The sequence below is a fragment of the Caulobacter sp. genome, assembly GCF_039596335.1.
In the GTDB taxonomy this organism is placed as follows: Bacteria; Pseudomonadota; Alphaproteobacteria; order Caulobacterales; family Caulobacteraceae; genus Caulobacter.
In genome coordinates, this window is record NZ_JBCNJZ010000010.1 from 55,448 (window position 1) to 110,513 (window position 55,066).

Consider the following 55,066-nt stretch of genomic DNA (forward strand, 5'->3'; position numbering starts at 1 on the left):
CTCGACGATGCCGGTGGTCGGGTTGTTGCCGAGATTGGCCACACCGGGCACTTCGCGGCCGTCCGGCAGTCGGGTGCGGGTGGCATAGACGCCCAACTTGGGGACCACATAGTCCTCGACCTCGACATTGGCGGTCGGAAAGCCCAGCTGACGGCCCAGCTGCTGGCCGCGGCGGACCACGCCCTCGATGGCGAACGGGCGGCCCAGGATGCGGGCGGCTTGCTCCGGGTGTCCGTCGCGCAAGGCGTCGCGCACGCCGGTCGAGGAGAACTTCTCGCCGTCCTTGCCCGCTACCGGCTCGGCGATCGAGACGGTGAAACCGTATTCCTGGCCATAGGATCGCAGCAGATCGGCGCTGCCGGTGCGGCCACGACCGAACGAGATGTCGAAGCCGGCGGCGACGTGCTTCACGCCAAGACCCTGGACCAGCACCTTCTCGACGAATTCGCGGTCGCCAAAACTGGCCATCTCGAAGTCGAACGGCAGCAGATACAGCAGGTCGACGCCCAGGCCGCCCAAGGCGCGGGCCTGCTGGGCGTGGGTCATCAGCTTGAAGGCTGGCTCGGTCGGCCGGAACAGCCGGCGCGGGTGCGGGTCGAAGGTGATGACGCCCAGCGGCGTATGATCGGCCAGGGCGGCTTTAGCGGCCTGCGCGACGACCTGCTGATGGCCGCGATGCACGCCATCGAAATTGCCGAGCGCGACGGACGCGCCTCGCTCCTCAGCGGGCAGGTCCTTCCAGGCGTTGACGGTCTTCAGGCTCATCACGCGGCCGCCTTCCGGGGAACCATGACCACGGCTTCGCCATCGACGACGGCCTTGCCGTTGACTTTGCAGACGGTCGACAGTGTCACCTGGGCCTTGGCGGCGTTGATCTCCGTGACCGTGACGATCGCGGTGACTGTGTCGCCGATCTTCACCGGTCGCTTGAACTTCAGCGATTGCGCCAGATAGACCGCGCCCGGCCCGGGCAGCTGCGTGCCCAGCACCGCCGAGATGTAGCCGGCCGACAGCATGCCGTGGGCGATGCGCTGGCCAAAGCTGGTCGTGGCCGCATACTCGGCGTCCAGGTGCACCGGATTGGTGTCGCCGGTCACGTCGGCGAAGGCGACGATGTCGGCCTCGCCGACGGTGCGGACCAGCTCGGCCGACTGGCCGACCTCCAGGTCCTCGAGATATTTGCCCTGCATTCGCCCGGCCCCCTTTTTCTTGTTCTCTACCAGACCAGATCGCCGATGGCGTGGGTCGCGCCCACCGCCTCGGCGTCGAGCAGGGCCTGGACGGCGTAGGGGATCAGCTGGCCGTCGGGGCCGACGGCCTTTTCACCGTGGATGCCCTTGGCGATGAACAGGCAGGCCAGCTTCTGGTCGTGGGCGCCCTTGACGTCGGTGATGACGCCGTCGCCGACGCACAGCACGCGCGAGCGATCCACCGGCCGGCCCAGCAGCACGGCGGCCTTTTCCAGAGCCAGGTCGTACATGGCGGGATAGGGCTTGCCGGCCATCACGACCTTGCCGCCCAGGCTCTCGTAGAGATCGGCCAGGGATCCGGCGCAGAAGATCAGCCGGTCGCCGCGCTGCACGACCCGATCGGGATTGGCGCAGATGAACAGCAACCCCCGGTCGGCGGCGACCTTGAGGCGGTCGCGATAGTCCTCAGGGACCTCGGTTTCGTCGTCGAACAGGCCGGTGCAGGAGATGAAGTCGGCGTCCTCGCAGGTCCCTTCTGTCAGGCCGAGGCCCGCATAGAGCGGCTCGTCGCGGGGCGGGCCCAGCTTCCAGACCTTGCCCGGCGCCTGAGCCTTCAGCAGCGCCTGGGTGGCGTCGCCCGAGGTGACGAAGCCGCTATAGGCCGCGCGCGGCACGTTCAGGCCGTCCAGCTGCGGCACCACGTCGGGCGAGGGGCGCGGCGAGTTGGAGATCAGCACCACCGGGCCCTTGGTCTCGCCCCACTTCACCAGCGCGTCGCAAGCCTCGGGGAAGTTCTGGACGCCGTTGTGGATCACGCCCCACACGTCGCAGAGCACCACATCGTAGCGGTCGGAAAGGGCGGAAAGGCCGGCGGGAAAGTCCATCATGGGCTGGGCGGTACCGATCGGAAGGCGGGGCGTCAATGTCGCCGGGCCCTATAGCTGTCGTCGCGCGGGCCGGATTCAAGTCTCGCGCAAGACTTGACGCGGTCGCTTTCGAGGACCGCCGTTCCGTGACTATCCTCGCGCAGGAACGGAGGGGCCGATGACGATTCTGATCCTGGGCTTGGTGTTGTTTCTGGGGATCCACTCGGTGCGGATCCTGGCCGGACCGTTCCGCGACGCGCAGGTGGCGGCCAGCCCCAACCGCTGGAAGGGGCTCTATTCGCTGATCTCGGCCGTGGGGCTGGGCCTGATCATCTGGGGCTGGATCCTGGCCCGGCCGATGGCGCCGCAGCTCTACGACCCGCCGACCTGGGGGCGCCACGCCACCTTGCTGCTGGTCTGGCTGGCCTTCGTGCTGATGCCGACCGCCAACGCCCCGACCGGGCGGATCAAGGCCACCGTGCGCCACCCGATGCTGCTGGGCGTGATCTTCTGGTCGGCCGGCCACCTGCTGGCCAATGGCGACCAGGCCTCGGCGGCGCTGTTCGGCTCGTTCCTGGTCTGGGCGATCATCGACCTGATCTCGGCCCTGGGACGGCGCGAACCCGCGCCGGTGGTGGTCAAACCGCGGGCCGACATCATCGCGGTGGTCGCCGGCACGGTGCTGTGGGCGGTGTTCGTGATGGGTCTACACCGGATGCTGTTTGGCGTGTCGCCGCTGGGCTAGGTCGCGTCGTGGAAGATCACGCCCATGGTCCGCCGCCGGCCTGAGCGCACTTCGCTGACGCCGTGCCGGAGAATCCGGCGGTGGACGCCGCGCACGCCGTCGGCGGGGCGTTCGCGGACGGCGAAGATCACGCCTTCGCCCTGCTTCAGCGGCACGACCTGGGGCGCGGACTGCTGTCTCGGGCGCTGCTCGACCAGCACGAATTCGCCGCCCTCGAAGTCGCGGCCGGGCTCGTCCAGCAGGAACGCCGCCTGCAGCGGGAACACGTGCTCGCCGTAGAGGTCCTGGTGCAGGCAGTTGTAGTCGCCGGGGCCGTAGGTCAGCAGCAGGGGCGTGGGCCGCACCTGGCCGGCCGCGTGGCAGCGGGCCAGCATCTCGTCCAGCGCGTCGGGGAAGCGCCGTTCATCGCTCAGGCGCTCGGCCCAGCCGTTGGCGATCACCGACAGCGGGCCGTAGAGGCCTTGGCGTAGGCGCTGGACGACGTCGGGCAGCGGATAGCTGAAATACTTGTACTCGCCGCGCCCGAAGCCGTGGCGGGCCATGACCACCCGGCTGCGGAAGCCGGCGTCTTGGGGATAGAGATCGGCGATGGCGGCGCAGGTCTCGGGCTTGAGGATCGGCCCGGTCAAGGCCCAGCCGCGCGCGTCAAGTTCGGCGGCGATGCGGGTCCAATCAAGATTCACGCGGCCTCGCGGTCGGGCTTGCAGCGCAGGCAGGCGCGGAAGCCGGCGGCGCGGGCGCTGTCGCGGGTGTCATGGAATTCGACGTTCTTGCGCAGCGGTCGGCCGGCGCAGCTGGTCACGCAGTAGACGCCGGTGGTGCGCACGGCGACATAGAACGCCCCGTCGGCGGCGCGATCGCGCGTCTCCCAGGCGGCCCAGCGGGCGTCTTCGGTGTCGTAGGGCATGACGATCTCCTCTTGCGAGGGATCCTGCGCTGGTCTCAGCCGAAGATCATTCCGAAGCTTGCGGTCGTCCTATTTGGCGGCGCGACAGGCGCCGAAACCGGCGACCACTTTCGGCTGTCGCGCCTACCAGCCCACCGCGCGACGGCGCAGCGTGCCGCGCATGAAATCGGCGGGCGGTTCGGCCTCGGCCAGGACGGCGTCGCGGATGGCGCGCGGTTCGCCGAACAGGTGGCCTTGGCCATAGCCGATGTCGAGATCCAGAATGTCGACGATCTGCTTCTCGGCCTCGACCTTCTCGACGATGACCTCGATGCCATAGCGGCGGGTCAGGGCGGCGAAGTCGGTGGCGTTAAGGTCGGGCAGCGAGGCGATGACCAGCTTGCCGTCCTGCTCTTCCAGCTGGTCCAGCATCATCTGGGCGCCGACCTTCAGGTACTTCACGTCGGCGCGGGCCAGGTCCTGGAAGTCCAGGTCCAGGTCGGCGACCTTGTCCAGGCTGAAGCTGAAGCCCAAGCTGGCCAGACGGGCCATGTGGCGGGCCTCGACGGGACCGCGGCGGTCGAATGCGCCCTGGCCCAGCTCGAAGATCACCGCGCCGGCCAGATCCTTGTTGGCCTGCATGAATTCCAGGAACTGCGGGAAGAACGTCTCGTCGCCCAGGCTGGCCAGCGAGATGTTGCAGAAGATCCCGACCTTGCGGTCCTGCTTGGCCAGACGACGCACGATCTGCACGCAGCGGAACAGCAGCAGGTTGTCGATGGCCGTCATCAGGCCTTCCGGCTCGGCTACCGCCAGATACTCGGCCGGCATCATCACGCGGCCGGTGTCGTCGCGCAGACGCGAGAAGCTCTCGTAATAGACCGTGCGGCGCTGGGGCAGGCTGACGATCGGCTGCAGATAAAGGTCCACCCGGTTCTCGGCCAGGGCGTCCTGCACGACTTGCAGCATGTGGCTAGCCTGAGGCGCGCGTTCGCGGCCCTGGCTTTCGTGACGGGCCGAGGCGGCGGCCATCTGGTGGCTGAGCTGGTGCTCCAGCCGGCCGTTCATCTGCTGGATCATGTCCTCCAGCTGATGGACTTCGGACGACAGGGCCTCGGTGCGGCGCTCGGTGTCGGCGGCGACGGTCTCGACCAGGTCGGTGACGCGGGCGTCGACCTTCTCGATCTGGTCCAGCAGGATGGCGTGGGCTTCGCGCACGGTGTCGATGTCGCCGCGCAGGGCGGCGGCCATGAAGGTCTGGGCGACCAGGCCGTGGAAGGCGAAGCACAGGCCCAGCGTGCCGATGAACGCCGAAACGCCGACAGCCGGAGTAGCCCCCATCCTCCAGAGGAAGAGGGAGACGATCAGGGCCAGACAAAGATAGGCGCCCGTCAGGAGCGCCAGCATCAGCCTACGCATGAATTCGCCCACACGAATCGTTAAGGGACAATCAGACCGCCCAGCCGCCAAAGAGTCGAATCTATTAACGACCCTGCGCCATTCGGTCCCAACAGCCCCGGAGCCCGATAGGCTCCTTATTGAAACTCTTAACGCAGCATAACCCAAGTCGAGCTCGGTGCTGAGTCCTTACGCTCCTACGCTGAATCGACAGCGAGGCTTGGCGCTGATAATCACTCGCAAAATGATCGGAGTGGTTATGTCCGAAGCGTACCCCATCTCTCCTGAAGCCGGTTCCGAGGCCTGTGTGCGGCCGCTGGCCGCCGCGCGGCGCGGTGATCGCGGCGTCATCGTCCGGGTCACCGGCGTGTCCGGCGCCGCCGAGGCGGTGGTCGCCGACGAGCTGGAGCGCCGGCTGCTGGAGATGGGTTTTGTCGAGGGTGCGGCCATCGAGGTGCTGCACGAAGGCCTTTTCGGCCGTGATCCGATCGCCGTGCGGGTGGACGACACCCGCGTCGCCCTGCGTCGCCGCGAGGCCGGCGCCGTTTCTGTGAAGTTCGACGGACGGTAAGATCTTGGCTCTCGATATCGCTCCCGCCGACGCGGCGAACGCCCCCGTTTCCGCCGATCGCGCCCGCGTCGCCCTGGTCGGCAATCCGAACTCGGGCAAGACGGCCCTGTTCAACGCCCTGACCGGCAGCCGCCAGAAGGTCGCCAACTACGCCGGCGTCACTGTCGAGCGGAAGGAAGGCGTGCTGACCACGCCGGCCGGCCGCCATATGCGCGTGCTCGACTTGCCCGGCACCTATTCCCTGCGCGCCCGCAGCCCCGACGAAGTGGTCACCCGCGACGCGGTGCTGGGCAAGCTTTCCGGCGAGGCCGCGCCCGAGGCCCTGATCTGCGTGGCCGACGCCACCAATCTGCGCCTCGTCCTGCGCCTGGTGCTGGAGCTGAAGCAGGTGGGCCGCCCGTTCGTGCTGGCCCTCAACATGTACGACATCGCCCAGCGCCAGGGCCTGCGCATTGACCTGGAGCGCCTGAGCCAAGAGATCGGCGCGCCGATCGTCACCACCGTGGCGACCCGCAAGCGCGGCCTGCCCGAACTGCTGACCGAGGTCGAAGCCATCGTCGCGGCCAGCAAGCCGGAACTCACCGCCGAGAATGTCTGGCATGAGCCGACCCCGGCCGAGATCCGCGCCGCCCACGCCCAGGCCGAGCGCATCTTCAAGGCCTGCGTGAAGCCGCCCGAGCGCCCCGACACCATCACCGGCAAGATCGACGACGTGCTGCTGCACCCGGCGGCGGGCCTCGCCATCCTGCTGACCCTGCTGTTCGTGATGTTCCAGGCGGTGTTCACCTGGGCCACGCCGGCCATGGACGGCATCGACGCCGGCTTCGCGGCCCTGGTCGAGCTGACCAACGCCAACCTGCCCAAGGGGCTGCTGACCAGCTTCATCGCCGACGGCCTGATCGCCGGCGTCGGCAGCGTGCTGGTGTTCCTGCCGCAGATCCTGATCCTGTTCTTCTTCATCCTGCTGCTGGAAGACAGCGGCTACATGGCCCGCGCGGCCTTCCTGATGGACAAGATCATGGGCGGCGCAGGCCTGCACGGCCGCGCCTTCATCCCGCTGCTGTCCAGCTTCGCCTGCGCCATTCCCGGCATCATGTCGACGCGGGTGATCGACAACCGGCAGGACCGACTGACCACGATCCTGGTCGCGCCGCTGATGACCTGCTCGGCGCGCATCCCCGTCTACACCCTGATCATCGGCGCCTTCATCCCGCAGGAGACCGTCTGGGGCTTCCTGTCGCTGCAGGGGCTGGTGATGTTCGGCCTCTATGCCAGCGGCATCGTCAGCGCGCTGGTGGTGTCGTTCCTGATCCGCCGGGTGTTCTGGCGCGGCGCCGTCGAGCCCTTCATGATGGAGTTGCCGACCTATCGCTGGCCCGAGCCGCGCAACGTGCTGATGAACCTGTGGACCCGGGCCCGGATCTTCCTGACCCGCGCCGGCCGGATCATCATGCCGCTGATGGTGCTGGTCTGGGTGCTGTCGACCTTCCCCTATCCGCCGGAAGGCGCGACGGGGCCGGCCATCGACTACAGCATCGCCGGTCGCCTGGGTCAGTTCCTAGCCCCGCTGATGGCCCCGATCGGCTTCAACTGGCAGATGACCGTGGCCCTGATCCCCGGCATGGCCGCCCGCGAAGTGGCCGTGGCCGTGCTGGGCACCGTCTATGCCGTCGGTGGCGAGGACGGCGAGACCGGCGCCCTGTCGACCTTGCTGAAGCACCAGTGGTCGCTGGCCACCGCCCTGTCGTTCCTGGCCTGGTACGTCTTCGCGCCGCAGTGCCTGCCCACCCTGGGCGTGGTCAAGCGCGAGACCAACAGCTGGGTCTGGCCGACGGTGATGTTCGTCTACATGGTCGGCCTGGCCTATCTGGCGTCCTTCATCGTCTACCACACGGCCGTGGCCCTCGGCGCGGGGTGATGGGCGCGGGCTGAGCCCCGCCTTCAGGGGGCAAGAAAAAGCCCGCCCCGGGAGACCGGGGCGGGCTTTGTCGTTGTGGAGCGCGGCGCGATCAGCGCGTCGGGACCGGGACCTCGCCGCGATAGTCGTAGAAGCCGCGGCCGGTCTTCTTGCCCAGCCAGCCGGCCTCGACATACTTCACCAGCAGCGGGCAGGGGCGGTACTTGCTGTCGGCCAGGCCTTCGTGCAGCACGTTCATGATGCTCAGCACGGTGTCCAGGCCGATGAAGTCGCCCAGCTCCAGCGGGCCCATCGGATGGTTGGCGCCCAGCTTCATCGCCGTGTCGATGGCGTCGACGGTGCCGACCCCTTCGTACAGCGTGTAGATCGCCTCGTTGATCATCGGCACCAGCACGCGGTTGACGATGAAGGCGGGGAAGTCTTCGGCGTTCGAGGTGATCTTGCCCAGCGACTGGGCGAAGGCCACGGCCGTCTCGTAGGTCGGCACGTCGGTGGCGATGCCGCGGATGATCTCGACCAGCTTCATCAGCGGGACAGGGTTCATGAAATGCAGGCCGATGAAGCGCTCGGGGCGATCGGTCGACGAGGCCAGGCGCGTGATCGAGATCGACGAAGTGTTCGAGGCCAGCAGCGTCTCGGGCTTGAGGTGCGGCTGCAGGCTGCGGAAGATCGACTTCTTGATCTCCTCGTTCTCGGTCGCCGCCTCGATGGCCAGGTCCGTGGCGCCGACGGCCTCGAGGCCTTCGGCGGGCTGGATGCGGGCGAGAGCCGCCTTCATGGCCTCGTCGTCGATGATGCCGCGGCTGACCTGGCGAGCCAGGTTCTTCTCGATCAGCACCAGGCCGGCGTCGATCCGCTCGCGCGAGATGTCGTGTAGCTGCACGCCATAACCGCCCAGGGCCACGACATGCGCGATGCCTGCGCCCATCTGGCCCGCGCCGATCACGCCGACCGTCTTGATTTCACTCATAAAGCCAAGCCTTCGCTTGAAATCGCGCCGGGCTTTCGCGCTCGGCCTTCGGATATGCCGAGATTTCTAGCACGAGAAACCCTCCGCTCGGCAAGGCTTTGCTGCGATGCAACGCAGCGTGGCGTCAGTCGCGGGGCGGATAGGGGTGGCGAACCCCGGCCGGATCCTCGACCTGACCCTCGCCCAAATAGTTGGGGCCGACCGGCGCCTTACCGTGTCCGCCGGGGATATCCAGGATGTAGGTCGGCTGGGCCAGGCCCGACAGATCGCCGCGCAGGGCCCGCATGATCGCCTGGCCTTCGGCGATGCTCGTACGCAGGTGCGAAGTGCCCGGCGCGAAGTCGTGGTGGTGCAGGTAGTAGGGCCGGATCCGCGTCTCGACAAAGGCCCGCATCAGGTCGGCCAGGGTGTCGGGATCATCGTTGACGCCCTTCAGCAGCACGGTCTGGCTCAGCATCGGAATGCCGGCGTCGACGATCCTGGCGCAGGCGGCGCGGGCCGCCGGGGTCAGCTCACGCACATGGTTGGCGTGCAGGGCGACATAGACGGTCTTGGTCGAGCGCTTGAGGGCCGCGATCAGCTCGGGGCTCACCGCATCAGGATCCACGGCCGGCACACGGGTGTGGAAGCGGACGATCTTGACGTGCGGGATGGCTTCCAGCCGGTCCATCAGATCGGCCAGGCGTCGGGGCGACAGCACCAGTGGGTCGCCGCCGGTGACGATTACCTCCCAGATCTCCGGTCGGCCGGCGATATAGGCGAAGGCGGCGTCCAGCTGGGCCGGGGTCAGGTTCGACAACCCCTCGGGCCCGACCATTTCGCGGCGGAAGCAGAACCGGCAATAGACCGCGCAGGTGTGGGTGGGCTTCAGCAGCACCCTGTCTTTATAGCGATGCACGATTCCATCCACAGGGCTGTGGATATCATCGCCGATTGGGTCCGGATCCTCGCCGGGCGTGGAGATCAGCTCCTCGGACGCGGGGACGAACTGCCGGGCGATCGGATCGTCGGCGTCGGCCGGTTCGATCAGCTCGGCCATGGCCGGGGTAATGGCCACCGCATAGCGCGCCGCTACGGCCTCCAGCGCCGGCAGGCGCTCGGGCGCGACCAAGCCGGCCTCGGCCAGCGAGCGGGCGTCGCGCAGGGTCTTTTCGGTGGAGGCCATGAGGGGCGGGGATATGAGGGATTTTGCGGCTTTAGGCAAACCGGCCTAGCCCGCCACCGGCGTCCAGACCACGTCCTCGATCCGGCGGGCGCCGCTGGCCAGCAGCACCAGGCGGTCGAAGCCCAGGGCCGAGCCGGAGGCTTCGGGCATGTGCTCGAGGGCGGCCAGGAAGTCCTCGTCGATCGGATAGCGCTCGCCGTAGATGCGGGCCTTTTCGTCCATCTCGATCATGAATCGGCGCCGCTGTTCGGACGGGTCGGTCAGTTCGCCAAAGGCGTTGGCCAGCTCGACGCCGCAGGCATAGAGCTCGAAGCGTTCGGCCACGCGCGGGTCGGCGTCTTTCGGGCGGGCCAGGGCGGCTTCCGAGATCGGATACTCGCACAGCACCGTGGCGCGGCCTTCGCCCAGGCGCGGCTCGACCTTCTCGACGATGATGCGGCTGAAGATGTCGGCCCAGCCGTCGTCGTCAGCCACGCGGATGCCGGCGGCGCGGGCGCCGTGGGCCAGCTGTTCGCGGTCCGTCGAACCGTCGGCCGCGACACTGGCCAGCAGATCGACGCCGGCGTGGCGGTCGAACGCCCCGGCCACCGACAGGCGTTCCGGCTCGGCGAACGGATCGCAGCTGATGCCGCGGAAATCGAAGCGCTGGGTCCCCGCCGTCTCGGCCGCCAGGGCCAGCAGGGTGGCGCAGTCGTCCATCAGGGTCTGGTAGGGCGCGCCGGCCCGATACCATTCCAGCATGGTGAACTCGGGATGGTGCAGCGGCCCGCGCTCGCGGTTACGCCACACCCTGCCCAGGCTGAAGATCTTCTCCTCGCCAGCGGCCAGCAGCTTCTTGCAAGCGAACTCTGGCGAGGTGTGCAGATAGAGCGGCGAGGCCTCGCCCGAGATCGTCAGGGCCTCCGTGCCGAAGGCGTGCAGATGCGCCTCGTTGCCGGGCGACACCTGCAGGGCGGCGGCCTCGACCTCCTCGAAACCCTGGGCCTCGAACCAGGCGCGGAAGGCCTTGGTGATGCGGTTGCGGGCCAGCAGGAACGGCCGGCGGTCGGCGTGGACATCGCTGCGCCACCAAGGGGATGAAGTCGAGGACAAGGTCAGCAAACCGAAGAGACTGGAGATTTTGCCCCGTTCGCTATACGAGGGCGCTCACGGATCAATACCACGATCGCGCCAGCGCACTCGCGCGCGCTTTCCACCCAAGGACGATAAGTACGTGAAGGTCGCAGCCAGCTCGCTCCGCAAAGGCGCCGTCGTCGATATGGACGGCAAGCTCTACGTCGTCCTGACGGTCGACAACATCCACCCCGGCAAGGGCACCCCGGTGACCCAGCTGAACATGCGCCGCATCTCGGACGGCGTGAAGGTTTCGGAACGCTACCGCACGACCGAGCAGGTCGAGCGCGCCTTCGTCGACCAGCGCAACCACACCTTCCTGTACCAGGACGCCGAAGGCTTCCACTTCATGAACCCGGAAAGCTACGACCAGCTCGTGGCGACGGAAGAAGTGATCGGCGACGCCGCACCGTACCTGCAGGAAAACATGACGGTGCAGCTGTCGACGCACAACGACGTGCCGATCGCCATCGAACTGCCCCGCACCGTGATCCTGGAAATCGTCGACACCGAACCGTCGGTGAAGGGCCAGACCGCCTCGTCGTCGTACAAGCCGGCCGTGCTCAGCAACGGCGTCAAGACCACGGTCCCGCCGTACATCACCGTCGGCACCCGCGTGATCATCCTGACGGAAGACAACAGCTATCAGGAGCGCGCCAAGGACTAAGCGTCCTTCGGTTCGAAGACTTCAAAGGCCCGGAGCTGATGCTCCGGGCCTTTTTCGTTACAGCCCGATGGCTTCCAGCTGGCTGGGGGTCATGGCGTTCAGCTGGGCCGAGGTCAGCTTGTTGACCTGGGCGCGCGAGAACTGGGTCAGCTGGCCGGGCGTGAAGGCGGCGATCTGCGTGCTGGTGAAGCCGCTGATCTGGCTGGGCATGATCTGGCCGATCTGGGTGGCGTTCAGGCTTTCAATCGCCGTGGCCGGCAGCTGCCCCATCTGGGTGGTGCTCAGGGCGCCCAGCTGCTGGCCCGACAGACGCGCTAGCCCCTGAGGCCCGAACGAGGCCAGCTGCTCACCCGTGAAGCCGCGCACCTGGGTGGCGCTGAGGCTGGCGAACTGGGTGTCGCTCATGCCGGCCACCGCCCCGATCGACAGGGCGCCGATCTGCGTGCCGGTGAGGGCCGCGATCTGCGAGGCGCCGAACTCGCCCATGTCGGCGGTCGACAGGCCGCGCAGCTGCACGGGCGTCAGGCCGGCGATCTGGCCCGCCGTCATCGACGCTACCTGGGTGACGCTGAGGGCTGAGATGTCCTCCGGCGAGAAGCCTTCCAGCTGGTCGGCGGTCAGGGCGCCGATCTGGGTGGTGGCCATCTCGGCGATGTCGGTGACGCTGAACTGTTCGATCTGGGTGGTGGTCAGGCCGCGCACCTGGGTGGTGGTCAGGCGGGCGAACTGGGTGGCGTCGAGCGCCGCCAGGATCTCGCCGCGCACCGCGCCGATCTGGCCGGCCGACAGCATCGCGACTTGGCTGGACGAGAAGACGCCGAAGCTGGCGGCGTCCAGGCTGGCCACCTGGGTCGTCGCCAGGCCGGCCACCTGGGTGGTCGACAGCGCCGCCAGGCGGCTGGTCCCCAGCGCTGCGAAGGCGGCCGGCGACAGCGCGCCCACCTGGCTGGCGCTCAAGGCGGCCAGGTCGGTGGTCGACAGGCCCGCGATCACCGTGGTCGAGACCCCGGCCATCTGGGTGGCGGTCAATTGGGCCAGGCGCTTCTGCAGCACCGAGTCCGGCAGGACCGAGATCTGGGTCGGCGACAGGCCCGACAGCTGCGTGGTCGACAGGGCGCTCAGCGCCGTCGTCGTCAGGCTGGACAGGTTGGTGGTCGACAGCGCGCCCAGCTGGCCGCCGGTCAGGCCGCCGACCTGGGTGGTCGACAGCTCGGCGAAGTCGGTGGTCGACAGCGACCCCATCTGGGTGGCCGTCAGGGCCTGGACCTGGCTCATCGACAGGCGCGACACCTGGGTGGCGGTCAGGGCCGAGAGCGCGGTGTTGCTGAGCGCCGCCAGCAGTCCGCCCGACAGGCTGCTGACCTGGGTGACGCCCAGCGCGGCGACCTGGTCGCCGGTCAGCACGCCGGCCTGGGTGGTCGAAAGGCCGGTCAATTGAGCTGCGCTCAGGGCGGCCACCTGGGTGGCGGTCATGGCCGGCAGGATGTCCGTCGACAGGGCGCCGACCTGGGTCGAGTTCAGGGCCGCCAGCTGGGTGGTCGACAGGCCGGTCGCCTGGGTCGACCCCAAGGCGGTCAGCTGGGTGGCGCCCAGGGCCTTGACCTGGGTCGTGGTCAGGGCTGCCAGCTGGGTCGTGGTCAGGGCGGCGATGTCGCTGGCCGGCAGGCCCGCCAGCTGCGTCGCGCCGATCGCGCCGATCGCGCCGATCTGGGTGACGGTGAAGTCGGCCATGTCCTCCGGCGCCAGACCCTTCAGCTGGGTGGCGGTGAGGGCGGCGATGTGCGTGGTCGTCAGGGCGCCGAACTGGGTGGCGGTCAGGGCCGAGACGGCGCTGGGACTGAGGCCCGAGACCTGGGTGGTGGTCAGGGCGGTCAGGCGCGAGCTGTCCAGGCCGGCGATGGCCGAGGACGTCAGGCCGGTCAGCTGGGTGGAGCGCAGGGCGCCCCACTGGGTGGTGCTCAGCTTTTCCAGGTCGTCGGCTTCCAGGGCGGCCATCTGGGTGGCGCTCAGGCCCTGCACCTGGGTGGCGGTGAGGTTGGCCCACTGGGTGGCGTCCAGCACGCCGACCAGTTCCGGATTCAGCGATGCGACCTGGGTGGCGGTCAGGGCGGCGATCTGCGTGCCTTCGAGCACCGCGAACAGGGTCGGGGTCAGGCCGCGGATCTGGGTGGCGCTGAGCGCCCGCACCTGGGTGGCGTTCAGCTGCTTGAGGCTGTCGCCGTCCAGCTGGCCGAAGTTTTCGCCCGACAGGGCCGCCAGCTGGGTCGGCGTCATGGCGCCGATCTGGGTGGCCGTGAAGTCGGCCATGTCCAGGGTGCTGAGGCCATTCAGCTGGGTGGGCGTCAGGGCGACGATCTGGCTGGTCGACAGGGCGCGGACCTGGGTCGCGTCCAGAGCCGAGATCGCGGTGGGGCTGAAGCCCGAGATTTGCGTGGTGGCCAGGCCCGCCAGGCGCGAAGCCTCCAGTCCGGCGACGGCCGTGGGGGTCAGGCTGCCCAGCTGGGTGGAGCGCAGGGCGTTCCACTGCGTGGCGCTCAGCTTGTCCAGGTCGTCATTGTCCAGGCCCGCCAGCTGGGTGGCGGTCAGGCCCTGGACCTGGGTGGTGGTGAAGCTGCCCCACTGGGTGGTGTTGAGGTCGCCGACCAGGTCGGGGTTCAGCGCCGCGATCTGGGTCGGTGTCAGGGCGCCGACCTGGGTCTCGCTCAGGATCGCGAACAGAGTCGGGGTCAGGCTGCGGATCTGGGCGACGCTGAGACCGCGCATCTGGGTCGGGCTCAGCTGCCGCAGGCCTTCCTCGTCCAGGCGCGCCAGGCTGTCGGCTGACAGCGCCGCCAGCTGGGCCGGCGTCAGGGCGGCGATCTGGGTGGCGCTGAGCGCCGCGGCCAGGCTGGTGGGCAGGGCGCCGAGCTGGGCGGTGGTCAGGGCCTTCAGCTGCGTCGGGCCCAGGCTGGCGATCTGTTCGGCCGTCAGGCCGGCGATGGCCGTGGCGGTCATCCGGCTGATCTGGGTGGCGCCGAGGCCCGAGAGCACGGTGGTCGACATGTGCGGAACGATGACGCCGACCTGGGCGCCGTCCAGCACGCCGATCTGGGTGGTGCTGAACTGGGCGACATCCTCGTCGGTGAGGCCGTTCAGCTGGGTCGTCGTCAGACTGCGGACCTGGGCGGTCGACAGGCGGGCCACCTGTTCGTCGTCCAGCCGCGACACCGCTTCCGGCGACAGGCCGTTCAGCTGGGCCGGGTTCAGCCCGCCGATCTCGGTCGCCGTCATGCGGGCGACGTCGTCGGGCGTGAAGATCTTGAGCTGGGCCGCCGTGATGCTGGCCATCTGCGTGGTCGCGAAGGCAGTGACGGTGCGCAGGCTGGCCAGCTGCGTGCCGGTCAGGGCCTGGATCTGCGGGCCCGTGATGGCCGTGACCTGTTCCGGCGTCATGGCCGCCAGGTCGCTGGTCGACAGCGCCTTCAGCTGCAGCGCCGTCATCCCGCGGACCTGGGTCGGGGTGAAGGCGGCGAAGTCGTCGTCGGACATCTGCGCCAGGCGCTCGGCCGGCAGCTCGCGGATCTGGGCGGCGGTGAAGGCCTTCAGCTGGCTGCGGGTGAACTCGCTGAAGTTCTCGCCGTCCAGGTTCTTCAGCTGGGCGGGCAGCAGGCGGGCGATCTGGCTGGCGGTGAGCGCGCCGACCTGGGTGGCGTCCAGCGCCGTGAAGGCGGCCGGGGAGAAGCCGGCGACCGCCGCCGGATCCATCGCCGCCAGCTGGTCGGCGGAAAGCGCGGTGACGGCCGTGACCGACAGCTGCACGGCATGATTGCCGGCCAGGCCGCTGAGCTGGGTCGGCGTCAGGCCGGCCAGGAACTCCGGTTCGGCCCGGCCCAGTTCGGTGGCCGACAGCGACTTGATCTGGGTGGGCTGCAGGGTGCTGAGGCGCGAGCCCAGGGCGTTCAGCTGGGCGGCGTTGAGGGTCGACAGCTGGGCGGGAACGGCGCCGCTCCACTGATCGGCCCGGGTCAGGGCCAGGGTCTCGGGCGACAGCGCCCGGATCGTCACCGCCGACAGGCCCGCGAACTGGGTAGGCGTCAGTACGCCGATCTGATCGGCCGACAGGGCCGAAAACTGGGTCACGTTCAGGGCGTTCAGCTGAACCGCCGACAGGGCGCCCAGCTGTTCGGCGCCGAACTCGGCGATGTCGGAGGCCGGCAGGGCGCGCAGCTGGGCGGGCGTCAGGGCCTTGACCTGCTCGGGCGAGAGACTCTGGACCTGCTCCTGGCTCATGGCCGACAGGGCGGCGGCGCTCAGCGACGTCATCTGCGAGGGCAGGAAGTCGTCCAGCGCCTGGGTGCTGAGGCCCGAGACCGTGGTGCTGGACAGGGCCTGGACCTGGCCCTTGTTCAGCAGCATCAGCTGGCTGCCGGTGAAGGTCACGCCCTGCGACAGGCGGGGCAACTGAGCGGCGGTCAGGCCCGACAGCTGGGTCAGGCCGAAGGAGGCGAACTGGTCGGGCGTCAGGCCGCTGATCGCCGAGGTCGAGATCGCCGCGACCTGGGCGCGGGTCAGCTTGGCGAATTCGGACGGCGGCGCCTCGGCCAGGCTGGCAGGGCTCAGCGCGGCGATCGCCGCGGGCGTAAGCTTGGAAAGGGGGGAGGGGTCCGAACTGACGGCCACCATCACAATACTCCCACCGACTCTTGCATCCGCTCCGGCGTCCCATTCGAGGACGACGCAAGCTCCGGCGCCCCCAACTTCAGGGGCGAATCTAGCGGGGCCACTCTAGGTGGAGTTTTCTACAGTTCAAACTGCATTAACCTCCACGGCCGGGTGTTATCGTCGCAGGCGCGGCGTTTTCAGCCGTGTTCGGCGCCCGTCCGGCGGTCGAAGCGGCCGATCGTCGAGACCAGGGCGGCCAGTTCGACGGGTTTCTCCACGAAGGCGTCCATGCCGGCCTCCAGGGCGTCGTCGCGCTCGCGGTCGGTGACGCCGGCCGTCAGGCATATGATCGGCAGCTGCTTCCAGCTCTCTTCGGCCCGGATCCGGCGGGTGGCTTCCAGCCCGCCCATCACCGGCATGTTGAAGTCGATCAGCACCATGTCGAAGTCGCGGGCGCGCAGGGCGTCCAGCGCCGCCTGGCCGTCGCCGGCCTCGGCCACCTCGCAGCCCAGCGGCTTCAGCATCATGCCGATGACCTGGCGATTGATCGGGTAGTCGTCGACGACCAGCAGCCGCAGCGGCGCGTCGCGATCATCGGCCTCGCCGCCGCTGGCGGTGGTCTCGGCCGCCGCCAGGTCGCAGGCGAAGGTCAGGGTGAAGGTCGAGCCCTGGCCCTCGACACTGCGGGCGCTGACGGAGCCGTCCATCATCTGGGCCAGCCGCCGGGTGATGTTCAGGCCCAGGCCCGTGCCGCCCGACCGCCGGGCCACGCTGGCGTCGGCCTGGGCGAAGGGGGCGAACAGCTTGTCCAGCACCGCCGGGCTCATGCCCACCCCGGTGTCGGCGACGACGACCTTCGCCATCGCCCGGCCGTTCTCGACCGGGCCGCAGGACACCCGCACCTGGATCTGGCCGGCGTGGGTGAACTTCACGGCGTTGGAGATCAGGTTGGCCAGGCATTGACGCACGCGCAGCGGATCGAAGGCCAGCGTCGAGGGCAGGGCCTCGTCGAGGGTCAGCACGATGTCCGTGCCCTTCTCGCGGGCCAGGGGCGCGTTCAGCCGCACCACGCGGTCGGCCAGCTGGGCCAGGTCGCCGGGGATCGGAGCGATCTCCAGCTTGCCGGCCTCGATCTTGGCCAGGTCAAGCACGTCGTTCAGCAGGCCCAGCAGGGCGCGGCCCTGGTCTTCCAGCAGCTCGACCTGCTCGCGCTCGCCGGGCTCCAGCGGCTCCAGCTTCAGGGCCTGGGCCAGGCCCAGCATCCCGGCCAGCGGCGTGCGCAGCTCGTGGCTCATCAGGGTCAGGAATTCGGACTTGGCCTGGCTGGCCGCCTCGGCCTGGACCTTTGCGGCTTCCAGCGCCCGCCCCTGCAGGGCGTTGGTCGCGGCAGCCTTGGAGGTGTAGGCGATCAGCATCAGCGCCGCGGCGGTCAGCACCACCCGCTGGCCGGGCGGGAAATCGTTGAACACCGCGCATAGGCTCAGCAGCAGGCTGGCCGCGCCGCCGCCGATGATCGCCAGCAGCAGGGTCGAGCGGGCGGTGAAGGCCTGGGCGTGGACCAGCAGGGCCGACATCAGGCACAGGGCGGCCAGGCGCATGGCCTCGGTGTCCAGGGTCCACAGCCGCAGCACCAGCGCCCACCAGACCAGGTTCATCCAGGTCACCGCCGCCACATAGGCCAGCCGCTGGACCAGGGTGCTGGAGCGGGCGCTGCGCTGCGGGTCGCTGGTGATCCATACCCCGGCCTCGGCGCTGGCCACGGCCAGGCCCCAGGCCAGGCCCCAGGCCAGGCCCGAGGCCACATCGATCTTCCAGGTGAAGAGGGCGGCGCAGGTCGCGGAGATGATCAGTCGCAGGCCCAGGGTCGGCAGGCTGCGCGCCGTGACCGCGGTCACCCCTTCTCCCAGCCATTTGGACCCGTCCGACATGGTCCCTCACGCGTGACGCGACGCCCCCGGCGCCCACTAGGGTTGAGCTTGGTAACCCGCTTCGCGTCCCGTGCAACAGGGTGCGAGCCCTTAGGTCCGGCTTCGCTCGCGCTCTGTCTCTTTCAGGAACCAGTCCCGCAGCTTCAGGATGCGGGGCAGCTTCGGGTTCTGGCCGCGCCAGACGAAGTGGTGGCCGGTCTCGACGTCGATCTCGCCGGACAGGGGGCGCACCAGGCGTCCGTCCTCCAGCTGGCGCTTGGCGTAGCCGCTGCGGGCCAGGGCGAAGCCCAGGCCCTGCACCGCCGCATCCAGCATGATGGCCGAGCTGTCGAAGCCGAGGCCCGGCCGCAGCTCCGCGGGTTCGACGCCCATGGCGCGGAACCACAGCGCCCAGGGCAGTTCGGTGTGCCGCAGCAGCGGGGCGTCCAGCAGGTCTTCCGGCGTCGCAACCGGATGGCTGGCCAGTAGCTGGGGACTGCAGACGGGGAACATGCGGTCGTCGATCAGCCGGGCCGACTCCATCCCCGGCCAGGGGCCCGTACCGTAGCGCAGGGCGATGTCGACGCCGTCCGTGCTGAGGTTGGCGACGCGATCCTCCACCCGCAGCATCAGGTCCGGCTCTTCGGTGTCGGCGGACAGCCGGGCCAGGCGGTGGGACAGCCAGCTGGATGCGAAGGCCGCGCCGGTCGAGATGACGACCGGACCGCTGGCCGCGCGGCGGGCAGTGTCGACGCCCTCGCGCAGGGTGGCGATCGCCGCAGAGACCTGGCCGGCCAGGGCCGTGCCAGTCGCGGTCGGCTCCATCTGGTTGCCGCGCCGGGTGAATAGCTGGACTCCCAGCTCCTCCTCCAGCTTGCGGATCTGCTGGCTGACCGCGCCGTGGGTGACGAACAGCTCCTGCGCCGCCCGGCTGTAGCTCCGATGGCGCGCGGCCGCCTCCAGGGCGACCAGGGACGAAAAGGGCGGCAGACGCATGATCGGGCGGCCAGGTTGTTAGCCAGGCTCACAACTTCCCGCAGTTAGCATCGTTCGTAAAGCCACGCTGTCCTTGGCATGGTCCCGATCGCGGCGCCGCACCTGCCTCAACCCCGATCTCTCCCGAGATCCTTTTTCAAGGACAGTGTGATGAAGACCCTGCTTCTGGTGGGCGCGATGCTGCTCGCCGCGATCACGGGCGTCGTGCGCGATCCCGCCGGCCTGGCCCAACCCGACGCGCCCTGGGCGCGTATCGTCCATACGGTGCGATGAGCGCCGCGACAGGAAAGGCCCGGACCCGCCTCCGGGCCTTTTCTATTTCAGGTCCGCCAGATCCATCGCCGCCAGGGCGCGGGTCAGGGTCTCGGCGTCGGCGGTCAGCTTGGCCAGGCCCTCGGTCGGCATGCGCGAGGTCTCGTCCATGTAGAGCGAGCGGTTGATCTCGATCTGCAGGGCGTGGGTGCGCTTGGCCGGGCGGCCGTAGTGCTCGGTGGTGTAGCCGCCGGCATAGGGGGCGTTGCGGGCGACGCGGTAGCCCAGGCCTTCCAGCTCGCGCTCGACCAGGCCGGTCAGCTTGGGCGAGCAGGACGCGCCGAAGCGGTCGCCCAGCACGATGTCGCAGGGCCCGCCGCCCCGAGCGCGCTGGCCGTTGGCGGCCGCGGCCGGCATCGAGTGCCAGTCGATCAGGATCGCCACGCCGTGAGCGGCGCGGGCGGCGGCCAGCAGCCGGTCCAGAACGTCATGATAGGGGCGGTGGCCCTGCTCGACCCGGTCGCTGGCCTCGTCGAAGGTCAGCTTGCGGGCATAGATCGGGCGGCCCTCGCCGGCCAGGCGCGGTATGGCCCCCAGCCCCGCCGCCACCCGGGCCGAGCGGCCGCGGGCGTATTCCGGCAGGTCGCCCTCGAACATCGCCGGGTCCATTTCCCAGGGCTCGCGGTTAAGGTCGATATAGGCGCGGGCGAAGCGGGCGCGGATCACCGACGCGCCCCGGCGCGGCGCGGCGGCCACGATCCGGTCGACGAACGAGTCCTCAGAGGTCCGCAGCGTCTCGATCGGCAGGCGGGTCGCCGCGACCATGGCCTCGGGATAGACGTCGCCCGAATGCGGCGAGGCGAACACCAGCGGCGTGGGCGGGGGCGAGCCCGCCGGAGCGGCGCGCATGACCTCGAACGCCGGCCCGCCGAAGGTCTCCAGCAAGCCGGTCGTGGGCTCGTCCGAGGAAAGGGGCCGCCAAGCGCTCATGGGCTGATAATCGAAGTGTCCTTGCGTCGGGTCAAACGACAATGCGCCGCATCGTCCCCAGGCGCCGACATCCGTCCACAGATGTGACCTTGCCCGCGACGTTTAGGTTCATCCCCGATTTACGGACAACGCGCTAAGGTGCCCCCTCAAGCGACGATTTTCCTCGGACACGTGACCTCATGGCCCGCATCCTTCTCGCCGAAGACGACGATTCCCTCCGCGGCTTCCTGGCTCGCGCACTGGAACGCGCCGGTTTCGAAGTCCAGGCCTGCGCCGATGGCGAAGAGGCCGTCCAGCATCTGGAAGCCCCCTGGGACCTGCTGCTGACCGACATCGTCATGCCCGGCATGGACGGTATCGAGGTGGCCCGCCAGGCCGCTGCCCGCGACCCGGGCCTGCGCATCATGTTCATCACCGGCTTCGCCGCCGTGGCCCTGTCCGCCCAGGACCGCGCGCCGGCCGGCGCCAAGGTGCTGTCCAAGCCCGTCCACCTGCGCGACCTGGTCGCCGAGGTGGAAAAAATGATGGCGGCCTAAAAAACTTTCTCAGGCGGCTTGCCTACCGGAAAAGCCGCCGCTATACCCCCACACCTTCCCGGCCGGGACGTTTCTTCGGAAGCGCTTCGGATCGCTTCGGCGGACGCGTAGCTCAGCGGGAGAGCACTACGTTGACATCGTAGGGGTCACAGGTTCAATCCCTGTCGCGTCCACCATTCTCTCTTCTTAAAATCAGTAGAGTAGCCAGCAGCGCAGCGCGCTGCGCCGGGCCATGCGAAGAAGGTCCGTGTCGATGCGGCCAAGCTGCGCGGCTGGAACGACACCCTCCCGGAGGTCGCAATCGGCTGAGGCCGTCCACGGAGTATTTCGCCTCTCTCAGGGCCGGTCCGTCGGGCGCCAATCGGCGTCCAAAGCGTTGAACTCCGGCAATGGCTGGGAGGATAGGATGCTGGACGACTTCATCGACAACCTGATCGCGAAGCTGATGACCGGCGCGGGCCTGATCATGGCCGCCGCTATCGCCGCGGTGACCGGCGCGATGGCCATCTATGCCTTCCTGGCCCCGCACCTGGGTCCGGCCTGGTCATATGTGGTGGTCACGGCCCTGGCGGCCGCCACGGTGGCGATCTGGGGCCTGATGCAGAAGCAGCATCGCGACCGGTCCAAGAAGCCGCCGTTCGAACAGCGGCTGGTCGACCTGATCCAGGCCCATCCTAGCGGCGCCTTCGTCGCGGGCCTGGCCGCCGGCGTGCTGATGAAGGGCAAGCCGGGCCAGGCGCTGGACATTATCCGCGGCAAGTCCAAGGACCGCTAGGTCAGGTCGCGCAGGGCGCGGTCTCGCCGGTGTTCAGGTCGACGCGGAAGCATTGCTCGCGTCCGGTGTCGGCGTCGCGCACCACGACTGCCACCGCATCGTCCTCGTCGGGGTCGCCGCCGTAGTCCTCCAGATAGGCGATGGCGGCGGCCTCGGCCGTCGGCTCGTCGACGGCGCGGGCATGGCGGCCGTGCGGATGGCGGGGACGGACGGTGAAGCTGGGCATGGTGGTCTCCTCGTCAGCACAACGCGCTGGAGCCAGACCGGATTCATCGCGCATGAAAAAGGCGGCGAGCCTAAGCGCGCCGCCGTTCTCTCTAAGGCCCAAGCCTTCAGGTCAGGACCAGATTGTACTCTGGCCTGGCGTAGGTCCCGATCAGGTCCACGCCATAGACATTGTGGGTGACCTGGTCGGCGAAGAAGGCGTCGGCCGACTTGGCGTAGACCCCGACGTTCTCGACCTGGGCGGCGGCCAACAGCCAGCCGACCATCGCCGCCTTGGCGCCCTGGCCGTCGGCAGTGTCCTGGGCGTAATAGGCCAGGTACTGGCCGCGGGTCATGGTCAGGCCGTTGATGCTGACGCTGGCGTCCAGGATGTCGTGCAGCTTCTGGTCGCCGGGCGTGGCCCCGAAGATCGTCGCATAGGCCTTGCGGGTGGCCTCGAACAGCGAGAGGGCGCCGTAGTTGGCGGTGAAGGCCGTGGCGGCCTCGCCGTTCTTGCCCAGGTTCATAGCGAAGTTGATGTAGCGGTTCACCGTGTTGAACCCGTCGTAATAGGCGCTGTTCAGGTTGGTCGGGTTGGGACCGTCCGGGGCCAGCAGATAGTCCATGCCCAGGGTCGTGGGCGTCTTGCCAGTGAAGAACTGGTAGGACAGGGCGGCCACGCCGCTGGTGGCGTCGGCGAGTTTCAGCACCTGAGCGATGGCGGCGTTGTAGTCGCCGCCGGCGGACATGCCGGCCGCCAGGGTCTGGGTGACGGCCTCGGCGCCAGTCGTGAAGGGCGTCAGGCGCAGCACGCTGCTCATGACCGTCGCCACCCGGCTGTCGACCACTGGCGCCAGGCGATCGGAGAAGGCCAGGGTCTCGATATTGATGATGGTGTCGGTGCCGTCCGCGCCGACCGTGTCCTTGATCGACCAGCCGCCGGTGGCCAGCGCATTGATCACATAGCCGGCGAAGCGGCCCGAAAAGCCGGCCACGTCCAGACCGCGACCGCCGTCCAGGATGTCGTTGCCCGCGCCGCCGATGATCTGGTTGGCGACGGCGTTGCCGGTGATGGTGTCGGCCGCCGAGCCGCCGATGGCGTTCTCGATCGTCGCGCCCATGGCGATGGTGACGTTGCCGGTCTGACCGCCGACGCTGGAGAAGAAGCCCTCGCGTAGGTCGATGGTCTGCGGCACGCGGTAGCCGGAGAAGTCCAGGGTGTCGACGCCGCCGGCGTCCCAGACGGCAAAGACCAGCTTGCTCGAGGGCGCGCTGGCCGAGAACACGTCGCGGCCGGCGTTCGAATTGAAGCCGTAGACCGTGTTGCCCGTGCGAGTGGTCATGTTGGCGCCGTAGGCCAGTTGGGCCGCGGCGATGTCGTCCAGCAGCGGGGCCGAGGCGTAGACGCCGCCGAACGCGCCGCCGGTGTTGCCTTCGCCGAAGTAGGACATGACCGTGTACTGACGGCTGTCCTCATAATAGTCGGCGTGGGCGGCGTAGGTCAGGGTCTTGCCGGCCTCGGCGTCGTAGTCGGCCGGGTGGGCCAGGCCGATCGCGTGGCCCAGCTCGTGGACCAGCACCATGCCGCCATAGTTCGTGCCCGTCGGGTTGGCGTTGTAGGCCAGACTGGAATTGACCCAGACATCGCCCGAGCGGCTGCTGATCGCGGTGTTGCCCGGATAGAAGGCGAAGGCGGCCGCGCCGCTCTCGCCCGAGCTGTAGTTGGCGAACAGGATCGAGGCGTCGTTGCTGTAGCCGCCCTCGGCCACGCGCACGAACTTGATGTTGGCCACATCGGACCAGGCTTGCAGCGCTTTCTCGGCCTGCAGGATCTGGGCGGCGTTGAACTGCGAAAAGCCGCTGACGTCATTGGGCATGTCCGACGGCGCGGTGGCGCGGAACGCGTAGGTGACGGTCGCGCCGACATTGAAGGCGTGGGACCAGCCGGGCTCGTTGCGCAGCAGCCGCAGCGCCGCCTCGGGAACCGTCAGACTGGCCTTTCCGGCGACGACGCCGCTGCGCGCATCGGCGTTGACGAAGCCATGAGCCTCGCCATCGTCCGTGATCGTGATGAAGTCAGGATGGTCGTGGGAAAAAAACTCGGTGTGCAAACCGGTACTCCAATCACCTGTCCCCAGAGTATGGCCAACGGCAATTTCCCGTGCAATCTGAGCTATTTGCGACAAGTGAGCGCAGGGCTGCGGCCAAGCTAAGCGTCACCGCATCGTGGCTGTTCCGCCATAATTCTTACATTTGGAGGCCTTCGTGTGGCGCATCGGCCACACCCGAATCCGCATATGGCGCGTTTCGTCGCTGGGTCCCGGGGAAAGTCGGGCCTACGACTTACGTAGCAGAGGGTTTTACAATGAAAATGCGGTTGCTGGTCGGCGTCGCCGTCGTCGCGCTCGGCGCGGCCACGGGCGCTATGGCCCAAAGCGCCACGAGCGGCTGGTACGTCGCGGGCGACGCTGGCGTGCACTGGCCGGACGACGTGAAAGCCACGTCGACCAACAATTATAACTGGAACTTCGGCAGCGATCGCGATTGGACCGCGTTCGGCCGCCTGGGTTACAAGTTCACGCCGAACTGGCGCGTGGAAGCCGAATACGGCTACCGCGGCAGCGACATCACCAGCGTCCGCAGCGACAACGCTTCGGCGGCTCAACCGGTCGGTCTCTGCACGGCCGGCGTGGGTCGCTCGCCCGCCTCGCCGACCTGCGGCGAGCCGAACGGTGAGTTCAAGGCCACCACCCTGATGGCGAATGTCATCTTCGACATGGCCCCGAGCTCGGCGATCAACCCGTTCATCGGCGCCGGCGTTGGTACGGCCTGGGTCCACAACAAGGTGTACGGCCAGCTGGCCGGCGTTCCGGCTGGCGCTGCGCGCTTCCAGAACACCAACTTCGATGACGTCGACCAAGCCTTCGCGATGCAAGGCATCGTCGGCGTGGCCTGGAACATCTCGGACAACTGGGCGCTGGACCTGACCGGTCGCTATCTGCGCACCACCAAGCTGGACTGGGGTTCGACCACTCAGAACGCCGGTCCTCCCGGTGGCCTGATCACCGACGTCGGCACGTTCTCGGGCCGCTACAAGGACAGCTCGGTGACGCTGGGTCTGCGTTACACGTTCGGCTCGGCTCCGCCCCCGCCGCCCCCGCCGCCCCCGCCTCCGCCGCCGCCCCCTCCGCCGCCCCCGCCGCCTCCGCCCCCGCCGCCGCCGGTGGCTCCGGCCTACGAGGCCCGTGAGTTCGTGGTCTACTTCCCGTTCGATCAATCGATCCTGACGCCGGAAGCCCAGGCCGTGGTCCAGCAAGCCGCCGAGTACGCTCGCGGTGGCAGCGCGACCCGCATCGTCGTGACGGGTCACACCGACACCTCGGGTTCGGCCGCCTACAACCAGAAGCTCTCGGAACGCCGCGGTAAGGCCGTCGCCGATGGCCTGGTCAGCCAGGGCATCAACGCCACGACCGTCTCGGTCGACTGGAAGGGTGAAAGCGCTCCGGCCGTCGCTACCGGCGACGGTGTGAAGGAACCGCTGAACCGCCGTTCGACGGTCTCGATCAACTTCCAATAAGGAAGTCTCGCGACTGAGGATCAGGGGCTGGCCGCAAGGCCGGCCCCTTTTTCTTTGGTCGGCGAGGTCGCCAAACGAAAAGACGCTCCCGATGGGGCTCGGGAGCGTCAAATTTCGGCGGACCAAGAGGGCGGAGGACCGCCGAGACGCGATCGGTGTTAAGGGGCCCCGAGCGCGTAGTCCTCGCCCCAGGCGGAGGGCGTCCGCCGTGCGATAACCGTGTTCGACTATACGCCGGTACTCGCGTCAGGCGAGTCGAAACGTCGGGAATTCGCCAGATGCGACAATTGGCGCGGAAGTGGCGACGGAATGCTCAGCGCCTTGGCGACCAGATGCTCGGCCAGCAGCGGCGCCAGGCATAGGCCTCGCGAGCCCAGGCCCGTCAGCACGATGACGCCGTCGTCGCGGATCCCGGCCAGCGGCAGGCGGTCGCTGGTCGTGGCGCGGAGGGCGGCGCGGCCTTCGAACGCCTTGTCCTTCAGCTGCTCGGCCAGGTCCGGCAAGCCCTTGGCCAGGGTGGCGAGGTTGCGCTGGTGGTCCTCGGGCCGGACGTCGGTCTCGATCTGGTCGCGATCGTGGGTGGCGCCGAACAGTACGCCGTCGCGGGTCGGGACCGCATAGCCGCCGAAGGCGACGGCATGGGTCGAGGCCCCGGCCGTCCAGCTGGTCTGGCCGCGCACGGGCTTCAGGCGAACGGCGGGATCCAGCAGGCCCGTCGCCGCGCCGCCGGCCAGGGCTAGGCGATCAGCGCGGACAATGAGCGCGCCCGCGTCGTCCAGCAGCCGCCAGCCGTCGCCGTCGCGCTCCAGGCGGGCGACGCGGCGGCGGACGACCTGACCGCTCCAGGCGGCGGTCACCGCGGGCGGCTCCACGACCAGCGCCGCGCGCATGGCCAAGCCGCCGGCCTCGACAGCCATGGTCCCCGGCTCGAACAGGTCCTGACCGGCAACGGTGGCGAAACGGGCACGGTCGCGCTCGGCGGCGGGCAGCTGCAGCACCTGGCGAGCGATTACCACCTCGGGCGTCTCTTCGTAGAGCTGGACGGCGCGGGCGAAGGCCTGGGCGTACAGCGCCGCGCGCGGGCCGCCGCCGGCGTCGAGGGCGGGGGTGACCAGGCCCGCCGGATTGCCCGAGGCCGCGACGCCGTCCGGATCGTCAATGACCGTGACCGCAAGGCCCTCGGCGCGGGCCGCGCGGGCCAGGGCCGCGCCGGCGATGCCGCCGCCGATGATGGCCAGGCTTTCGGGACGCGGGGCCTCGATACGCTCATCCGGCAGCCAGGCCTCCAGCCGTTCGCGCTTGCGGCCAAAGCCTGGGCGCTTGGCGATCTCGAAGCCGGCCGCCTCCAGGCCCCGTCGCACCGCGCCGGCCACGGTGAAGGTCGCCGCCTTTGCGCCTGGAGCCGAGCGGGTTGCGACGGCGGCCAGGACTTCCTCGCGCCACATGGCGGGGTTCAAGGCTGGAGAGAAGCCGTCCAGGAACCAGGCGTCGGCCGCCCCGTCCCAGGCCTCCAGGGCCTCGACCACGTCCATGACGGCCAGGTCCAGCACGGCGTCGAAGGCAGGCAGCTCCACGCGGTGGAAGCCGCGCGCCTGACCCGGCCAGTGGTCCAGCAGCGCCTGGGCGGCGTCGCCCAGCTCGGGCCAGTGGGCCAGGATGCGGGCGGCCTCGTCGCGGGCCATAGGGTGGGCCTCGATGGAGAAGATGTGCAGGCGACCGCCCTGATGACCATTGGCGGGCTTCTCGCGCCGCCACAGGTCCAGCAGGGCGGCGATGTTCAGGCCCGAACCGAAGCCCAGTTCTCCGACCACGAAGTCGCGCTTGTTCGCGAACCGCTCGGGCAGGCCGCAGCCTTGCAGGAACACCGCGCGGGTCTCGGCCAGGCCGTCGACGCTGGAGAAGTAGACGTCGCCGTACAGGCTGGACTGCGGCAGGCCGTCCTCGCGCCAGACGAGGGGGGAGGGGGCGGTGGGTTCCATCGGCCTGCTAGAGCGCCGCGCAGGCCCGGGCGTCAACGAAAAAGGGCCGCCCTGAGCAGGCGGCCCTTTGATCAGCTTGTCATCCCGGCCGAAGAGCCGGGACCGCAACAAACTCGACGTTTCCGGTGGTCCCGGCTCGGCGCGCTATGCGCTTGGCCGGGATGACAGTCATTAATGCGCGGCCTTCTTCTCCTCCGGAGGCGGGGCGCTGTTGGCGTCGGCCGGGGCGGTCGTCGAGGTCGCGCCGGTGGCGGCGGCGTCGTTGGCGGTCTGAGCAGCGGCGTCGGCGGGATCGACGGGGGCCACGGCGGCGTCGGCGGCGGCCTTGTTGGCGTCGGCGGCGGCCTGGTCCTGGGCCGAGGCGGCGTCGGTCACGGTGCTGGCGTCAGCGGCGGCGGCCTTGGCCGCGGCGCTGTCCTCGTGGCCTTCATCCTTCTTGCCGCAGGCGGCCAGCGACAGGGCCGAGACGGCCATGCCGGCGATCAGGATTTTGCGAATGGTGGTCATGCGGTTTCCCCGTGGATCTTGGTCCAAAGGGAATACCGGTTTGAAAGCCCGCGCAAGCGCAGCGGGCCGCCGACAAGATGTCTTATTCGTTAGGGATCTGCGACAGCGCCTCTTCCAGCTCGGCGAAGCTGGGTTGAGCCGAGCTGGGGACGTTGCCGCGACCGATCTCGACCGAGATCTGAGCGGCGTTGCCATGCAGGTGAGCGACCAGGACGGCCTGGATGATCTTGTAGAAGGCGTGGTCCTCGTCCAGCACCGCGCCCAGGCGCTGGGCCATCGGGCCGACCAGGCCATAGGCCATGAACACGCCCATGAACGTACCGACCAGCGCGCCGCCGATCATGCCGCCCAGGACGGCCGGCGGTTCGGTGATCGAGCCCATGGTCTTGATGACGCCCAGCACGGCGGCGACGATGCCCAGGGCGGGCAGGCCGTCCGACAGCATGGTCAGGGCGTGCGCGGCCTGGTGGGCCTCGTGGTGGTGCTTCTCGAGCTGCTTCTCCATCGCGTCCTCGACCTGGTGGGGATCCTCCAGGTTCATGGTCATCATCCGCAGGGTGTCGCAGATGAAGTCGACGGCGAAGTGGTCGTGAGCGATCTTGGGATAGCGCGAGAAGATCGTGCTTTCCTGCGGCTTCTCGATGTGGGCTTCCAGCGCGATGACGCCCTTGGACTTCATCGTCTTGGTCAGCAGGAACAGCAGGGACAGCAGGTCGCGATAGTCTTGCGGCTTCCACTTGGGACCCTTGAAGATCTTGCCGAAGCCGCCCAGCGTCGCCTTGATCACCGTCATGGAGTTCGAAATCAGGAACGCGGCGATGCCGGCCCCGCCGATGGCCATCAGTTCGTGCGGCGCGGCGTGAATGATCACGTCCATCTTGCCGCCGGAAATAATGTAGCTGCCAAACACCAGGCCGAAGAGCAGCACGATGCCGATGATCTGGAACATGGTGGAAGGCGACCCCGAAAATGACGGGGCATCATCCCGATTAATGATTAATCCAAGGTTCTCGCCGCGATCGGGCATGCAAGGGGCGGCTGCGACAGATTGCGCGTGAAGCTTCCGCGGTCTAACGATTGTTTGATGACTGGCGGGACCCAAGAAGCCCGGGATAACCGGCGCCCTTTCATGATCCTCTTCGGCGTGTCGGTGGCGACCGCCCTGGGGAACACTGGCATGTTGTCGGTGCTGCCCGCCATTGGCCGTGAGATCGGCATCCCCGACGCCATGGTCGCGGCGATTTTCTCGCTGTCGGCGGTGCTGTGGGCGGCGACCTCGCCGTTCTGGGCCCGGCAGTCCGACCTGCGTGGGCGCAAGCCGCTGATCCTGCTGGGCCTGGCGGGCTTCTGCACCTCGATGATCCTGTGCGCGATCGTGGTCTCGGCCGGCCTGCATCACCTGGCGCCGCCGATGGTGATCTTCGTCCTGTTCCTGCTGTGCCGGGCGCTGTTCGGGGCCTTTGGCTCCGCCGCCAATCCGGCCACCCAGGCCTATATGGCCGAGCGCACGACGCGTGAGGAGCGCACCCAGAGCATGGCCACCTTGGCCGGGGCCTTCGGCCTGGGCACTGTGGTGGGGCCGCTGCTGGCGCCGCTGTTCGTGTTGCCGGGCGTGGGCCTGGCCGGACCGATGTTCGCCTTCGCCATCCTGGCCGGGGTGATGCTGGTGGTCGTGCATCGCGGCCTGCCCGAGACGCCGAAGTCCCGGAGCGGCGAGCGTCCGCCCCGCCGACGGCTGGAGCTGCCCTGGCGCGGCGAGAGCGCAGCCCTGTGGCGCGATCCGCGCCTGAAGCCCTTCCTGATCTACGGCTTTTTGGTCGCCTCATGCCAGACGGCCCAGACCCAGACCCTGGGCTTCCTGATCATCGACAAACTGGGCCTGCCCCCCACTCAGGCCCAGGGCTACATCACCCTGGCCATGGCGGCGGGCGCGGTCGCCGGCCTGCTGGCCCAGTGGGGCCTGATCCGCATGTTCCGCATGGGCCCGCGCGAGCTGATGCGCTGGGGCGTGGCGGCGGCGGCGGTGGGCAATATCGTGGTGGCCTTCGCGCCGGACTATGCGGCGGTGGCCATCGGCTATGCGATCGCCAGCCTGGGCTACGGCTTCGCCCGGCCGGGCTTCACGGCGGGCGCGTCGCTGTCGGTCGCGGCCAAGGACCAGGCCGGAGCGGCCGGGGCCATCGCGGCGATCAACGGCCTGAACGTGGTGGTCGCCCCGCTGTTCGTGCTGCTCTACGAGCAGATCGGCTGGGGACCCTTCGTGCTGAACGCCGCCGTGCTAGCGGCGCTGGTCGTCTACGCCCTCCGCCAGGCCCAGCTGCGCTCGGTCAGCCAGGCCGACGCCGACAAGGAAGCGACGCTGGCCGGGCTGGAAAGATCAGATGAGGGTGGGGTGTAACGCTTCTCCCCAAACTCCGCTCATCCCCGCGAAGGCGGGGATCCAAGCGGTGCTTGAGAGGACGTACGGCCGAGCTCCAATGTGCTGCCTCGGCTTGGGTCCCCGCCTTCGCGGGGATGAGCGGCCCTAAAGGTCTAGGCGGTCATCCGCTCCAGGGCCGAGCGGTCCTGCAGCACTACGTGGCGAACGGTGGGCAGGGCGATCAGACCCTCGTCCTGCAGGCTGGTCAGGGTGCGCGACACGGTCTCGATGGTCAGGCCCAGATAGTCGGCCATGTCCTGGCGGCTCATCGGCACGTCCAGCTCGGCCTTGGCGTGGGTGCGCTCGGCGATGTCCAGCAGCAGGCCGGCGACGCGCTCGCAGGCCGAGCGGCGACCCAGCATCAGCACGTGGTCCTGGCTGCGCTGCAGGCCCTCGGCCGTCAGGCGGAAGATGGCGCGGGCTGCGTCGCCGCGCTGGGCGGCCAGGTCGCTGAGAGCGCCGCGGCGGATCATCCGCACGGTGGTGTCGGTCATGGCCTCGGCGGTGACCCGGTGCAGGTCGCTCAGCTCCAGGCCGAAGTGGTCGCCGGCGAAGTGGAATTCGTCGATCTGGCGGCGGCCGTCGCGCAGGATGCGGTAGGTGCGCACGGCGCCCGAGACCACTTGATAGACGTAGTCGGCGGCCTCGCCTTCGCCGAAGATCTCTTCGTCGCGGACGAAGCGCGGGCAGGCGCCCGGCATGCCGAAGACGGCGTCGAGGCCCGTGACGTGAGCGGTCGGTTCAAAGCTTTTGGCGGTGCGGATCGGAGACAACATGGAAACCCCCTGTGACCATCCGGTTATTGCGCCAAAGCAAATGCCGCGAAATTCGGGAGGCTTCCCTAGGGGGGCTACCGCTAAGGGAAACCCCTTAGTGGCCCGTCTTAGGCCCCCTAGGTTTGATCCGGATCAAGGCGTTCGGCGGGCGACTGGCGAAACATGCAACCCATGTGCGACCGGCCCGTCCCGTCGGACGGCGATGCGGTCCGTCCCCTGATCCTCCTGCTGGTGGACGACGAGCCTCTGCGCGAGGCCCTGAAATTCTCGCTGGAGACCGACGGCTACGCGGTCAACGCCCCCGACTGCGTCGACGCCTGCGCCGCCTGCGTCGAGTGCCGGGCGGCGGCCTGTGTGGTGATCGACGATGGCCTGAGCCCGCTGCCGCCGCCGGCCGGCGGGCGTCCCACCATCGTGCTTACCGGCGATCCCGAACGTCTGATCCGCCGCGGCGTGGTCGGGGTGACGGTGGTCGAGAAGCCCCTTCTGGACGACGCCCTGGCGCGTGAGCTTTCGCATCTGCTGCGGGCGTGAAGCGAAAAGGGGCGCCGAAGCGCCCCGTCCGTTATTCTCCCCGCGCCGACAGCGTCATGCGGACCAGGGCCGCCAGATTGTCGGCCTGCATCTTGGTCATCAGCTTGGCACGGTAGATCTCGACCGTGCGCGGGCTGATGCCCAGCTCGCGGGCAATGACCTTGTTGGCGTGGCCGGCGACGACGCCGTCCAGCACCTGGCGCTCGCGCTCGGACAGGGTCTCGATGCGCTTGAGAATGGCGGTCTGGTCGTTGGACGCCGGGGCGGCCTCGACCGACTTGAAGGCGCGGCCCAGGGCGTCGAGCATCCGCGACTCCGAGAACGGCTTCTCGATGAAGTCCACTACGCCCGAGCGCATGGCCTCGACCGCCATGGGGATGTCGCCGTGGCCGGTGATCATCACGATCGGCATCTTGACCTTCAGCGCGCCCAGCCGGGCGACCAGCTCCTGGCCGCTCATCTCGGGCATGCGCACGTCGGTGATGATCACGCCGGGCCGGGCGTCGGCCAGGGCGTCCAGGAAGGCCGGGGCGCTGGCGTAGGCGGCGACCTCGAAGTCGGCGGACTCCAGCAGGAAGGCCAGGGACTCGCGGGCGCTCTCGTCGTCGTCGACCACGTGGACGACCTGGGCGCCAATGGGGGCCGCATCACTCATCGGCTGTCTCCTCATGCTCTTCGAACTGCGCGGCGGGCGGCAGGGTGAAATGGAACACCGCGCCGCCGCCGGGGTTGGCCTCGGCCCAGATCCGGCCGCCATGGGCCTCGATGATCGAGCGCGAGATGGAAAGACCGACCCCCATGCCTTGCGGCTTGGTGGTCATGAACGGCTGGAACAGGCGCTCCAGGATCTCATTGGCGATGCCGGGACCCTTGTCGGCCACGGTGACCCGCGACCAGCCCTCGTCGGTCAGGTCGGTGCTGATCAGGAGGCCGCGCTTGCGGGGCTCCTCGGACTGCATGGCGTCGATGCCGTTGCGGATCAGGTTCAGCAGCACCTGCTGCACCTGGACCCGGTCGGCGAATACCGCGTCGGCCTGGGGCGCCAGGTTCAGGCGCACGTCGACCTGGCGCTCCTTCTCGCCGATCAGAGCCAGGGCGCTAGCCTCTTCGATCAGCTTGGACAGGCTCTCGACCGCCCGTTCGCTGGCCCCGCGGCGCACGAAGTCGCGCATGCGGTGGATGACCTCGCCGGCCCGCAACGCCTGGGCGGCGGCGCGGTCGATGGCGTCGCGCACCTTGGCCTGATCGGCCTCGCGGCCCCGGTCCATCAAGCGACGCGAACCGGTCAGCAGGTTGGCGATGGCCGACAGCGGCTGGTTCAGTTCGTGGGCCAGGGTCGAGGCCATCTCGCCCATGGCCGTCAGGCGCGAGACGTGGACCAGCTCGTTCTGCAGCTCCTGCAGGCGGGTCTCGGTCTCCTGGGTCTCGGTCAGGTCGCGGACAAAGCCGGTATAGGAGGGGACGGGGCCCTTGGTCTCGCCGACCGCCAGCTCCATGGGGAAGGTCGTGCCATCCTTGCGCGCCCCGACCACGACCCGGCCCGCGCCGATGATCCGCTTGTCGCCGGTGCGGTGATAGCGCTGGATGTAGCCGTCGTGGGCCGAGCGGTAGGGCTCGGGCATCAGCATCTCGACGTTCTTGCCGATCACCTCCTGGGCGGTCCAGCCGAACATCCGCTCAGCGGCGGGGCTGAACGACGTCATGATCCCGGCCCGGTCGATGACCACCACCCCGTCGGGCACAGTGTCGAGGATTGAGCGCAGGTGGTCGTTGATCGAGGCCGCCCGGCGCCGCGCGGCGTGGAACCAGCCGCCGCCGATGGCCATGCCGAAGCCGACCGACAGGAAGATCGCCGCCGACAGGCCGCTGACCAGATCGAACGGGATCTCGCGCGTCACCCACCAGACCGTGCCCCAGGCAAAGGTCGTGGCGAAGATGCCGGGGCCGAGGCCCCCTAGCGCCGCGGCGACCAGCACGGCTGGCACGAACAGCAGGAACGACGAGGGCGCGGTGAAGGCCTCGGGCAGATAGAGGCGCGCGGTCGCCGTCGCCATCACCGCCGCGAAGGCGGCCAGATAGGCGGTCGGGTGCGGATCGCTATAGAGGGTCGAGGACAGGCCCCGGGTCGGCGTCATCGGCGGGCCCACTCCAACTGAATTCCCGTCGAGGGACTTGGAGCCCTTATAGCCGGGCGCAATTGACGAAGGTCAAGGCGGGGAAGAGGTCGGGAGAACACTGTCGGGTCTTCAAGCAATGGAGACGTTTCATGACTGGCGGTCAAACGGCTTATCTCGGACTGGTGATCGCGGCTTTCGCAGCTTTCGCCGTGGTTCTGTTCGTCACCCACATTCGAGTGAACCTGAAATAGCGCGTCTTCATGACGTGGAGACCAGGCCCGGCGGCCAGATCGCCGGGCCTTTTTCTTGCGCGCTCATCGCCAGGACGCGATCGCAGATCGCGGCGGGCGCGGGGCGGTGGCTGATCAGCACCAGGCCCTGGCCGGTGCGGTCCAGGCGATGTTCCAGGCGCTCGACCACGCGGGCCTCGGTGACCGGGTCCAGGCCCTCGGTCGGTTCGTCCAGCAGCAGCCAGGCGGCGTCGCGCAGATAGGCGCGGGCCAGGCCCAGGCGACGGCGCTCGCCGCCCGACAGTCGCTCGCCGTCATCGCCCAGGAAGGCCGACAGGCCGTCCGGCGCGGCGCGCACGCGGTCGGCCAGGGCGGCGTCTTCCAGTACGGCCCACAGTTGGTCGTCGGTGGCGTTGGGGGCGGCCAGGCGCAGGTTGTCGCGCACCGTGCCGGCGATCAGGCCGGCGTCCTGCGGCAACCAGGCGAACTGGGCGCGGACGGCGACCGAGCCTTCGCCGCGCAGCCCCAGCAGGGTCTCGACGGCGCTGGTCTTGCCGCAGCCCGACGGGCCGACGATGGCCAGGCGCTCGCCCGGCCGCAGGGCCTGGCCCAGCAGGACCGGCGCGGCGGTGGGGGCGCTGGCGGGTTGAGGGCGGTGCTGCAGGAGGGCGTCCAGCCGCTTGTGGGCCGCGTTGGCCGCACCGTCCTGGTCGAGAGCGGCGACCAGGCCGCCCAGCACCTCGATGCTCATGGCCGCTGCGAGACCGGCCAGGGCGGCCAGCGGCGCGCCCGCCGGGATGGCGGCGGCCATGGCGGCGGCGACCGTGACGCCGGTGACAGCCGCCTGGCTGGCGGCGATCAGGCCCTGGGCGCGGGCGGCGGCCAGACGGGCGTTTTCGAGGTCGGTCGCGCGGGCGTTCAGGGTCTCGCCGGCCCAGGCTTCCAGGCCGTAGGCGCGCAGTTCGGCCGAGGCGGCGACGAGGCTGGCGGTGGTCTCCTTCAGCGCGCCCATCCGACTCTGGATCGCGGCGCGGGCGGGGGCCGAGCGGCGGCGGGCGATGGCGCGGGCGGCCAGCATGGCGCCGGTCGCGCCGGACAGGATGGCCAGGGCCGGCAGCCAACCGGCCAGTACGGCCATGGCCACGGCGGCCAACAGGCCCGCCCCGGCGCTCCACGGCGCGGACAGGCGCACGAAGCGGGTCTCGACGGCGTCGACGTCCTGCACCAGCCGGGCCGAGGCCTCGCCGCGCGACATGGTCAGCGACTGAGACGGCGGGGCGGCGGCCAGGCTCTCGAACACGGCCGGGCGGATAGCGGCCAGGGCCCGGAGAGCGGCGGTGTGGCCGGCCAGGCGCTCGCCATAGCGGGCGGCGGTGCGCAGGATGGCCAGCAGGCGGATCATGGCGCTGGGGATCAGCACATTAAAGGTATGGGCGGCGGCCAGGCCGGCCGCGCCCGCGGCGGCGCTGGTGACGATGAACCAGCCCGACAGGCCCAGGAGGATGGTCGAGGCCGCGCCGACGACGACCGCGCTCAGCACGGCTAGGCCCAGGGCCTCGGCGCGCTCGCGCCTTTGGGCGCGGATCAGGTCTTCCAACGGGCTCATAGGCGCACGACCTTGTCGGCGAGGGCGGCCACCGCTTCGGAATGGGTGGCGATCAGGGTGGTCCGGCCGTGGGCGGCGGCGCGGATGGCGTCCAGCATCACGGTTTCAGCGGCTGTATCCAGATTGGCGGTCGGCTCGTCCAGCAGCAGGATCGGGGCGGGCTTGAGCAGGGCGCGGGCCAGGGACAGCCGCCGGCGCTCGCCGCCCGACAGGCCGCTGCCGCGCTCGTCCAGCACGAAGTCCAGGCCGCCGGGACGGTCGAGCACCAGGCCCACGGCCCAGGCCGCGGCCTCGATCTCGGGGCGCGGGGCGTCGCGGCGCGACAGGGCGATGTTGTCGGCGATCGAGGCGGGCAGGATCAGCGGCGACTGGCCGGCCCAGGCGATGTCGGTCGACAGGTCGGGGCGAACCTCGCCATCGACCAGAATGCGGCCTTCGGTCAGTGGGGCCAGGTCCAGCAGCAGGTTCAGCAGCGAGCTCTTGCCCGCGCCGCTGGCCCCGACCAGGGCGACGATCGCGCCGGCCGGAACGGTCAGGTCGAACTTGGCCAGCGCCGGCACGTCGGCGTCGGGATAGCGGACGGTGACGCCGTCGAACTGGATCGTCGGAGCCTTGGCCAGCGGCGCGACGGCCGGCTTGGCTTTCGGGACTTCGAAGGTGACCAGGCGCGCGGCGGCGGCCTCGGCGGCCTGGCGGTCATGATAGGCGGCAGCCAGGCGGCGCATCGGGGCGTAGACTTCCGGCGCCAGGGCCAGCACGAAGAAGGCGCGCTTCAGGTCCAGTTGCTCGGGCACCGGGAAGGGCAGCAGGCGCAGCAGGTTGAAGCCGCAATAGACCGCGACCAGGGCCACCGACAGGGCGGCGAAGAACTCCAGCGCCGCCGACGAGATGAAGGCCACGCGCAGCACGCGGATGGTGCGCTCGGCCAGCTCCGAGGCCGAACGGCCCAGGGCCTTGGTAGTCGCGCCCTCGGCCTGGAAGGCCAGCACCACGGGCAAGGCGCGGACCCGGTCCAGGAACAGGCCCGACAGCCGCTCCAGGGCCTGGAACTGGGCGCGCGCCTCGGCGGCGGCGGCCGTGCCGGCGAAGATCATGGCGATGATGAACGGGATCAGGGTGGCCAGCAGGATGGCCGCCGCGATCGGGCTGGCGAAGGCGGCTGCGCCGATCAGCAGCAACGGCAACACCGCGGCGGCCAGCTTGGTCGGCAGGAAGCGGGCGAAGAGGCCGTCCAGGGCCTCGACCCCCTCGACCAGGGCGGTCAGCGCCTGGCCGGACGAGCGCCGCGGGCCGCCGAACACCGAGCGGGCCAGGTCGACCCGCAAGCCGGCCTTGGCCGAAGCGGCGGCGCGGGCTCCAGCCTCGGCGCCGACATAGGCGAGCACGGCGCGCACGAGACAGGCGACGACGACCAGCGACAGCCAGCCGGCGATCGCCATCGGGCCCTTGTGCGCAGCGACCGCGTCGACCGAAAACGCCAGGCCCGCGGCGAAGGCGACGGCGGCCAGGCCATCCAGCAGGCCGGCGGCGCGGGCGCGACCCATGGCCGAGCCGCCGCCGCTGCGCGACAGGCGTGTCAGCCAGACCTTGCCGGCCTCCGGATTTTGACGATCGAACTGTACTATGCGGGCGGCCATGGGTTGAGTGTAGGCTGTGTCGGTCATCATTCCTTGATCGGAATCAAGGTTTCGAGGGGTTGGTCGATCTAGGGCTGGGCTCTGGGTCGGCGCGTTTTTCGCCGTTCGTCATGGAGTCGCCCATGGATCCCGCGGTCATTGACCTGTCGCGATTGCAGTTCGCACTCACAGCGCTCTACCACTTCCTGTTCGTGCCCCTGACGATCGGGCTGTCGTTCCTGCTGGTCATCATGGAGAGCATCTATGTGATGACCAAGCGGCCGATCTGGCGGACGGTCACCCGCTTCTGGGGTGTGCTGTTCGGCATCAATTTCGCCCTGGGCGTGGCCACCGGCATCACCATGGAATTCCAGTTCGGCATGAACTGGTCCTACTACTCGCACTATGTCGGCGACATCTTCGGCGCCCCGCTGGCGATCGAAGGGCTGATGGCCTTCTTCCTGGAAGCCACGTTCGTCGGCCTGATGTTCTTCGGCTGGGACAAGCTTTCCCGCGTCGGCCACCTGGGCGTGACGTTCCTGGTCGCCATCGGCACCAACTTCTCGGCCCTGTGGATCCTGGTCGCAAACGGCTGGATGCAGAACCCGATGGGGGCGGCCTTCAATCCCGACACCATGCGCATGGAGGTGACCAGCTTCCGCGACGTGCTGTTCAACCCGGTGGCCCAGGCAAAGTTCGTGCACACGGTCAGCGCCGGCTACGTGATCGCGTCGGTGTTCGTGCTGGGGATTTCGGCCTGGTACCTCTTGAAGGGCAAGCATATCGGCGTCGCCAAGCGGTCGATGACCGTCGCGGCCGCCTTCGGCCTGGCGTCCTCGCTGTCGGTCGTCGTGCTGGGCGACGAGAGCGGCTACGCCTTGACCGACAACCAAAAAATGAAGCTCGCGGCCCTCGAGGCCATGTGGGAAACCGAGCCCGCTCCGGCCGGCCTGACCGCCTTCGGCATCCCCAGCCTGGCCGACCGCAAGACCCACCACGAGATAAAGATCCCCTACGTCCTGGGCCTGATCGCGACCCGCAGCATCGACAAGCCGGTGGAGGGCATCTTCCAGCTGGTCGCCAAGGCCGAGGATCGCATCGAAAGCGGCATCGTCGCCTATGGCGCGGTCGAGCACCTGAAGGCCAATCCCAACGACCTCGCCGTGCGGGCGATCTTTGAGACCCACCGCCGCGATCTGGGCTACGGCCTGCTGCTCAAGCGCTACGTCAAGGATCCGCGCCAGGCCACGCCCGAGCTGATCAAGAAAGCGGCCTGGGACTCGGTGCCCAACGTGCCGGTGATGTTCTGGGCGTTCCGGATCATGGCGGGCATCGGCCTTCTGATGATCGCCCTGTTCGCCACCGCCTTCGTTCTGGTCACTCTGCGCAAGCACGACACCAAGTGGTTCCTGGTCTTGGCCGTCGCCGCCTTGCCGCTGCCATGGATCTCGACCGAACTGGGCTGGGTGCTGGCCGAGGTCGGGCGTCAGCCCTGGGCCGTCGAGGGCGTGCTGCCCACCTTCCTGGGGGCTTCCAGCCTGTCCGTGCCGCAGCTGCTGACCAGCATCGCGGTGTTCACCCTGCTGTACGGCGCGCTGGCCGTGGTTGAGGTCGGCCTGATCCTGCGCGCCATCAAGAAAGGCCCGTTCGCTCAGCACGACCCCGTCCCGGACGGCGAGCCGCCCGAGCCCGAAACGGCCGCGGCCTAGAGGAGATCACAGTCATGGAACTCCCTATCGACTACGCCACCCTCCGCGTTCTCTGGTGGGCCCTGGTCGGCATCCTGCTGATCGGTTTCGCCCTGACCGACGGTTTCGACATGGGCGTCGGCGCCCTGCTGCCCTTCGTGGCCAAGGATGACGCCGAGCGGCGCATGGTGATCAACACCGTCGGCCCGACCTGGGAAGGCAACCAGGTGTGGTTCATCCTGGGCGGCGGCGCGCTGTTTGCGGCCTGGCCGTTCGTCTACGCCGTCAGCTTCTCGGGCTTCTATCTGGCGATGTTTGTGGTGCTGGGCGCAATGATCTTGCGGCCGGTCAGCTTCAAGTATCGCTCCAAGAGGCCCAACCCGCGCTGGCGGTCGTTCTGGGACTGGGGCCTGTTCGTCGGCGGCTTTGTGCCGGTGCTGTGCTTCGGCGTGGCCCTGGGCAATGTGCTGCAAGGCGCCCCCTTCCGTCTGGATAACGACCTGCGGGCCTTCTACGACGGCAGCTTCATCGGCCTCTTCTCGCCGTTCGCCCTGCTGTGCGGCCTCTTGTCGGTGTCGATGCTAGTACTGCACGGCGCGGGCTGGATCGTGGTCAAGGCCGAGGAGGGCCCGGTCACTGAGCGCGCCCGGCGCTTTGGCGAGATCGCGGGCCTGGCCAGCATCGTGCTGTTCGCGGCCGGCGGCTTCTGGGTGGCGTTCGGCGGCCTGGGCTTCCGGATCGAGGGACTGGCCGATGCGGCGGGGCCATCGAACCCGCTGCGCGGCGCCGCGGCGGTGCGCGCCCCTGGCGCCTGGCTGGACAACTACGGGCGTCACGGCTGGATGATGATCGCCCCGATCCTAGGCTTTGCCGGCGCCGCCCTGGCCCTGGCCGGCCTGCAGTTCCGCAAGGACTGGATGGCGTTCACCGGCTCGTCGGCTTCGACGGTGGGCATTGTCGCCACCGTGGGCCTGTCGATGTTCCCGTTCATCCTGCCCAGCAGCGTCGATCCGCGCTCCAGCCTGACGGTCTGGAACGCGTCCTCCACCCACCTGACCCTGTTCGTGATGCTGCTGGTCACGGCGTTCTTCCTGCCGCTGATCCTGCTCTACACCAGCTGGGTCTACAAAGTTCTGTGGGGGCGCAGCACGACCGGCGCCCTGACCACCAACCCCGACCTGTACTGAGGAGAACGACCCATGTGGTACTTCACCTGGATCCTGGGCCTGGGCCTGGCCGTCGCCTTCGGTGTGCTGAACGGCGTCTGGTACGAGTTCAACCTGTCGGACGACGGCGACGAGGGCCTGTCCGAGCCTTGAGGACCGGGACGGGGAGGGCGCGGTCGTTTGTCGCGCCCGATCCGTCCCCAATCCGTGTTTGCCTTAACCGTTGTTAAAGGCGCTTCGGGCTCTTCTGGCGGGGAGCCGGAGGAGCGCGCCGAACGCGCCGCTCCGGGCAAGCTATTCGACCCGGGGATCCCAATGACCGACAACACCGCGCCTGCGCTGGAGCTGATCTCGTTCTGCATCGGCGAGCAGGAGTTCTGCATCGACGTAAAGACGGTGCGTGAAATCCGCGGCTGGACTCCGGCCACGCCGATCCCGCACGCCCCCGCCTACATGCGCGGCGTCATCAACCTGCGCGGCGCGATCATGCCGGTCATCGACCTGCGCAACCGCCTGGGCCTGGGCGTCACCATCCCCGAGACCCGCCACGTGATCGTGGTCGTCGAGTGCCAGGACCGTCTGGCCGGCATCCTGGTCGACGCCGTGTCGGAAACCTTCACCGTGCCGCGCGACAGTCTGCAGCCGGCCCCGGACGTCGGCGTGGAAGAGCTGCGCTACATCCAGGCGATCATCTCGATGGAAAACCGCCTGATCACCTATCTGCGCATGGACGACGTGTTCCCGGCGCATGTGAGCGAAGCCGCCTAAGGCTTCGGTTCTCCTAGACCAAAAGAAAGGCCGCCGAGGTTGCCCTCGGCGGCCTTTTCTCTGTCCGTCGTCTGGCAGATCAGCCCTTGCGGACGATCCGCGCCGCGGCGGCGTGGAAGCCGGCGTCGGCCTCGGCCAGGGCGGCCACAGCCCCGTGGCGGTCGCTGGCGACGCTCATGTTGTTCTTGGCGTAGCTCTCCGAGACCTTGCGGGCTTCCTGGCCGCGCAGGGCGGCGTTGGAGGCGGCGGTCTCGTGCCAGCTGGCCAGCTGCTCGGCGGTGACCTCTGCGGCCGCGTCAGGATGCGGGGCCACGTCGCCGAAGCCGATGGCCACGAAGCCGTGGATCACGCCGCCATAGTCTTCTTCCGACAGCAGGAAGGTGATCTGACGCTCCTCGGCCTGGCCGGTATAGGTGTCGGTGGCAGGATCGAACTCCGACAGCACCAGGATGTCGCCGACCTTGAAGTCGCGGTCGTTGCGGCGGATCTCGAAGCGCTTCTGCCCCGAACGGACGGCGGCGAAGTACTTGGGCCAGGTCTTGAGTTCGTGGCGGTTCATGGCGGGCTTCAATCTGGAAAAGGAGAGGCGGGGGTTCTGGCGGCAGAACCCTAGCGGACGGTTAATAGAGATGGATACGACTGTGCATACCCCCAACCGCTTCCCCGGCGAATGCCGGGGCCCAGATTCATCCGGAGCGGTTTGAGGAAATCCGAGAAGCGCCCCGCCCCCTTGGCGGGGGAGTGGGCTCGATCTGGGCCCCGGCTTTCGCCGGGGAAACGGCTTTTCTTACAGGTCCGAGCAGACCCGGATAATCTCCGCCCGCAGCTCGGGCAGGCCCAGGCCCTTTTCGGACGAGGTGGCCAGCACGCGCGGGAAGGCGGCGGGGCGCTTGGCGATGGCCTTGATCGTGTCAGCCACGACCTTGTCGACCTCGTGCGGCTTGATCTTGTCGGCCTTGGTCAGGACGATCTGGTAGCTGACCGCCGCGACGTCCAGGGCGTCCAGCGCCTCCAGGTCGACCTTCTTCAGGCCATGGCGGGCGTCAATCAGCACATAGACGCGCTTGAGGTTGGCGCGACCGCGCAGATAGGCCCGGCCCAGGTCCTGGAACTTGTCGGCGATCGAGCGCGAGACGCGCGCGAAGCCGTAGCCGGGCAGGTCGACCAGGCGGATCTTCTCGGCCAGCAGGAAGAAGTTGATCTCCCGCGTCCGGCCCGGCTCGTTCGAGGCGCGGGCCAGATACTTCTGGCCGACCAGGCCGTTGATCAGGCTGGACTTGCCCACGTTCGAGCGGCCGGCGAAGGCCACCTCGGGCAGGTCCGGGGCGGGCATGGTGTCCATGCGCACCGCCCCCATCATGAACGAGACCGGCTGGGCGAAGAACACCCGCCCCGTTTCCAGTTCCTCTTCCGAGAACAGGACGTCGTCCGAGGGGGCGACGCCTTCGGGAATGATCGTCTCGTCGCTCATCAGGTCGCCGCGCTTGCGGGCTTGCCCTGCAGGCGAGCGATGATCTTGTCGATCGGGTTCTCGACCTTGTAGCGGCGCATGATGATGTACTGCTGGACGATGGTCAGGACGTTCGACCAGCACCAGTAGATCACCAGGCCCACCGCGAACTGCGACAGGGTGAAGGTGAAGATGATCGGGAACAGCTGGAAGATGCGCTGCTGGATGGGGTCGCCGGCGGGCGGGTTCATGGCCGTGGTCAGCCACATGGTGAACCCGTACAGCAGCGGCCAGACGCCGATGTGCAGCGGACCGCCCAGGAACGAGCCGATCAGCGGCGCGGTCGCGGGATCCCAGGGGATCAGGCCGAACAGGTTGAACATCGTCGACGGGTCGCGGGCCGACAGGTCCTGGATCCAGCCGAAGAACGGCGCGTGGCGCATTTCGATGGTGACGGTCAGCACCTTGTACAGCGAGTAGAAGACCGGGATCTGCACCAGCATCGGTAGGCAACCCATCATCGGGTTGATCTTTTCCTTCTGGTACAGCTGCATCATCTCCTGCTGCTGCTTGGCCGGATCGTCCTTGTGCTTGGCCTTCAGCTTCTCGACTTCAGGCTGGATCTTCTTGATCTTGGCCATGCTCTCATAGCTCTTGTCCGCCATCGGATAGAGGATGAGCTTGAGCAGGACGGTCAGCGCCATGATGGCCAGACCGAAGTTGCCGACCATCTTGTAGAAGATTTCCAGGATATTGAAGATCGGACGGGTGAACATGGAGAACATGCCCCAGTCCACGGCCCAGTCGAAGCGCGGGATCTCGGCCTTGCGGCTGTCCCAGAACTGCCACCAGGCCGGAGCTTGGCCGTTGTACTCGTACTTGCGCAGCAGCGGCACGGTCTTGGCGCCGGCAAACAGGCGGGTCTTCTGCGTCAGGGTCGCGCCCGGGTTCAGGGCCTGGGTCGGGCCGACGAAGTTGACGTCATAGATGTCGGTGTTGCCGGCCTGGGTGACGCGGTACTGCGCCTTGATGGTCTCGTCCTGGCTCGGGATCAGGGCCGCCAGCCAGTACTTGTCGGTGATGCCGGCCCAGCCGCCGACCGAGTCGAAGCTGGTGAGCGGCTTGTCCTTCTTCCACTTCTGGTACTTGGCCAGTTCCAGCTTCTGGTCCTTGCCCGAGCCCAGCACGCCGATGGCGCCTTCGTGGACGATCTGGTTCTTGCCCAGGGTGTCGTGGATGCCCTGGCGCTGCACGGCCGCGTAGGGGGCCAGCTGCAGGCCCTGCGTGCCGTTGTTCTTGACGGTGTCGGTGACCGTGAACATCGCCTGGTCGTCGATGGCGATGACGCGGGTGAAGATCAGGCCGAGACCGTTGTCGAAGGTCAGGGTGACGGGCGAGTTCGGACGCAGCACTTGGCCCGGCGCGGCGGTCCAGACGGTGCGGCTGTCAGGCAGGCCCGGCAGGTTGGCGCCCGCCCAGCCGAAATCGGCGAACCAGGCATGCTCGGCGCCTTCCGGACGGAAGAGCTCTACCGGCGGCGAGTTCTTGTCGGTGGTCTCGGCGTACTTGCGCAGCAGCAGGTCGTCGATGCGGCCGCCCTTCAGGGCGATCGAGCCCGACAGGGTCGGGGTGTCGACGACGACGCGCGGGCTCTGGGCCTTGGCCGCGTCGCGCGACAGGCGCAGCGGGGCGGGGTTGCCGTTGGCGTCCAGGGTCACGCCCGGCGTGGCTTTCGCTTGGGCCTGGGCGGCTTGCTTGGCGCGGGCTTCGGCCTCGGCCTTCTTCTGCTGCGGACCCAGGATGAAGAACTGGTACCCGATCAGGATCACGAACGCGCTGACGATGAACATCAGCGTGTTTTTGTTGTCGTTCTGCATGGAGCGCTTAACCGGAAACTGTTTGATCGGGACGAGGAGAAGAGGCGGCGGTCTTGGATGCGCCGGGTGATGGCCTGGGACCTTTGGGACCCTTGCCATCATGCTCGGCGGCGAGGCTTATCAGCGCGGTTTTGACGTCGTCAAGCAAACGCCCCCATTCGCGGGCGGTGGTTCCGCCGCGCGCAATGAACACATAGTCGTGCGAAGGGCGCGCATGAAGGGGCAGAACCAGGCGGGCAGCTTCGCGGAGGCGGCGCTTGGCGCGGTTGCGATCGACGGCCCCGCCGATCTTCTTGGTGGCGGTGAAGCCGACCCGGACCGTCGGATCCTCATCGGGGCGCTTGCGCATCTGGATGAAGACGGCGCCGCGCGACAGGGCCGGGGCCTTGGCCGCCAGCAGGAAGTCGGGCCGCTTTCTCAAACGTTCGAATTTGAGCTCAGACATGAAAAAAGCCGCCTTTCCGGCGAGAACCTGAAGTCAGGTCTGTGGAAAAGGCGGCTTTATTCATGGTCTCGCCTCCCGAGGGAGGAAAAAGCGGCGTGAGCCGCTTTTAGGCCGTCAGGCGCTTGCGGCCCTTGGCGCGACGACGCGCAACGATCTTTTGGCCATTCTTGGTGGCCATACGAGCGCGGTAGCCGTGACGGCGAGCACGCACGAGCTTCGACGGCTGGAAGGTGCGCTTCACGACGTGGCTCCGAAATGCATAAACGTTGGACGCGAAACCGTTAGGCCCCGCGAGTGAGGGGCGGTGGATAAAAGAACGGGCGAGGGATGTCAACCTGAGTCGACCGTAGAAGCTGTCATCCCGGCCAAGCGCGTAGCGTGCTGAGCCGGGACCGCCGGAAGCGCCGCGTTTGCCGCGGTCCCGGATCTTCGCTGCGCTTCGTCCGGGATGACAGATTTTAAGGCGTGATCACCGCCTTGCCCACCACCTTGCGGTCGGCCAGCAGGTTGAAGGCCTCGCGCCACTGCTCCAGGGGCAGCTGCGCATGGACGTGGGGCTTGATAACCCCCTCGCTGGCCATCCGCCACACCGCCTCGCCGTTCTCGCGGCCCTTCTCCGGAAACTGGCGGCCGTATTCGCCGGCCCGCACGCCCATGACCGAGAAGCCCTTGATCAGCGGCATGTTGACCGAGACCGTCGGGATGCGCCCGGAGGTGAAGCCGATCACCAGCAGCCGGCCGTCGAAGGCGATGCAGCGGGTGCTCTCGTCGAAGACGTCGCCGCCAACGGGGTCGTAGATCACGTCAGCCCCGCGGCCGCCGGTGATCTCTTTTACCCGCTCGCGGAAGCCGCCCGACACATTGACCACCGCATCGGGGGCGTAGAGCGCCTGGATCTGCGCTAGCTTGTCGTCGGAGGCCGAGGCCGCGATGACCCTGGCCCCCAGGGCCTTGGCCAGGTCGACCGCCGCCAGGCCCACCCCGCCGGCCGCGCCGTGGACCAGCACCCACTCGCCCGGCTCGACCCGAGCACGGCGCACCAGGGCGACATAGGCGGTCAGATAGGCCGCGCCATAGGCGGCGGCTTCAGCGAAGGAGAGGCTCGCGGGCTTGGGCTTCAGTCCCGCCGCGTCCAGCACGGCATACTCGGCGAACCCGCCCAGCCGCGCGCCGCCGACCACCGCGTCACCGACCGCGAAGTCCGTGACGCCTTCGCCCAGGGCCGCGACCTCGCCCGCCAGGTCCAGGCCCGGCGTGAAGGGCAGGGGCGGTTTGAACTGGTACTCGCCGCGGGTCATCAGCAGGTCGGGGAAGTTGACGCTGGCGGCCTTCACGCGGACCAGCACCTGGCCCGGACCCGCGACGGGTGTTTCCACCTCGCGGACCGCGCAGCCGGCGTAGTCGGCCGCGAGGTCTTCGACGACGAGGGCCCGCATGGATGGCATGCCTTTTCCCTCCCTCCGTTTCCCCGGCGAAGGCCGGGGCCCAGATTCAGCCTGAGCGGTTGGGGTGATCCGAGATGCGCCCGTGCCGGTTTGCCGGGCGCTTGTGGGTTCGATCTGGGTCCCGGCTTTCGCCGGGAAGATCGGATTAGGGGGCCGCTCGCTTGTCGAACATCTCCCGCACCAGCCCCGCGATCTCGCGGCACGCTCCATCCGCCGCCGGGATCGCACCCGTGAACGCCGTGAAGCCGTGGGCCAGGCTGTCGTAGCAGCGATAGGCCATCGGTACGCCGGCCGCCTGCAGGCGCTTGGCGTAAGCCTCGCCCTGGTCGACCAGCGGGTCGAAGCCGGCGGTGGCGACCACGGCGGGCGCGAGACCCGTCAGGTCGGTGGTCTTGTCCGGCGACAGGCGCGGATCGGCCGGATTGGCGTCGGCGCCCATATAGTGGCCCATGAACCACTCCATGGTCGCCTTGGTCAGCGGATAGGCGTCGGCATAGGTGGTCATCGACGGCGTCTCGCTGGCCACGTCGACGGCGGGATAGATCAAGAGCTGCAGGGCCGGCTGCGGCTCGCCGGTGCGCTGCATCTCCTGGGCGACAATGGCGGCGAAGTTGCCGCCCATGCTGTCGCCGCCGATGACCGGCGGGACCGCTGCCGCGCCGAAGCGGGCGGTGTTGTCGCGCGCCCAGCGATAGACGGCCAGCACGTCCTCCAGCCCGGCCGGGAACTTGTGGTCGGGGGCCAGGCGGTAGTCGACCGAGATCACCGCCGTACGGGCGATGCGGGCCAGGATCGAGCAGAAGGCGTGGCAGGTCTCCAGATCCCCGATCACCCCGCCGCCCATGTGGGCGTAGACGATCAGCGGCGCGCCGCTGTCCTGGCTCTCCGGGCGATAGGCGCGGCAGGGGGCGGGGCCGTTGGGGCCGTCGATCGACAGGCTCTCGGTGCGCACGCCCGGCTCCAGCGGGCCCTGCACGGCGGCCAGGCCCTTGGCGCTGCCGGCCACGGCCTCGGCCGGCGACACGCTGCTCATCGGCGGCATCTTCTTGGCCGCGTGGGCGAAGAACTGGAAGCGCGGGTCCAGGGTGCGGCCGCCGCGATAGACGACCCCGCCGCCCGACATGGCCCGCAGGACCGGGCTGGGCAGCGACAGGATCAGCTTCAGAATGGTCTTCTGGGCGGCGTCCGAGGCCATGTTTCTTCCCTTGTTGTTCTTATAGTCTTGCCGTCAAAGCTGAGGGAGGGCCGCGACCCCACCCAGGATCAGCTTGGCGGCGAAGTCGGCCGCCCCCTCAGTGTCGACGGGCCGGCGGTCCAGCATCTTGTCGCCGATCTCGCGCGCCACGGCGATGCAGGCCGAGGTCAGGTAGTCCAGATCGACCTTGGGCGCGTGGTCATGCTCCAGCACCTTGGCGAAGGCTTCACGGACCTCGTCGAACACGGCGGCCATCTCGGGCGTGGCGCGGGCGTGCGGGATCTGCTCGCCGGCCGGGCGGTTGACGCGCCAACTCTCCTGTTCGGTGGCCACGAAGTTGAAATAGGCCAGGATCGCGCCGCGCAGGAAGCTCTCGAAGTCGGTCGCCTTCTCGGACTGTTCGCGCAGCAGCGGCCGGAAGCGGCGGGCGCCGTCATCGGCCAGGGCGTCGAACACCTCCTCCTTGGACTTGTAGTAGTTGTAGAAGGTGCCCGAGGCCAAACCCGTGCGGCGGATGATGTCGCGCACCGTGGCGGCGTCATAGCCCAGCTCGCCAAACACCTCGCGCGCCGCGTCCAGGATCGCCTGGCGGTTGGCCGTCTTGGTGCGCTCCCGCTTGCCCGGCCGCTGGTCGACGTGGGGCTTGGGGAAATAGGCGATGTTCGACATGGACGGCGACTCGAAGACTGGAGCTTGATGACGCCCCGTCACGATCACAGCCTTACTCTGCGGCAAGAGGCAAGACCTTCACGGCTCTGGCGGGAATCGGCAGGGAATTACCGGCTGATTTCGCGCGCTTGATCCCCTTCTTCAGCTCCTTGCGCAGGTCATAGGCGTATTCCCCGCAGTTGATCTGGATCGTGTGCCGGGCCGAGGCGACATAGTGCGACTTCACCGCCTGGTGCATGTCGTCGCGCTCGCGGGCCATGGTCGCCGCATCGGGCAGGGCGTAGCGGCCGGTCAGATAGGCGGCGATCAGCTTTGACTGCTCCTCGGCGATCGGCATCATGGCGCACAGCGGCTGGACCAGGGCGACCATGAACAGGTTGTCGAAGCGCGGATCGACCATCCGCTTCCACAGGGCGATGTCGTTGTCGGGCGCGTCCATCGTCGCGCTGTCGAAGAACGGGAAGGTGATCTTGTAGCCGGTGCACCAGATCACCGCGTCGGCCTCCACCGACGTGCCGTCCTTGAAGAAGACTTGGCGGCCGTCGAAGCGCTCGATGTCGGGCTTGATGGCCACGTCGCCCGAGCCGATGCGGTTATAGAGCTCGTGGCTGATGGCCGGGTGCGAGGCGCCGAAGTCGTGGTCGGGCTTGGGCAGGCCGTGGTCCTCGGGGCGACCGTGCACGGCGGCGATCTTGTTCTCCAGGATCCGCGCCGACCACTTCGCCGGCAGGATCCGCGACAGCAGCGGCGGATCCTGGCTGGGGTGGTTGTTGAAGAAGTCCAGAACCGCATTGCCGAAGTAGCGCGGCACGACCCAGTACCCGCGGCGGACGGACAAATAGACCTCGTCGGCGTTCTCCTTACGGCCCAGCTCGCAGGCCAGGTCCAGGGCCGAATTGCCGAAGCCGACGATCACCACCTTCTTGCCGCGCAGGTTCTCGGGGCTGGCGGGGTCGATGTAATAGTGGCTGTGCATCTCCAGCCCGTCGAAGCGGCCGGGCGGCTTGGGATCGGGCCAGCGCGGATCCCAGTGGTGGCCGTTGGCGACGCACAGCACGTCGTAGAGCCGCTTCTCGCCGGTCTCCAGCGTGATCTCCCAAAGGCCGTCTTCCCGGCGTTTCGCCCAGGTCACCGCGCACTGGAAGGTGATGCGATCGCGGAAGCCGAAGTGGTCGACGTAGCTGTCGAAGTAGGTCGCGATCTGGCTGTGGTGCGGATAGTCCGGATAGTCGGCCGGCATCGGAAAGTCCGAATAGGCCATCTTGTCCCGGCTGGTGTTGATGTGCAGCGAGCGATAGGCGCTGCTCATGCCGTTGCGGTTCTGGAACACCCAGTTGCCGCCGATCCGGTCCGAGGCCTCGAAGCAGTCGAACGGGATGCCCGCCGCGTGCAGCTGCTTGCAGGTCGCGATCCCCGACGAGCCCGCGCCGATGACGCAGACGCGGGGCAGGGCGAAGGCGGCGGAGCCGTCGGCCATCGAGCTTCCTCCCGTCGCCCGGTTCAGGTGGGCGACTTATCGTTGTTCAGGAAGGATGCGCCGCTGGCGGTGGGCGTCAATGTTGACGCGAGGGGAAGCTAGCCCTTGATCGGCTGCTCGATCTCGTAGACCGCCTCCAGCACCGCCTCGAACTTGGTGCGGAACAGCTCCTGGGCGTCCTGGAGGCCTTGGTTGTAATAGTGAGGGCCCAGGGTCTCGCTGACGAAGTCGAGCAGGAACTCGGCGTCGAAGCCCTTCACCTCCAGATCCAACTCGGTCCGCATGTAGTCGGACAGCGCGCCGGAAAGCTTGGCGCGGGTGGCCTTGTCGAAGGTGATCTTGGGCATGGGGGCCTTTCAAGCTGTCATCCCGGCCAAGCGCGGAGCGCGCCGAGCCGGGACCGCCGCAAGCTCCCAGCCTGTTGCGGTCCCGGCTCTTCGCTACGCTACGGCCGGGATGACAATCAACTTGCTAGAGCGGGCGCTTTCGCCGCCCGCGCCGCCACCGGCAGCTTCCCGCCCGCCGCCTTCGCCCGCGCCTCGCCCTTTGCGATCTCCTTCTTCAGGTCGGCGCAGTAGACGTTGAAGTCGACCTGGATGGTGTGGCGGGCGGCCTGGTAGTAGTGGCCCAGGTGCTGGGCCTCATCCTTGACGATGACCTTCTCCATCTCGGCCTCGCTCGGCGGCGCGTACTCGCCTGCCAGATAGGCCGCCGCCAGCTTCGCCTGCTGCTCGGCAAAGTTCACCAGGGTCGGCAGCGGCTGGGCCAGGCCCATGAAGAACAGGTTCGGGATCCCCGGTTTCATCATCCGCTTGAACAGCGGGAAGCGGTGGTCGGCGTCCGGCTTCAGCTCGGCCTCGTCGAAGAACGGGAAGGTGATCTTGTAGCCGGTGGCGAAGACGATGGCGTCGACCTGCTCAACCGTGTCGTCGGCGAAGCGGACGTTTTTCCCCTCCAAGGCCTTGATCGCCGGCTTGAACTTGATGTCGCCGCAGCCCGCCCTCGTCAGGAACTCGCCCGAGACCGACGGATGGGCCTCCAGCGGCTCATGGTCGGGCTTGGGCAGGCCGTAGTCCTCCATCCGGCCGATGGTCTTCTTGATCACCTTGCGGGCCAGGGACAGGCCCAGCTTGCGCGGCATCCAGGCGGGCATGGCGCTTTTGTCGGCCGGCTTGCCGTTCATGTACTTGGGGAACACCCAGACCCCGCGACGGGCCGAGACCCACAGGTTCTTGGCGATCGGCCGCTGGGACAGCTCGCTGGCGATATCCATGGCCGAGTTGCCCATGCCGACGACCACCACGTTCTTGCCGCGCATGTCGACCGGATCGAACGGGTCACAGTATGCGTGAGCGTGGAAGGCCGGGCCGTCGAACTCGCCCGGATATTCCGGCACGCGCGGGTCCCAGTGGTGGCCGTTGCAGACGAACAGCACGTCGTAGAGCCGGGTCTCGCCGGTCGACAGCGTCACCGCCCACAGGCCGTCATCGGTGCGCCGCGCGCGCTCGACCCGGGTGTTGAAGGTGATGGTCGGGCGCAGGCCGAAATGGTCGACATAGTCCTTGAAGTACTGGTGAAGCTGGGCGTGGTGCGGGAAGTCAGGCCAGCCCTGCGGAACCGGATAGTCCTCGAACGCCAGCCGCCACTTGCTGGTGTCGATGTGCAGGCTCTCGTAGCAGGCCGACAGGCCGTTGGGGTTCTTGTAGTACCAGTTGCCCCCGATCTCGTCGGACATCTCGAAGCAGTCGTAGGGGACGCCGTAGTCCTTCAGCCGCTTGATGGTCGTGAAGCCGCTGCAGCCGGCGCCGATGACGCACGCCTTGGGAAGAGCCTGGGCCGCCATTCCACCCTCCTGACTTATCGTTGTTCAGGTGAGCGTATCAGCGTTATGCCAGGCGGCAAGCGGACCTTGGGGAAGGCGGCTCAGCGACCGCCGAAGCGCGGCGGGACGTAGGAGGCCGAGCAGCTGGCGTTGCACGAGGCCCAGCGGCCGCCGCAACTGTCATCCTCGCCGCTGGCGCTGCAGAAATACAGCGTGCGCGAGCAGGTGGCCCGGCACTGGGCGGCGTCGCCATAGGGCCGGCCGACCGCCAGGGGGATCGGCGGCGGCAGGATGGCGCCGCTGGTCGCGTTCAGCGGCGCGGCCGCCGGGACGGCCTCGATCTTCGGCTTGGCCTTGGGCGGCGTCGGCTGGGCCGCCAGGGACGGACCCGCGCAGGCGATGACCAGCAGGACGAGAAGAGCGCGACGCATGGTGCGGAGACTAGCGCCTCGGGGTGAAAAGCCGGTTAACCATGTTTCCGGCCCTCAGCCCTTCAACATCTCCCGCCCGGCCCAGACGCTGTGCGTCCCGCTGCTGAGCTTGTGGGGTAGGGCGATGCGGCAGACGATCTCGAAGCGCTTGGCGTCGATGATCGCGCACTCCGACGTGCCCTTGGTCTCGTCGATCAGGAAGCTGACCAGATAGCCGTCGTCCTCATCCACGGCCCCGATCTTGGGCGCGAACGGGGCCTCGCTGGCGTAGCGGCCTTCGGGCAGGTCGATCGACCAGCTCTCGCCGGTCTCCAGGTCGTGCTTGACGAAGCCGTTGAACAGGAACCAGCCCGGCTTGGAGGTCGTGGAATAGGCGTAGCGATAGGGCTTGCCGGCGTATTTCTGATTGAACATGCCGAACTCCAGGTTCCGCTCGTCCAGATGCTTCTCGGTCGTCTCGCCGGTGGCCAGGTTGAAGCGCCAGCGGTGCAGCTTGGGCCGGAAGCTGTGCTCGTCTAGATACGCCATCAGGTGGCCGTGGCCGTCGGGGGCGTCCTCCAGCGGGCGCGGGATCGGGTTCTCCTGGAAGTAGCCGTCCAGCACCACCTCGTCGCCGTCCTCATAAGCGTTCAGCCAATGCAGGACATAGGTCGGCTCAGCCTCGAACCAGCGCGGCTCGCCGCCCTGGCGCGGGACCAGAGCAAAGCGGCTGGGCACGCCCTTGTGCAGGCGCACCGCGTGGATGCCGCGGGCCATCAGGTCCTGGTCCCAGAACACCGGCAGGTCGTTGAGGATCGCGTATTTCGACGAGAAGGCCATGTCGTGCGGCAGGCGCGGCCCCGGCGTCTCCACGCCCTGATAGACGGTGCGCTTGCCGGTGGCGTCGACCACGCCGTAGTGCATGTGTGGCCAGGCCTTGGAGTAGTTGAAGAACATCAGCTCGCCTGTGGCCTCGTCGACCTTCGGGTGGGCCGAGACGCCGTCCAGCGGGGCCCAGGCGGCGACGCCCAGGTTCTCCAGAGTCAGGGGATCCAGGCGATAGGCCTCGCCGCACTGGTAGAAGGTGGCGATGGCCTCGCCGTTGTGGACGACGATGTCGGTGCTGGCGGTGTCCTTCAGTGACCCGTGGGTGCCGAAGCCGGGGCGCTTGGAGACGCCCGGACCGTCCATCAGCCCGCCCCACAGGCCCTCGCCGGCTTCCTGCTCGGCCTCGAAACACCGTGTGCGGATGAAGCGGTTACGGTAGGTCGCCGCTCCGGCCTTGAACTCGATCTGGCAGACCATGCCGTCGCCGTCGAACGGGTGGTAGCGGCCGACCGGGTCATGCACCGGGTTCTCGGTGTTGCGCAGATAGACGCCGTCCAGGTCGGCTGGGATTGCGCCCTCCAGCACCTCCAGATCCCAGGCGTTGACCTCCTCGTGCAGCGGCGTCCAGGCGCCGGTCATGTATGGGTGGTTGGTCGGCGACAGCGAGGTGCGCACCTTGGGCAGGCGTTCGATCTTCATGGGCGGCTCCTCCTAGTTGGGGCGAGCCTAAATCCAGTCAGTCTTGTTGTGCAAGTTTCCCCTGGCGTCCGCCCTGACAGCAGGGCGGACGCCAGCGTGGGTGCGCGCTAAATTTATCGATGATAAAGTCATCTATCGCTGATAAATAACTTCTCATGAAGGTCGATCGCGCGCGCATCGTCGCCACAGCGCTGGACGTGCTGAACGAGGTCGGGGTCGACGCCCTGTCGACGCGGGCGATCGCCCAGCGCCTGGGCGTGCGCCAGCCGGCGCTGTACTGGCACTTCGCCAATCGCCGCGCCCTTCTGGACGCCCTCAACCTTGAGATCCTGGCGCGCGGCCACACCCGCTCCCAGCCGGTTCCGGGCGAGGCGTGGCAGGTGTTCCTGCGCGAGAACGGCCGCAGCTTTCGGCGGGCCCTGCTGGCCTACCGCGACGGCGCGCGGGTTCATGCCGGCACCGAGGCCGATCCGCAGAACCTGGAAGACGTCGAGGCGCAGATCGCCTTCCTGGTCGCGGCCGGCTTCCCGGTCGGGCGGGCGATGGAGGTGCTGGTGGCCATCAGCCGCTACGTCGTCGGCTGCGTGCTCGAGGAGCAGGCCGAACCGCTGGACGGCGAGAGCGAGGCCGAGGTCCTGGACGACGCGGTCCAGGCCTATCCGCTGCTGGCCCAGGCCCTGGCGAGCTATCGCCAGGGCGGCTACGGGGCCATGTTCGAGCGGGGCCTGGACCTGCTCGTCAGCGGGGCCGAGGTGTCGCTGGTTACTGCGGGCTGACCCGCCACACCACGTTGCCGACGTCGTCGGCCACCAGCAGCGCACCCGATTTGTCGACATTGACGCCCACCGGACGCCCCTGCGCCTTGCCTTCGCTGTTCAGGAATCCCGTGAGGAAGTCCTGCGGCTGGCCCGCAGGCTTGCCGCCGGCGAACGGCACGAAGATCACCTTGTAGCCGACCTGGGGTTTACGGTTCCACGAGCCGTGCTGGCCGACGAACACCCCGCCGCGATAGGCGGCCGGGAAGCTTTGACCTTCATAGAAGGTCAGGCCCAGCGAGGCGGTGTGGGCGCCCAGGGCGTAGTCGGGGACGATGGCGCGCTCGACGAGGTCCGGGCGCTTGTCGGCGTCCTTGATCCGCTTGTCGACCGTCTTGCCGAAATAGCTGTAGGGCCAGCCATAGAAACCGCCCTCGCGCACCGAGGTCATGTAGTCAGGCACCAGGTCGTTGCCCAGTTCGTCGCGCTCGTTGACCGCGGTCCACAGCTCGCCATTGGCCGGGTTCCAACCCATGCCGTTGGGATTGCGCAGGCCGCTGGCGAACAGCCGCTTGGCCCCCGTGGCCAGGTCGACCTCGAGGATCGCCGCGCGATCGACCTCGTTGTTCAGGCCGTTCTCGCCGACATTGCTGTTGGAGCCGACGGTGGCGTAGAGCTTGGTGCCGTCCGGACTGGCGATGATGTTCTTGGTCCAGTGGTGGTTGATCGGCCCGCCCGGCAGGTCGGCGACCTTGCGCGGCGCGGCGGTGATCTGTGTCGCGCCCTCTTGATACGGGAAGGCGACGATGGCGTCGGCATTGGCGACGTAGAGGGTGTCGCCGACCAGGGCCATGCCGAACGGCGACATCAGGTTGGTCAGGAACGGCGTCTTCATCTCGGCCACGCCATCGCCGTCGGCGTCGCGCAAAAGGCTGATGCGGTTGGCGCTCTTCACCTCGGCGCCGGCCTTGCTCATCAGCATCTTCTGGAAGAAGCCGCGGATGCTGGGCTTCTCCTCCTTCTTCGGCGGCTTGTTGCTCTCGGCCACCAGCACGTCGCCGTTGGGCAGCACCAGCATCCAGCGCGGGTGGTCCAGGCCGCTGGCGAACGGCTGGACCTTGAAGCCAGCCGGAGCCTTGGGCGTCACGCCGGACGGCCAGCCGACGACTTCGGACACACTGACCGTCGGGATCAGGCTCTTGGTGGGCGCGGGCAACTCGG

General features: G+C 68.5%; 52 protein-coding genes, 1 tRNA gene and 1 pseudogene (2 of these 54 cut by a window edge). 17 read left to right on the forward strand and 37 right to left on the reverse strand.

Features of this window, described 5'->3' with window-relative positions; genetic code table 11:
• The 3 genes in view from ABDW31_RS20375 to ABDW31_RS20385 are tightly spaced (at most 26 nt apart) and all read right to left on the reverse strand, a layout consistent with a single transcriptional unit that may run on beyond the window.
• Positions 1-765, reverse strand: the 5' portion of a protein-coding gene (locus ABDW31_RS20375; protein WP_184722712.1) for a bifunctional riboflavin kinase/FAD synthetase. It extends 177 nt beyond the left edge of the window; the window shows 765 of its 942 coding nt (coding positions 1-765); its start codon is at positions 763-765; its stop codon lies beyond the left edge, outside the window.
• A complete protein-coding gene (locus tag ABDW31_RS20380; RefSeq protein ID WP_184722709.1) occupies positions 765-1,190 on the reverse strand; it encodes a MaoC family dehydratase in 426 nt (141 codons plus the stop codon). Before ABDW31_RS20380 ends, ABDW31_RS20375 begins: the two co-directional genes overlap by 1 nt.
• Before the next feature lie 26 nt (positions 1,191-1,216).
• On the reverse strand, positions 1,217-2,077 hold the full coding sequence (locus tag ABDW31_RS20385; RefSeq protein ID WP_184722706.1) for a TIGR01459 family HAD-type hydrolase: 861 nt from the start codon (positions 2,075-2,077) through the stop codon (positions 1,217-1,219).
• A gap of 157 nt (positions 2,078-2,234) precedes the next feature.
• On the opposite strand from ABDW31_RS20385, the gene ABDW31_RS20390 reads away from it, so the two are divergent.
• Positions 2,235-2,801 (forward strand): NnrU family protein, encoded by a 567-nt coding sequence (locus ABDW31_RS20390; RefSeq protein ID WP_184722703.1) that lies wholly within the window; start codon positions 2,235-2,237, stop codon positions 2,799-2,801.
• On the opposite strand, the gene ABDW31_RS20395 is transcribed toward ABDW31_RS20390, so the two are convergent.
• The 3 genes from ABDW31_RS20395 to tipF form a co-directional block, all read right to left on the reverse strand.
• On the reverse strand, positions 2,798-3,484 hold the full coding sequence (locus tag ABDW31_RS20395) for a 2OG-Fe(II) oxygenase (RefSeq protein WP_184722701.1): 687 nt from the start codon (positions 3,482-3,484) through the stop codon (positions 2,798-2,800). The two genes, ABDW31_RS20390 and ABDW31_RS20395, sit on opposite strands and share 4 nt — an antisense overlap.
• Entirely contained in the window at positions 3,481-3,708 is a 228-nt protein-coding gene (locus tag ABDW31_RS20400; protein ID WP_184722699.1) for an Ada metal-binding domain-containing protein, read from the reverse strand. The genes ABDW31_RS20395 and ABDW31_RS20400 overlap by 4 nt, the downstream gene beginning before the upstream one ends.
• 123 nt (positions 3,709-3,831) lie before the next feature.
• Positions 3,832-5,106 carry a flagella assembly cyclic-di-GMP phosphodiesterase TipF gene (tipF, locus tag ABDW31_RS20405; RefSeq protein WP_184722697.1) on the reverse strand — a complete coding sequence of 425 codons (1,275 nt, stop codon included), beginning with the start codon at positions 5,104-5,106 and terminating at the stop codon, positions 3,832-3,834.
• 238 nt (positions 5,107-5,344) lie between these two features.
• On the opposite strand from tipF, the gene ABDW31_RS20410 reads away from it, so the two are divergent.
• Both ABDW31_RS20410 and feoB read left to right on the forward strand, forming a co-directional pair.
• Positions 5,345-5,656: a FeoA family protein gene (locus ABDW31_RS20410; RefSeq protein WP_184722695.1), complete on the forward strand. Its 312-nt coding sequence runs from the start codon at positions 5,345-5,347 to the stop codon at positions 5,654-5,656.
• A gap of 16 nt (positions 5,657-5,672) precedes the next feature.
• Positions 5,673-7,574, forward strand: coding sequence for a ferrous iron transport protein B (gene feoB, locus ABDW31_RS20415; protein ID WP_184724208.1), 1,902 nt, complete (start codon positions 5,673-5,675; stop codon positions 7,572-7,574).
• A 91-nt stretch (positions 7,575-7,665) separates the two neighbouring features.
• Here the strand turns inward: feoB and ABDW31_RS20420 are convergent, their stop codons facing one another.
• From ABDW31_RS20420 to epmA, 3 genes are all read right to left on the reverse strand, one after another.
• On the reverse strand, positions 7,666-8,544 hold the full coding sequence (locus tag ABDW31_RS20420; RefSeq protein ID WP_184722693.1) for a 3-hydroxybutyryl-CoA dehydrogenase: 879 nt from the start codon (positions 8,542-8,544) through the stop codon (positions 7,666-7,668).
• A 124-nt stretch (positions 8,545-8,668) separates the two neighbouring features.
• The gene (locus tag ABDW31_RS20425) at positions 8,669-9,709 is read right to left on the reverse strand and encodes a lysine-2,3-aminomutase-like protein (RefSeq protein ID WP_184722689.1); all 1,041 of its coding nucleotides are present in this window, start codon (positions 9,707-9,709) and stop codon (positions 8,669-8,671) included.
• A gap of 45 nt (positions 9,710-9,754) precedes the next feature.
• Complete coding sequence (gene epmA / locus ABDW31_RS20430; RefSeq protein ID WP_343699476.1) at positions 9,755-10,801, reverse strand: EF-P lysine aminoacylase EpmA; 1,047 nt, start codon at positions 10,799-10,801, stop codon at positions 9,755-9,757.
• 121 nt (positions 10,802-10,922) lie between these two features.
• On the opposite strand from epmA, the gene efp reads away from it, so the two are divergent.
• Positions 10,923-11,489, forward strand: a complete 567-nt coding sequence (efp, locus tag ABDW31_RS20435; protein ID WP_184722684.1) for an elongation factor P — start codon at positions 10,923-10,925, stop codon at positions 11,487-11,489.
• Between the two features lie 57 nt (positions 11,490-11,546).
• Here the strand turns inward: efp and ABDW31_RS20440 are convergent, their stop codons facing one another.
• The 3 genes from ABDW31_RS20440 to ABDW31_RS20450 all read right to left on the reverse strand — a co-directional run bounded on the left by ABDW31_RS20440 (position 11,547) and on the right by ABDW31_RS20450 (position 19,033).
• On the reverse strand, positions 11,547-16,151 hold the full coding sequence (locus ABDW31_RS20440; RefSeq protein WP_343699477.1) for an ice nucleation protein: 4,605 nt from the start codon (positions 16,149-16,151) through the stop codon (positions 11,547-11,549).
• 176 nt (positions 16,152-16,327) lie between these two features.
• A complete protein-coding gene (locus tag ABDW31_RS20445; RefSeq protein WP_343699478.1) occupies positions 16,328-18,025 on the reverse strand; it encodes an ATP-binding protein in 1,698 nt (565 codons plus the stop codon).
• A gap of 123 nt (positions 18,026-18,148) precedes the next feature.
• Positions 18,149-19,033 carry a LysR substrate-binding domain-containing protein gene (locus ABDW31_RS20450; protein WP_184722675.1) on the reverse strand — a complete coding sequence of 295 codons (885 nt, stop codon included), beginning with the start codon at positions 19,031-19,033 and terminating at the stop codon, positions 18,149-18,151.
• Between the two features lie 150 nt (positions 19,034-19,183).
• On the opposite strand from ABDW31_RS20450, the gene ABDW31_RS20455 reads away from it, so the two are divergent.
• Positions 19,184-19,306: a hypothetical protein gene (locus ABDW31_RS20455; protein ID WP_343699479.1), complete on the forward strand. Its 123-nt coding sequence runs from the start codon at positions 19,184-19,186 to the stop codon at positions 19,304-19,306.
• Between the two features lie 42 nt (positions 19,307-19,348).
• On the opposite strand, the gene ABDW31_RS20460 is transcribed toward ABDW31_RS20455, so the two are convergent.
• Complete coding sequence (locus tag ABDW31_RS20460; RefSeq protein ID WP_184722672.1) at positions 19,349-20,275, reverse strand: N-formylglutamate amidohydrolase; 927 nt, start codon at positions 20,273-20,275, stop codon at positions 19,349-19,351.
• Positions 20,276-20,454: 179 nt separating this feature from the next.
• On the opposite strand from ABDW31_RS20460, the gene cpdR reads away from it, so the two are divergent.
• The 3 genes from cpdR to ABDW31_RS20475 all read left to right on the forward strand — a co-directional run bounded on the left by cpdR (position 20,455) and on the right by ABDW31_RS20475 (position 21,586).
• Complete coding sequence (cpdR, locus tag ABDW31_RS20465) at positions 20,455-20,811, forward strand: cell cycle two-component system response regulator CpdR (RefSeq protein WP_184722668.1); 357 nt, start codon at positions 20,455-20,457, stop codon at positions 20,809-20,811.
• A 101-nt stretch (positions 20,812-20,912) separates the two neighbouring features.
• Positions 20,913-20,987 (forward strand) — tRNA-Val (locus ABDW31_RS20470).
• 230 nt (positions 20,988-21,217) lie between these two features.
• Positions 21,218-21,586, forward strand: coding sequence for a hypothetical protein (locus ABDW31_RS20475; RefSeq protein ID WP_184722667.1), 369 nt, complete (start codon positions 21,218-21,220; stop codon positions 21,584-21,586).
• Between the two features lies 1 nt (position 21,587).
• Here the strand turns inward: ABDW31_RS20475 and ABDW31_RS20480 are convergent, their stop codons facing one another.
• Complete coding sequence (locus tag ABDW31_RS20480; RefSeq protein WP_184722665.1) at positions 21,588-21,812, reverse strand: DUF5961 family protein; 225 nt, start codon at positions 21,810-21,812, stop codon at positions 21,588-21,590.
• Positions 21,813-21,918: 106 nt separating this feature from the next.
• Entirely contained in the window at positions 21,919-23,901 is a 1,983-nt protein-coding gene (locus tag ABDW31_RS20485) for a M10 family metallopeptidase C-terminal domain-containing protein (protein ID WP_184722663.1), read from the reverse strand.
• A gap of 254 nt (positions 23,902-24,155) precedes the next feature.
• Here ABDW31_RS20485 and ABDW31_RS20490 point away from each other — a divergent pair, with 254 nt between their 5' ends.
• Positions 24,156-25,367, forward strand: coding sequence for an OmpA family protein (locus ABDW31_RS20490; RefSeq protein WP_184722661.1), 1,212 nt, complete (start codon positions 24,156-24,158; stop codon positions 25,365-25,367).
• A gap of 227 nt (positions 25,368-25,594) precedes the next feature.
• Here the strand turns inward: ABDW31_RS20490 and mnmD are convergent, their stop codons facing one another.
• The 3 genes from mnmD to motA all read right to left on the reverse strand — a co-directional run bounded on the left by mnmD (position 25,595) and on the right by motA (position 28,802).
• Positions 25,595-27,346 (reverse strand): tRNA (5-methylaminomethyl-2-thiouridine)(34)-methyltransferase MnmD, encoded by a 1,752-nt coding sequence (gene mnmD / locus ABDW31_RS20495; RefSeq protein WP_184722659.1) that lies wholly within the window; start codon positions 27,344-27,346, stop codon positions 25,595-25,597.
• 171 nt (positions 27,347-27,517) lie between these two features.
• The gene (locus ABDW31_RS20500) at positions 27,518-27,853 is read right to left on the reverse strand and encodes a hypothetical protein (protein ID WP_184722657.1); all 336 of its coding nucleotides are present in this window, start codon (positions 27,851-27,853) and stop codon (positions 27,518-27,520) included.
• Positions 27,854-27,935: 82 nt separating this feature from the next.
• Entirely contained in the window at positions 27,936-28,802 is an 867-nt protein-coding gene (gene motA / locus ABDW31_RS20505; protein ID WP_184722655.1) for a flagellar motor stator protein MotA, read from the reverse strand.
• 135 nt (positions 28,803-28,937) lie between these two features.
• On the opposite strand from motA, the gene ABDW31_RS20510 reads away from it, so the two are divergent.
• Entirely contained in the window at positions 28,938-30,251 is a 1,314-nt protein-coding gene (locus tag ABDW31_RS20510; RefSeq protein ID WP_184722652.1) for an MFS transporter, read from the forward strand.
• Positions 30,252-30,385: 134 nt separating this feature from the next.
• Here the strand turns inward: ABDW31_RS20510 and ABDW31_RS20515 are convergent, their stop codons facing one another.
• Positions 30,386-31,048: a helix-turn-helix domain-containing protein gene (locus tag ABDW31_RS20515; protein ID WP_184722649.1), complete on the reverse strand. Its 663-nt coding sequence runs from the start codon at positions 31,046-31,048 to the stop codon at positions 30,386-30,388.
• A 171-nt stretch (positions 31,049-31,219) separates the two neighbouring features.
• On the opposite strand from ABDW31_RS20515, the gene ABDW31_RS20520 reads away from it, so the two are divergent.
• Positions 31,220-31,582: a nucleoside transporter gene (locus ABDW31_RS20520; RefSeq protein WP_343699480.1), complete on the forward strand. Its 363-nt coding sequence runs from the start codon at positions 31,220-31,222 to the stop codon at positions 31,580-31,582.
• 31 nt (positions 31,583-31,613) lie between these two features.
• Here the strand turns inward: ABDW31_RS20520 and fixJ are convergent, their stop codons facing one another.
• Positions 31,614-32,237, reverse strand: coding sequence for a response regulator FixJ (fixJ, locus tag ABDW31_RS20525; RefSeq protein ID WP_184722643.1), 624 nt, complete (start codon positions 32,235-32,237; stop codon positions 31,614-31,616).
• A complete protein-coding gene (locus tag ABDW31_RS20530) occupies positions 32,230-33,717 on the reverse strand; it encodes a PAS domain-containing sensor histidine kinase (protein WP_184722640.1) in 1,488 nt (495 codons plus the stop codon). The genes fixJ and ABDW31_RS20530 overlap by 8 nt, the downstream gene beginning before the upstream one ends.
• 131 nt (positions 33,718-33,848) lie before the next feature.
• Here ABDW31_RS20530 and ABDW31_RS20535 point away from each other — a divergent pair, with 131 nt between their 5' ends.
• Positions 33,849-33,950 carry a hypothetical protein gene (locus ABDW31_RS20535; RefSeq protein ID WP_184722637.1) on the forward strand — a complete coding sequence of 34 codons (102 nt, stop codon included), beginning with the start codon at positions 33,849-33,851 and terminating at the stop codon, positions 33,948-33,950.
• Positions 33,951-33,957: 7 nt separating this feature from the next.
• Here ABDW31_RS20535 and ABDW31_RS20540 read toward each other — a convergent pair whose 3' ends face one another.
• Positions 33,958-35,535, reverse strand: coding sequence for an ATP-binding cassette domain-containing protein (locus ABDW31_RS20540; protein ID WP_184722635.1), 1,578 nt, complete (start codon positions 35,533-35,535; stop codon positions 33,958-33,960).
• A complete protein-coding gene (gene cydD / locus ABDW31_RS20545) occupies positions 35,532-37,172 on the reverse strand; it encodes a thiol reductant ABC exporter subunit CydD (RefSeq protein ID WP_184724205.1) in 1,641 nt (546 codons plus the stop codon). Before cydD ends, ABDW31_RS20540 begins: the two co-directional genes overlap by 4 nt.
• Before the next feature lie 122 nt (positions 37,173-37,294).
• Between cydD and ABDW31_RS20550 the strand changes: the two genes are divergently transcribed.
• From ABDW31_RS20550 to ABDW31_RS20565, 4 genes are all read left to right on the forward strand, one after another.
• The gene (locus ABDW31_RS20550) at positions 37,295-38,860 is read left to right on the forward strand and encodes a cytochrome ubiquinol oxidase subunit I (RefSeq protein ID WP_184722631.1); all 1,566 of its coding nucleotides are present in this window, start codon (positions 37,295-37,297) and stop codon (positions 38,858-38,860) included.
• A gap of 14 nt (positions 38,861-38,874) precedes the next feature.
• On the forward strand, positions 38,875-40,026 hold the full coding sequence (gene cydB, locus ABDW31_RS20555) for a cytochrome d ubiquinol oxidase subunit II (RefSeq protein ID WP_184722628.1): 1,152 nt from the start codon (positions 38,875-38,877) through the stop codon (positions 40,024-40,026).
• Positions 40,027-40,038: 12 nt separating this feature from the next.
• Positions 40,039-40,158 (forward strand): cytochrome bd-I oxidase subunit CydX, encoded by a 120-nt coding sequence (gene cydX, locus ABDW31_RS20560; protein WP_035043223.1) that lies wholly within the window; start codon positions 40,039-40,041, stop codon positions 40,156-40,158.
• A 162-nt stretch (positions 40,159-40,320) separates the two neighbouring features.
• Entirely contained in the window at positions 40,321-40,773 is a 453-nt protein-coding gene (locus tag ABDW31_RS20565) for a chemotaxis protein CheW (RefSeq protein ID WP_184722625.1), read from the forward strand.
• Positions 40,774-40,852: 79 nt separating this feature from the next.
• Here ABDW31_RS20565 and ABDW31_RS20570 read toward each other — a convergent pair whose 3' ends face one another.
• From ABDW31_RS20570 to ABDW31_RS20630, 13 genes and pseudogenes are all read right to left on the reverse strand, one after another.
• The gene (locus tag ABDW31_RS20570) at positions 40,853-41,332 is read right to left on the reverse strand and encodes an ASCH/PUA domain-containing protein (RefSeq protein ID WP_184722622.1); all 480 of its coding nucleotides are present in this window, start codon (positions 41,330-41,332) and stop codon (positions 40,853-40,855) included.
• Positions 41,333-41,560: 228 nt separating this feature from the next.
• Positions 41,561-42,244, reverse strand: a complete 684-nt coding sequence (yihA, locus tag ABDW31_RS20575; protein WP_184722619.1) for a ribosome biogenesis GTP-binding protein YihA/YsxC — start codon at positions 42,242-42,244, stop codon at positions 41,561-41,563.
• Entirely contained in the window at positions 42,244-44,100 is a 1,857-nt protein-coding gene (gene yidC, locus ABDW31_RS20580; protein WP_184722617.1) for a membrane protein insertase YidC, read from the reverse strand. The genes yihA and yidC overlap by 1 nt, the downstream gene beginning before the upstream one ends.
• A 7-nt stretch (positions 44,101-44,107) precedes the next feature.
• Positions 44,108-44,545, reverse strand: a complete 438-nt coding sequence (gene rnpA, locus ABDW31_RS20585) for a ribonuclease P protein component (protein WP_184722614.1) — start codon at positions 44,543-44,545, stop codon at positions 44,108-44,110.
• Positions 44,546-44,651: 106 nt separating this feature from the next.
• The gene (gene rpmH / locus ABDW31_RS20590; RefSeq protein WP_012284717.1) at positions 44,652-44,786 is read right to left on the reverse strand and encodes a 50S ribosomal protein L34; all 135 of its coding nucleotides are present in this window, start codon (positions 44,784-44,786) and stop codon (positions 44,652-44,654) included.
• A 217-nt stretch (positions 44,787-45,003) separates the two neighbouring features.
• Positions 45,004-45,990 carry an NADPH:quinone oxidoreductase family protein gene (locus ABDW31_RS20595; protein WP_184722612.1) on the reverse strand — a complete coding sequence of 329 codons (987 nt, stop codon included), beginning with the start codon at positions 45,988-45,990 and terminating at the stop codon, positions 45,004-45,006.
• A gap of 145 nt (positions 45,991-46,135) precedes the next feature.
• A pseudogene (locus ABDW31_RS20600) lies at positions 46,136-47,204 on the reverse strand (alpha/beta hydrolase); the annotation flags it as partial.
• 14 nt (positions 47,205-47,218) lie between these two features.
• Complete coding sequence (locus ABDW31_RS20605) at positions 47,219-47,854, reverse strand: TetR/AcrR family transcriptional regulator (protein WP_184722606.1); 636 nt, start codon at positions 47,852-47,854, stop codon at positions 47,219-47,221.
• A 52-nt stretch (positions 47,855-47,906) separates the two neighbouring features.
• Complete coding sequence (locus ABDW31_RS20610; protein ID WP_184722603.1) at positions 47,907-49,331, reverse strand: NAD(P)-binding domain-containing protein; 1,425 nt, start codon at positions 49,329-49,331, stop codon at positions 47,907-47,909.
• A 98-nt stretch (positions 49,332-49,429) separates the two neighbouring features.
• Complete coding sequence (locus ABDW31_RS20615) at positions 49,430-49,678, reverse strand: DUF2164 domain-containing protein (RefSeq protein ID WP_184722600.1); 249 nt, start codon at positions 49,676-49,678, stop codon at positions 49,430-49,432.
• 116 nt (positions 49,679-49,794) lie between these two features.
• Positions 49,795-51,174, reverse strand: a complete 1,380-nt coding sequence (locus tag ABDW31_RS20620) for an NAD(P)-binding domain-containing protein (RefSeq protein WP_184722596.1) — start codon at positions 51,172-51,174, stop codon at positions 49,795-49,797.
• Between the two features lie 80 nt (positions 51,175-51,254).
• The gene (locus tag ABDW31_RS20625; protein WP_184722593.1) at positions 51,255-51,584 is read right to left on the reverse strand and encodes a hypothetical protein; all 330 of its coding nucleotides are present in this window, start codon (positions 51,582-51,584) and stop codon (positions 51,255-51,257) included.
• Positions 51,585-51,638: 54 nt separating this feature from the next.
• A complete protein-coding gene (locus ABDW31_RS20630) occupies positions 51,639-53,090 on the reverse strand; it encodes a carotenoid oxygenase family protein (protein WP_184722590.1) in 1,452 nt (483 codons plus the stop codon).
• A 155-nt stretch (positions 53,091-53,245) separates the two neighbouring features.
• On the opposite strand from ABDW31_RS20630, the gene tetR reads away from it, so the two are divergent.
• On the forward strand, positions 53,246-53,866 hold the full coding sequence (gene tetR, locus ABDW31_RS20635) for a tetracycline resistance transcriptional repressor TetR (RefSeq protein ID WP_343699481.1): 621 nt from the start codon (positions 53,246-53,248) through the stop codon (positions 53,864-53,866).
• Here the strand turns inward: tetR and ABDW31_RS20640 are convergent.
• Positions 53,853-55,066 carry the 3' portion of a sorbosone dehydrogenase family protein gene (locus tag ABDW31_RS20640; RefSeq protein WP_184722584.1) on the reverse strand. 109 nt of this gene lie beyond the right edge of the window, so only the last 1,214 of its 1,323 coding nucleotides appear in the window; the start codon falls outside the window, past its right edge; the stop codon is at positions 53,853-53,855. The two genes, tetR and ABDW31_RS20640, sit on opposite strands and share 14 nt — an antisense overlap.

Bases quoted from the DNA above. Each gene is read 5' to 3' on its own strand.
- fixJ (WP_184722643.1), bottom strand. From the start codon at position 32,237: ATGAGTGATGCGGCCCCCATTGGCGCCCAGGTCGTCCACGTGGTCGAC.
- ABDW31_RS20615 (WP_184722600.1), bottom strand. From the start codon at position 49,678: ATGCCCAAGATCACCTTCGACAAGGCCACCCGCGCCAAGCTTTCCGGC.
- ABDW31_RS20390 (WP_184722703.1), top strand. From the start codon at position 2,235: ATGACGATTCTGATCCTGGGCTTGGTGTTGTTTCTGGGGATCCACTCG.
- ABDW31_RS20540 (WP_184722635.1), bottom strand. From the start codon at position 35,535: ATGAGCCCGTTGGAAGACCTGATCCGCGCCCAAAGGCGCGAGCGCGCC.
- ABDW31_RS20595 (WP_184722612.1), bottom strand. From the start codon at position 45,990: ATGCCATCCATGCGGGCCCTCGTCGTCGAAGACCTCGCGGCCGACTAC.
- ABDW31_RS20410 (WP_184722695.1), top strand. From the start codon at position 5,345: ATGTCCGAAGCGTACCCCATCTCTCCTGAAGCCGGTTCCGAGGCCTGT.
- ABDW31_RS20515 (WP_184722649.1), bottom strand. From the start codon at position 31,048: ATGTTGTCTCCGATCCGCACCGCCAAAAGCTTTGAACCGACCGCTCAC.
- yihA (WP_184722619.1), bottom strand. From the start codon at position 42,244: ATGAGCGACGAGACGATCATTCCCGAAGGCGTCGCCCCCTCGGACGAC.
- ABDW31_RS20510 (WP_184722652.1), top strand. From the start codon at position 28,938: ATGACTGGCGGGACCCAAGAAGCCCGGGATAACCGGCGCCCTTTCATG.
- cydX (WP_035043223.1), top strand. From the start codon at position 40,039: ATGTGGTACTTCACCTGGATCCTGGGCCTGGGCCTGGCCGTCGCCTTC.
- ABDW31_RS20605 (WP_184722606.1), bottom strand. From the start codon at position 47,854: ATGTCGAACATCGCCTATTTCCCCAAGCCCCACGTCGACCAGCGGCCG.
- ABDW31_RS20385 (WP_184722706.1), bottom strand. From the start codon at position 2,077: ATGATGGACTTTCCCGCCGGCCTTTCCGCCCTTTCCGACCGCTACGAT.
- mnmD (WP_184722659.1), bottom strand. From the start codon at position 27,346: ATGGAACCCACCGCCCCCTCCCCCCTCGTCTGGCGCGAGGACGGCCTG.
- yidC (WP_184722617.1), bottom strand. From the start codon at position 44,100: ATGCAGAACGACAACAAAAACACGCTGATGTTCATCGTCAGCGCGTTC.
- ABDW31_RS20500 (WP_184722657.1), bottom strand. From the start codon at position 27,853: ATGACCACCATTCGCAAAATCCTGATCGCCGGCATGGCCGTCTCGGCC.
- ABDW31_RS20620 (WP_184722596.1), bottom strand. From the start codon at position 51,174: ATGGCGGCCCAGGCTCTTCCCAAGGCGTGCGTCATCGGCGCCGGCTGC.
- motA (WP_184722655.1), bottom strand. From the start codon at position 28,802: ATGTTCCAGATCATCGGCATCGTGCTGCTCTTCGGCCTGGTGTTTGGC.
- rnpA (WP_184722614.1), bottom strand. From the start codon at position 44,545: ATGTCTGAGCTCAAATTCGAACGTTTGAGAAAGCGGCCCGACTTCCTG.
- ABDW31_RS20425 (WP_184722689.1), bottom strand. From the start codon at position 9,709: ATGGCCTCCACCGAAAAGACCCTGCGCGACGCCCGCTCGCTGGCCGAG.
- ABDW31_RS20520 (WP_343699480.1), top strand. From the start codon at position 31,220: ATGTGCGACCGGCCCGTCCCGTCGGACGGCGATGCGGTCCGTCCCCTG.
- ABDW31_RS20630 (WP_184722590.1), bottom strand. From the start codon at position 53,090: ATGAAGATCGAACGCCTGCCCAAGGTGCGCACCTCGCTGTCGCCGACC.
- ABDW31_RS20475 (WP_184722667.1), top strand. From the start codon at position 21,218: ATGCTGGACGACTTCATCGACAACCTGATCGCGAAGCTGATGACCGGC.
- ABDW31_RS20400 (WP_184722699.1), bottom strand. From the start codon at position 3,708: ATGCCCTACGACACCGAAGACGCCCGCTGGGCCGCCTGGGAGACGCGC.
- cpdR (WP_184722668.1), top strand. From the start codon at position 20,455: ATGGCCCGCATCCTTCTCGCCGAAGACGACGATTCCCTCCGCGGCTTC.
- ABDW31_RS20530 (WP_184722640.1), bottom strand. From the start codon at position 33,717: ATGACGCCGACCCGGGGCCTGTCCTCGACCCTCTATAGCGATCCGCAC.
- ABDW31_RS20455 (WP_343699479.1), top strand. From the start codon at position 19,184: ATGAAGACCCTGCTTCTGGTGGGCGCGATGCTGCTCGCCGCGATCACG.
- ABDW31_RS20480 (WP_184722665.1), bottom strand. From the start codon at position 21,812: ATGCCCAGCTTCACCGTCCGTCCCCGCCATCCGCACGGCCGCCATGCC.
- ABDW31_RS20490 (WP_184722661.1), top strand. From the start codon at position 24,156: ATGAAAATGCGGTTGCTGGTCGGCGTCGCCGTCGTCGCGCTCGGCGCG.
- tipF (WP_184722697.1), bottom strand. From the start codon at position 5,106: ATGCGTAGGCTGATGCTGGCGCTCCTGACGGGCGCCTATCTTTGTCTG.
- tetR (WP_343699481.1), top strand. From the start codon at position 53,246: ATGAAGGTCGATCGCGCGCGCATCGTCGCCACAGCGCTGGACGTGCTG.
- cydB (WP_184722628.1), top strand. From the start codon at position 38,875: ATGGAACTCCCTATCGACTACGCCACCCTCCGCGTTCTCTGGTGGGCC.
- cydD (WP_184724205.1), bottom strand. From the start codon at position 37,172: ATGGCCGCCCGCATAGTACAGTTCGATCGTCAAAATCCGGAGGCCGGC.
- ABDW31_RS20420 (WP_184722693.1), bottom strand. From the start codon at position 8,544: ATGAGTGAAATCAAGACGGTCGGCGTGATCGGCGCGGGCCAGATGGGC.
- ABDW31_RS20440 (WP_343699477.1), bottom strand. From the start codon at position 16,151: ATGGTGGCCGTCAGTTCGGACCCCTCCCCCCTTTCCAAGCTTACGCCC.
- ABDW31_RS20450 (WP_184722675.1), bottom strand. From the start codon at position 19,033: ATGCGTCTGCCGCCCTTTTCGTCCCTGGTCGCCCTGGAGGCGGCCGCG.
- ABDW31_RS20550 (WP_184722631.1), top strand. From the start codon at position 37,295: ATGGATCCCGCGGTCATTGACCTGTCGCGATTGCAGTTCGCACTCACA.
- ABDW31_RS20570 (WP_184722622.1), bottom strand. From the start codon at position 41,332: ATGAACCGCCACGAACTCAAGACCTGGCCCAAGTACTTCGCCGCCGTC.
- ABDW31_RS20380 (WP_184722709.1), bottom strand. From the start codon at position 1,190: ATGCAGGGCAAATATCTCGAGGACCTGGAGGTCGGCCAGTCGGCCGAG.
- ABDW31_RS20535 (WP_184722637.1), top strand. From the start codon at position 33,849: ATGACTGGCGGTCAAACGGCTTATCTCGGACTGGTGATCGCGGCTTTC.
- ABDW31_RS20610 (WP_184722603.1), bottom strand. From the start codon at position 49,331: ATGGCCGACGGCTCCGCCGCCTTCGCCCTGCCCCGCGTCTGCGTCATC.
- ABDW31_RS20565 (WP_184722625.1), top strand. From the start codon at position 40,321: ATGACCGACAACACCGCGCCTGCGCTGGAGCTGATCTCGTTCTGCATC.
- ABDW31_RS20625 (WP_184722593.1), bottom strand. From the start codon at position 51,584: ATGCGTCGCGCTCTTCTCGTCCTGCTGGTCATCGCCTGCGCGGGTCCG.
- ABDW31_RS20460 (WP_184722672.1), bottom strand. From the start codon at position 20,275: ATGAGCGCTTGGCGGCCCCTTTCCTCGGACGAGCCCACGACCGGCTTG.